This window comes from Shewanella aestuarii, assembly GCF_014647215.1.
Taxonomy (GTDB): domain Bacteria; phylum Pseudomonadota; class Gammaproteobacteria; order Enterobacterales; family Shewanellaceae; genus Shewanella; species Shewanella aestuarii.
In genome coordinates, this window is record NZ_BMOT01000004.1 from 173,015 (window position 1) to 230,685 (window position 57,671).

The following is a 57,671-nucleotide window of genomic DNA, read 5'->3' on the forward strand; positions in this document are numbered from 1 at the left end:
TGCCCGATTACCAAAAGCTTGTTGTAATTGCTGTAAAAAGTCGGCTTCATCGGTCTGGGCTAATTGCGCAGCTTTTGCAGGTGAAACCGCCCATACCAATGATAATCTGGCATGGCTTGAAGCCCGTGGTGCTTGGCCTTGAACTACAACCGGATTACTCATAGGTAATAAGGCTAATGGGCCAGTTTCGGTGAATCTTTCATATGCCCAGTGTTGATGCGGTTTATCGGTTTCAACATTGGCCACCACAGCGCTTTGCTGAAAGTCGATTTGTTCAGCGTCTTGCTTTAATTGCTCACGCACTACTGAATTAGCACCATCAGCAGCCACCAGCAATTTAGCGCTAAGGGTAAACCCATTATCTAACGTTAGGTAATGGCCCTGTTCATCACTGGTGAGTTGGCTGAGTTTTGCGGGACAGAATAAAGTGATATCGGCTTGTTTAAGTTGTTCAAACAGCACCTGCCCCACTTGCGCGAGCTCAACCACTTGACCTAATGCCGATAAGCCTAGCGGCTTGGCGTTAAGTTCGGTCATGCCAAAATGACCGCGATCTGAAATGTGAATGTCTTCAATTGCTGTGCCTAAATGGCTCAGCGCAGGCCAAATGCCCAAGCGAGTTAATTCAAAAATAGAACCATGGGCAATAGCAATTGAGCGAGCATCAAACCCTGGGTGACTGTCGTCGGCTTGCTGGGCTTCAATAAGGGCAATGGATAATGGCTGCGCCCGACCTTGATTGAGCTTGGCAAGTCCTAGCGCTAAGGTTGCGCCCGCCATGGCACCGCCAATAATAACAATATCAAAGGGTTGTAATGCTGCTGATGCTGAATTCATATCTCAACTCAATCGCTTATTTATTTGCGGCTAAAGCCTGTGACTAAATAATTTAGTGTACGGTTTGGGTGGTGTCGGTGTTGTCCATTGGCGGAACTGGACCAAATTCTGAGTAACATAAAATTGCCGCCATGCGGACAAACTCTTGCAACTCAACATAGGCAGCTTCTGATTCTTCATCATCACCTACATCAAATTCCACTTGAGCGATTTCAGCAAGATCTTTGATCACTTCTTTTACATCGTCCGATGCCTGATTCAATTTTGGCTGAATAATGGCAATGCCAGTTAAAAAGCTTTGGGTCCACAGCGACAATGCTTCAACCCGATGCGATAATGACACTTCCTCTTCAGGCAGCAATAAAGTGAAGCCGAATTCAAAATCAGCCAAACGGGTGACTGTGTCCTGATAAAGGTCGGTAATTAACTTCAGTAAGTTGCTTTCTAGTGCCTGACCATCGTTCATTAAATCAATTAATGGGCCAACCCAGGTTTGATTATCCTGTTCAACACCACCACAAATTAAGCCTACCAATGCACCGTGAACTTCTACTGGGTGCTGGCCAATTTCGGCGGCGTCGAGGGCATTTTTAAGGTTGTCGATACATAATGAAGGTGGGGTTGCCATGGTACTTTCCTAAAGGGCGATAACTTTCCCAATGCTAGCAGAGTTCGCTATTGTCGCCAAATACTTGCAGCCACGATGTGAGATAAAAGCCAGATTTGCTCAGACATACAGCAAATAGATAAAAAGGCGTCTGCTTGCCTTGCGCTTTTAAATCCACACCTATATAGTTCGGCTTTAACAATATATGCTTTTTTTATAAAGGATCTTGCCGCGACGTTATGAGTACCAGCGCTGTTGAAATAACCCTTTTAGGGCGCACATACTCTATCGCATGTCCCAAAGGACGTGAGGATAACCTACGCTCAGTGGCCAGAGAGGTTGAGGCACAGCTCACCAACCTGAAAACCCGTACCAATAGCTTGAGCCGCGAAGAATTAGCCATTATGGCCGCGTTAAATATTGGTAATGAATTGTTTGAAGAAAAGCAGAAAAATAAACACTATATGGCGCAAATGGACGAGCGTATTTCTTTGTTACAATCTACGCTTGAAAATTCGTTGATTGAACGAAGTCGCAAGGACGACTAAAATCAGTTTTAGATACTTGCGTTAAGCAACTATCGACCTGTTTTGCTCCCTGGGATATGCGTGTGTTGGTAATGTCCCTGTGCCGATATTTACAAACCCAGGGTGAATGCTTTCATTGACATTGTGCATGCTCGGCTCGTATCGAGAAGCCTTAGGATATGAACATTTACCCGCCTTGAACCTACGGTTCAAGGGCTTACACCAGCCACGGTATTCTGGGGAGCATCCTAATTTATGACGTTAACTCGCTACATGAACACTGCTGAAATACCAGCAGAATCAGCACCAGCCCAAACCACTTATTTCTCATCTGGTAGTAAACATTTAGACATTGCTAATCAGGCATTATCTGCAGTAGATGCTGATAATCAACATCTGCATATCGATAACCTCGCCCATCAAGATTCTGGTTTTGAATTAAGCAATCAAGAGCGTTATGCGCTATTTGACAGCCAAGGTATGGGGCGTGATTTTATTCGCCGTCATATTCGCGAAGAACGTAAAAGCTTTAGCTCTGCTGAGCAACATCAATTAGCGTTAATTGCTAGCCGTCATATGTTGGCTGAAATTCAGCAACGTAATGCCCAGCATGTTGCCTTGTATTTCAGCTTCGATGGTGAGTTAGCTACTGAAAAATTGATTGAAGCCCTATGGCATATTGGAGTGAAAACCTATTTGCCGATCGTGCATCCTTTTTGTCCAGGTCACTTGCTATTTTGCCACTACCACAGTGAATCGGTATTGATTAAAAACAAGTTTGGTATTTCAGAACCTAAACTGAATGTGCAAGACGTGATCCCCACGCCTAAGCTAGACATGATTGTGACCCCATTAGTGGCATTTGATGGTGCCTGTAACCGTATGGGTATGGGCGGTGGTTACTATGATAGAACCTTGAAAAACAGTGTGGACAACAAACCTTTTGCGGTTGGTTTTGCCCATGATTGTCAGCAGGTGAGTCATTTGCCTGTTGAGTGTTGGGATGTGCCATTGCCATTGGTGATCACGCCCACTCGACGCTTAGCCCGCAGTTAAACACCAAAGCCAATTGACCTTTGCTGATTATATTTCACTCAGCCTAGGCCGCATAAAAAATCATCCCCACTACACTTGATGTATGGGGATGATTTGTTTATGGCTTTACAACATATAGCATCTTAAGCCTTATGAGTCATGCGCTTAGCTTAATGCTTTCTCCAGTGCCTGACTGACATCGGCAATGATATCGTCGATATGCTCAATGCCCACTGAAATTCTAATTAAGTCTTCTGAGACGCCCGCTTTAGCCAGTTCAGCCGCATCAAGTTGTCTGTGGGTAGTGCTTGCTGGGTGACAAGCTAATGACTTGGCATCACCAATGTTCACTAAACGTAATACCATTTGTAGCGCATCAATAAACTTACCGCCCGCCACTTTACCCGCCTGCGCATTAGGGGCTTTTATGCCAAAACTGATAATACCTGAAGCCTTGCCGCCAGTGATTTTTTGGCAACGCTCAAAATGCGGACTATTAGGCAGTGCAGCATAATTAACCCAACTCACTTGTGGGTGATTATCTAGGTATTTAGCTAATGTCAGTGCATTACTGCAATGACGTTCCATACGTAAGCTAAGGGTTTCTAGTCCTTGCAGTAATAAAAAGGCACTTTGTGGCGATAACGCTGCGCCGGTATTCCGTAATGGCACAACGCGGCAACGGCCAATAAAGGCCGCTGGGCCAAACGCTTCGGTATACACCACGCCATGATAAGATGGATCGGGCTGGTTCAGTAAGGCAAAACGTGACTTATTGGCAACCCAGTCAAATTTACCGGAATCAATAATCACCCCGCCAATGGTTGTGCCATGGCCGCCTATATATTTGGTTAATGAATGAATAACAATATCGGCGCCATGATCAAATGCGCGGCACAGCACCGGAGTGGCCACGGTATTATCCACCACTAACGGCACCCCATGTTTATGGGCAATATCAGCTAAACGTTGTAAATCGACCACGTTACCTGCGGGGTTACCAATCGACTCACAGAATAACGCTTTGGTTTTATCGTCAATCAGGGCTTCAAGGCCAGCATAATCATCATAAGCGGCCATGCGAACTTCAACGCCTTGACGCGGTAAAGTGTGGGCAAATAAATTATAGGTGCCACCATATAACTGACTGGTGCTAACTATGTTATCACCCACTTGAGTTAAGGCTTGAATAGCATAGGTAATCGCTGCCATGCCTGAAGCCACCGCTAATGCTGCAATGCCGCCTTCAATGGCTGCAAGACGCTGCTCTAACACATCTGTTGTGGGGTTCATTATGCGGGTGTATATATTACCAGCCACTTTTAAGTCGAATAGATCAGCACCGTGCTGGGTGTCATCAAAGGTATAAGAGGTAGTTTGGTAAATGGGTACGGCTGCAGCCTTGGTGGTTGCTTCGGATTTATAGCCGTGGTGGAGCGCGAGCGACTCGAGTTTCAAATTTGCCGTTGACATAATCCCTTCCTTTGATGATAAGCAGTGTGAATATTGCACTGATATTCACACTAACAAACAGCCATCTAGAAGTCTAAATATTTTTTTGTCTGTTAAATCCGCTCTGCCATTACATTAACTGCCGCCCGCCATCTACGGCATAGCTGCGCCCCGTAACATAGTGGCTTGATTGCAGGTACTCAACGAGGGCTATAATTTCATGATTACCGGCTTCTTTTGGCAATATTGCTTTAGCTAACGCTTTAACTTTATAAGCTTCATCATCGTGCTCGTTGAATAAAATCATCGCTGGCGCAATAGAGTTAACTTTAACGTGTGGTGCTAATTTGGCCGCAAAAGATAAGGTTAAATTGTGCAATGCCGCTTTACTGGCCGCATAAGCAATATGCTTTTTACTGCCTTTCTCAGCCACATAATCAGTGATATGAATAATATTGCTGGCGCCCACCATATCGGTATTTAGCTGAGCGCTTTGTATTAATAAATCGGCCAATGCGAGATTAATTTCATAGGGAGCGCTCACATGTACCTGCATCATGCGGTTAATGGTGTCACTGGCACTTAATGGATTGTTGTCGGGCAACCAATCTGAAGCGTTATGAATAATGCAGTCTAAACGCTTTGTCGTTTTAACCTGCTGAATAAAATTGGCGACAGATGCGCCATCGGTTAAATCACATTTAATCAGCGTTGCGCCTAACTTTCGAAGCTGCTCTATGCTGTCGTAGTGACTACGATAAGTACCAATAACGTTATCGCCACGGGCTAAAAAGTGCTTTGCTAGTGCATAGCCGATGCGTTTACCTACGCCTGTAATCAATACCGTCTTATTCATATACTTCTCTTATTTATCAGGATAGATTTGTTATTTTTCATTACCTTAGCATATCGACAAAATAGAACGCTAGGCAAGTTATCATTCACTTACACTACCGCAAACTTAATACAGTTCAATGACAGTACATTACGCTGACGACCTTGATTAGGTTTAAAGTTTAAACATCTAATTGGCATTGATCTAATGTTCACTTATCAAAGCTGACCTAAAGCAGAAAAAACAGCCCCATACTGATCACTATGGTTAGCAGGGTATTTTTAGTTAACCATGCTAATAATGTCGCAACGATGGCGCAGACGAGATACGGATTAGACAGTGATAAATCCAGCTGATTATTGGGTACAAACACAATCGGTGCAAAAATAGCGGTTAATACTGCGGGGGCGGAATAACTTAAAAACGTCAGCGTTTTCTTGCTTAACCGAATTGGTACTTTAGGCTCAAGTAACACATGACGACTGGCAAACACGATTATTGCCATGAGTATTATGGTTAACCAAATCATCATTTGCTCTCCTCGGAAGCTGCGGGCTTATCTGACTGATCTGATTGATCTGATTGATCTGATTGATGCACGGACTCACAGGTAATACTGGCGTAAGCATATCCGGCAAACATACCAGTAAGCGTGGCAATTAACAGCCCAGATTGTATTTCTAATACTGCACACACCACCGCAAGCACTAACGATACCAACACACAAATTAATACCGAGGGCTTAGTTACGCTTGGCACCACAATGGCAATAAAAGTGGCGGCAATTGCAAAATCGAGTCCTAATTCGCCTAAGTTATCAATATTTTGTCCGGCGACAATGCCAATAAAAGTGGCAATGTTCCACCCTAAATAAAAAGTTAATCCACCACCAAGGGCAAACCAAGGATCAAACTTGTGCTGTTGACCATGATTAGCAATCGCAAACAGTTCGTCGGTTAATAAGAAACCCAGCGCTAAACGCCATTTTAATGCTAAAGGGCTAATACGCTGGCGCATTGCCATGGCATACAGCACATGGCGTGAAGTAATTAATAGGGTGGTGATAAGAATACTGCCCAACCCCACACCGGCTTTTATCATCCCAAGCGCAACTAGCTGGGCGCTGCCGGCAAAAATAATGGCTGACATAGCCTGACTTTGTAAGCCGGTTAAGCCAACTTCTAGGGCAAATGAGCCCGCCAATATGCCCCATGGGATCACCGCGATGGTTAAAGGCATGACAGCCAGTGCGCCTAGCCAATATGATTTAGCGCGGCTATGTGTATGGGTGGCACAATCGTTTGAGAATGATGACAATGGCTTTCCCTGTGAGAATTCATAATCGTTAAATCGTTAAATCGTTAAAAAACCTCAATTCTGATTAGAAGAGACAAATTAAATCAAGTTAGATGAGGTTGAATATCACTTAACCTAACTGATTAAGATAAAAAAAGCCCCTGATAAAATATCAAGGGCTGTGGCTATTAGTGAATCAGACTATATTAAGCGGTTTATTCCACCTGACGCGGGGTGTTTTGCTGCTGAAGTAATAGAGCCGTGAGTTGATCTATTTTCATATGCAGCTGTTTTACTTCTGCCGCTGTTGCGGGTCGGTGTGGATGGTCATCATGTAGCTCACTTGCTTGGGCCAATCCATTAGGCCCAGTTAAACTGTCAGCATTTTGGATAGCCACAGATCCCTGCTGCTCAATGGCGAGTTTCAACTTGGCTTCACTCATTAAACGACTTTCTTCACTCATCACATCTAATACGGTTCCCACCATCATGTTTAAAAAAGTAAAAGTAGTCAGAAAAATGAAGCTTAAATAAAACATCCAGCTTAAGGGGTATATCGCCATGGTTTCGTACATAATCGATGTCCATGATTCGAATGTAGATATTCGAAACAAGGTCAGCATGGCAATAGATACATCACCCCATAAAAACTCATTAATATGGCCGAAGAACATACTGCCCACAGCACCATAGATATAAAAAATCACGAACATCAGCAACACTATGTAACCCATGCGCGGGATTGCTTTAAATAAGGCATTAATCAACATTCGCAGTTCAGGCACCATAGACACTAAACGCAATACGCGGAATATCCTGAGCAATCGTGCCAATAACACGGTTGAGCCACCTAATGGAATTAAGCTGCCAATCACAATCACAGTGTCGAAAACATTCCAGCCTTTAGAGAAGAAGCTTTTGGCACCATCGCTGGCAAGGTAGCGAATAATTAACTCGAAAAGAAAAAACACCGTAATACCTATGTCTAACACCCATAAGCTATTTTCTAACCATGGGGGTAAATGATAGGTGTGCGCGCCAATGGATAATGCCGACACCACAATGACAAAAATCACAAACCCCTGAAAGGTCTTACTGCGATCAATAATTTTGAGTTTATTTTGTATGGCGGTAACAGACATAAGAATGATCGCTCCTGCAAACATAAGTACAACAGATAAAATGTTGCAGGAGACTACAGAGCTTGGCTTAATATTGCCTTAAAAATGGTGAGAATAAAGCTCTAAAGGTAAACCGTCTGGGTCGTTAAAAAACGTAAATCGTTTTTGGGTGTATTCATCAACACGTATGGGTTCTACATTAATATTATGCGAAACCAAATAGGCGACCACCTGATCAATATCATCAACTTTGAACGCTAAATGGCGTAATCCTTGCGCCTCGGGATAGCTGGGACGAGGCGGCGCATGGTTAAACGAGAAGAGTTCAATTTGGCTACCATCGGGTAAGGCTAAATCCAGCTTATACGAGTCACGTTCGGCGCGATAGTTTTCAGCAAGAATAGGTAAACCCAGTATGTGATGGTAAAAGTGTTTCGCGCCGGCATAGTCGCCACAAATGATCGCCGCATGATGAATACCGAGTAACATAGACAATCCCGTTGGAAAACACCTTAACTCTGATGTTATAGCACACTAGGGCTAACCGCTAGGTTGGAATCACGGCTCCAGTGAGATTTTTAACAGGGCATAAGAGCTTTTTTTCGTATAAGGATTGGTCAAGCATTTAAATCTTGCTAAAATCGGCGCAAATTTAGAGGAGTCTTAACAATGTCAATGTATGTAGTAGGTCATAAAATCCCTGATTCGGATTCAATTTGTGGTGCAATCGCGTTAGCTTATTTAAAAAATCAAATTGGCGAACCTGCAATTGCCGCACGTTTAGGTGAGTTATCACCTGAAACTGCATTTATTCTAGACCGTTTCGGCTTTGAAGCTCCTGAGTATAAAACCAGTTACGCTGGCGAGAATGTGTATATTGTTGATCACTCTGAAATCACCCAAGCGCCAGACGATATTGCACAAGCCACTATCGTGGGTATTGTGGATCACCACAAACTGGGTGATTTAACGACATCAACACCGTTAGAGTGTTGGATCCGCCCTGTGGGCTGTAGTAACACCGTAATTAAGATGATGTATGATTTCTATCAAGTAGAAATTCCTGCAAACATTGCTGGCATTATGATGTGTGCCATTTTAAGTGATACGGTTATTTTCAAATCACCAACCTGTACCACTGCTGATATTCGTTGCGTTGAAGCGCTGGCGGAAATCGCCGGCGTTGAAGACTTTAAAGAATTAGGCATGGACATGTTTAAAGTCAAATCTGCGGTAGAAGGCACGCCAGTACGTGATCTCGTTATGCGTGATTTTAAAGACTTCAACATGAACGGTAACTTAGTGGGTATTGGCCAACTAGAAGTTATTGATTTAGCCGTATTTGATGCCATCAAAGCTGATTTAGCCGCAGATATTGCTGCACTAAAGCAAGAAGGCAATCGCCACAGTGTGTTATTGCTACTGACTGATATTATGAAAGAAGGCAGTGAAATGCTGGTTATTTCTGACAGTGCCGACTTAACTGAGCGTGCTTATGGCAAAGCGACGGTAGATGGTAAAGTGTGGTTAGATGGTGTGTTAAGCCGTAAAAAGCAAGTTGTACCATCACTTCAGGAAGCCTTTGCTTAAGCCTGCAACCATAGATGTTAATCCGTTAAGTTAAGTTAAGTTAAGTTAAGTTAAGTTAAGTTAAGTTAAGTAGACTAACGGAGATAAAAAAGTCAGCTATTATTAGCTGACTTTTTTTATTGGCTTGTTTCTAGTCACTGACTGTCGATTTTAGCATGTGTCGCCACAGTGGCTTTTTATTGTTTTAGATAACGCGTGGCTAGGTTGAATAAATTGCGGCTAAGCAATCTAATCCACAATTCATCAACAAACAGTAAAATGCTTACTCAGGTTCATCGGCTAAACATAAAGGCTGAAGGGCAAATAATTGCGGAGTCAGTATCGGCAACATGCCTTTAAGCACTTGCAAAGGCAATGCTGAGGTAAAGCTGAAATCATCCGCTTTTTCGCCAGGTACAAATGCCGTTAAAGTCCCAAAGTAGTTATCACCGAGGTAAAACACAAAGGTAGCGGTTCGGTTCATTGCCGTAGACGACACTTTTCGCCCATTACGGATCTCGGTAGCAATACGGTTATCACCTGTGCCAGTTTTACCGCCTAAACGGACAATATTACCATCAGCATTAATAATACTGTCTTTCAGGCGCCTTGCAGTGCCCCTTTCGACCACATTCGCCAAGGCATTTTTTAATGCCATAGCCACTTCAGGACGCAATGCTTGTATTGGCTGTTTTATGTCGTTTGTGAATTTCACTTCATACGGGGTATCTTGCGCAAAATGCAATTTTTCAACCCGTACAGTTGGCGCGCGCACGCCATCATTTTGAATAATTCCCATCAACTCTGCCAATGCCGCCGGACGGTCACCAGAGCTGCCTAACGCAGAGCCTAGCGAGGGGACGATAAAATCAAAAGGGTACCCCATACGTTGCCAACGCTGATGGATACTTAAAAATGCTTCTACTTCTAGCATCACTTTAATTCGCTGATCGCGGGCATTTTGATGGCGAGTGCGGAATAACCAGCGATAAACTTCAAGCAAGGTTGCCTGACTATCTTCTAGCACCTGAGTTAACTTGGCATCTGGATAATCATTTAAATAGCTTAATACCCAAAGTTCTAACGGATGCACCCGCGCAATAAAGCCCTGATCGGCCAAATTGAATTTATCTTGGCCATATTTATTGTAAAGGCTATTGATCTGCTTATCCGTTTGCGGTTTATCTGGCATTCTCTCATGCAGAAACTGCTTTAAATCTTCGGTACTTTTATAAGGTTGCAAGTAACGATAGGTTGCCGATAAACGGTGCTCTGACGCTTGCACACCATTAAAGAAAGTCTCTAATCGAGCGGGTGGTGTTAATGCTTGATACTTGCGATAGAAACGGCGCACAAACGTGCTACCTTCACGTTTAGCAAAGGCTTTTAAGTATTCTTCTCGGCGTGGATCTTTATCATTACGCAGTAACTGCGCCATGCTACCTTCGCTGTTATAACTACTACTGTAGTTAACGATATCTTGCATTAGACGCACAAACGGCAAGTTTACTGAGTCTTGTAAAGCTTCATATAGAGTAGGATTGCGGGTATTTTCTTTCTTTTGAAAGTTATTAAACGCATGCAAACCGCCGCCGGTAAAGAAACGCTCATTAACCGATGCAGAGTAGTTGCGTTGCAATGCAGCATCTAACATACGGGTTAAGTTTCTGTCGCGGGTTTCAATCAGATAATCCACCACCCAGCGGGTAATTTTATCTTTAGGTTCAACATCAATACGGTATAAATCGGCCACGGTTTTATCCGCAAAACGCTGTTGTAGCTCAGCCACAATATCAAGGTAGGTGGCTAACACTCTTAACTTAGCGGTTGACCCCAATTCAAGCTTACTGCCCTCATTGATATCAAAAGGTTGGTCGGTACTATCGGTTTGCACCCTAACCCGATTCACGCCGCGATCTTTTTCAAATAAGGTAAAGCTATATAACACATTCGGTAGCTGTTCTGGGGTAAGTAATCGCTCACCTAATAACCCAACCTGCTGGGCATTTTCCTGACGGCTTAGACCACGTAAGTAATCACCCACTTGCTGTTGCAAATCACCATGAAAAGTACTCTGCACGGTTAAATCTAAGCGGTCTAAATCAAATAAGTTGCTCGATAACATGCCTGCGGTTCTGATCCGCACAGCATTAACGCCTTTGTTATTGGGTTTATCTGCAACACCTTTACGACGGTCAAACTTGAGCTTTTGCTGCATCGCGGAGTTCATCAATTGCGGGTCAATTAATGCATAACTCACCAGTAAACGTAAGTGACTATCAACCAATTGCTCTAAATCATCGTGCCCTTGTAATAGATAATAAGATGGGCGACGCTGGGCTATCATTAATGCCACAATTTGCCTGAAAACCTGGCCGCGTTCAGCCGCGGTTTTAGGATCGTGCGGCGACATTAGCAGCTGATTTGCACGATTAAAGTCGGTTTTAAACCAAGCCCATAAACCATCACCAATACCATGAACTTCGCCAAAACCTGGTGCGGAAGATAATGGCACTGTATTTAAGTAGTCTTGAACAATACGCTGCCTTGCGGCCAGAGTGTTTTCGCCTTGCTGATAGACGCGTACCATCGCCGAGCCAATTTGCAGTAACTTGTCTTCAATACTGGAGGTTAAACCAAACTCAGAGTGGCGGAATTTTTCGATCTGGGTGGCCAAGGTACTGCCGCCAGCTTTAGACATGTTGACGCCGACTTTTTCAGCAATTTGAGTAATACTAGCCACCACAAATCGAGGCCAGTCGATCACCGGATTATGATTAGGCTCTGGGTTCCACAGCTCACGGTTTTCAATAAATAATAAGGTATTAGTGACTTCGCTTGGGATCAGGTCACTGTCTTGATAGGCTCTGCTTGGGTACAGTGCATCAAATACATTTTCATCACGACAGTCTTTAATAATTAAACCTGACTGGGCTTTTTCATGGTAAGGCGGGAAGAAGCCATAGCGAGTGTAGTCCATCAACATCGGCGAAAAACTGGCTTGCTGCTCAATAGTAAAGCCATTTTTAACTAATCTATCAATATATTGAGGTAACTTAGTGTAGCCATGACGAATATCAAACGGGCCATACTGTGGGTAAATCACTTTGTCACTAGCAAAAGGCACCACTTGATAAGTAAGTTGTGTGCCGTAATGGTTAACTAATTTAGATTGGTAATGTGAGGTTTTAACTTCGAAGGCAACAAAAACACCCACCGCCACTAATAAAATAATGAAAAGCAAGATAAACAGCAGTTTACCTCGACGGCTAGATTGGGCTATTTGTTTTTGCTGAGAAGATTGAGGCCGATAATTATCAAACTTCATATCTGGGTTTGGATCTGACACAATCACTCCATTGAAAACCAAAATACTGACAACATGCCAGCGTCGTATCCGCGACTTGAATATAACACATAATCGCTGCGGCATTTTATCAGATAGCGATAGTGTTGAGATAGATGGATACATGCTAAGAAGTGTCTTTTTATCGGTTTGTGACCCAAAAAGACTATAAATGTCCATTTTACCAAGATGAGTTAATAGGTAACTGCAAATGAATCGCGAACCTTTGCTAAGATTAGGCTTAGCCATGTGGTCTCAAACACAGTGGAAGCAAAGCCTGTACGGCGATGCCCCTATCTCGGCGCGGTTAGAAAAATATTCACAAATATTTAATACCGTTGAGGGCAATACTACATTTTATGCTTTGCCTAAATTAGCTACCGCCATGAACTGGCGCGATGCGGTTCCTGATACCTTTAAATTTACCTTTAAATTACCTAGACAAATCACCCACGATTTACAGCTGCAAAATGCTCAATCTGATTTGAGTCATTTTTTCAATCTGATGGCTCCTCTAATTGAAAAAACCGCCATCTGGAAAATTCAATTACCAGCACAATTTGGCCCAAGCGCACTGCCCTCGTTAGCGACATTCTTACAACAATTACCGGCTAATTTGCAATTTGGAGTGGAAGTGCGGCATCGTGAGTTTTTTAATAAAGGGGAAGCAGAAAAAGCACTCAACCGGTTGTTAATCGCACATCAATGTAATCGCATTATTATGGACAGCCGTGCGCTATTTGCAGCACTTCCCAACACACCAGTTTTGATTGATGCGCAACAAAAAAAGCCAAATGTGCCTGTTCATCCTATTGCAACGGCCGAACAGCCAATTGTGCGATTTATTGGTCAGTTAGATGCAGATATTAACAGTGCTTTTTTTCAGCAATGGTGCAATAAACTTGCCCTATGGATTGCAGAAGGCAAGCAACCTTTGGTGTTTATCCATACTCCTGATAATGTTTTTGCCCCAGAATTAGCGGTTCGCTTAAATGAAATGCTAAGAGCAACCAGCAGCTTAAATGGATTAGCAAAAATCAATTTAATTGAACAACAACTCAATCAACCCGATCAATTAGATTTGTTATTCTAAATTCATGCATTATATCCATTTAGCTTATAGCTCAATAACCTCTGTTCGGGATAATCACTGAAGGCGGCTTCTGAGTTTAGGAATGAGTTAGCCCCAAAGGTATCAATAAAAAAGCCAGTAGAAAATGGCTACTGGCTTGATTAAATAACGGTAAAAAAATTATCCTTTAGCCTAGCTAAAGCTGTCAGCATATTGTTGATCAAAAAGTGCTTCGTCAACTTTATTACCTTTCAAACGTTCGACCACAAGGTAGTTAACAGGCACTAAGATCAAGGTGATAAAGGTGGCAAAAATAATACCAAAGCCCAGTGATATCGCCATAGGGATCAAAAACTGTGCTTGGGTGGATTGTTCTAACAGCAGCGGCATTAAACCGATAAAGGTAGTTAAACTGGTCAGCATCACTGGTCTAAATCGTTTCGCGCCAGCGGTTAAGACAGCTTCTACTAAGTCCATACCCTCAGCACGTTTCTTATTGATAAAATCCACCAGCACCAGTGAGTCATTGACCACAACCCCAACTAAAGCCAACATCCCCAATATACTAAATATGGTTAAAGGCGAGCCCATTAACCAGTGGCCTATCACAGCACCAATTAAACCAAAGGGAATGACACTCATTACAATGAGCGGCTGAATGTAAGATTTAAAAGGTATTGCTAATAAGCTGTAAATCATAAATAAAACAAATACCAAGCCCCACTGTAAAGACCCAAAACTATCGCTTTGCTCGCGAGCCTCCCCTTCCAGTGAGTGCCTAACACCAGGATATTGCACCATTAAACTATCAAGGTAATCCTTAAGATCAGCTTGAAGTACTGTCATATTGGTGTTGTCTTTGTCGACGTCAGCTGTGACATTTAACACACGATATCTATCAATACGTCGAATGCTTGATGGGCTCTTACCTGAGGTCATTTTTGCCACATGACTCAGCGGTACCTGCGATCCCAGACTTGTTGTGATCAGCACCTTTTTTAGATCATCCATTGACTGGCGTTCGTTAAGTGGCAACCTAACCATGACTCGAACATCATCACGTCCTCGCTGAACTCGCTGAACTTCAGCACCAAAATAAAAGCTTCTTACTTGGCTTGACACTTCTTGGCGAGTTAACCCAAGTGCTTTACCTTGTTCTGTTAATTCAATTAACAGCTCCTCTTTACCATTTGAGAGGCTATCTGATATATCAAACACGGTCGGATAGGTTTTTAAGTGCTCTTTCACTTTATTAGCAACTTCACTCAATGTTTCTAGGGAGTTAGCATTAAGCTGGATATCAATAGGATCTGAACTACGCCCAATTTCAGCACGATAGGTCACCGATTCGGCACCAGGAATTTCACCGACGCTCCGGCGCCATTCGCTCAGTAGTTGCCTAGAGGTAATAGCTGACTTTCGTTTCTCCGCGGGTGTGATTTCAAATCTCACTTCACCTGAACTTGATGTACCACCGCGACCACCGGTCGTTGCCAAAATATTGATGATGACACTTTCACCTGTATCCTTATCGGTATATTTTTCTTGCAAAGCTTCAGCTTTAGCAGCAATGCTGATGATATGCGCATTGGTCACATCAAATGATGTGCCAGCAGGCATGGTCAAATCGAGGCGTACGGTTTCACTGGGAATGCGCGGGAAGAAAGTGAATTTAGTCCACCCAGTTGCTAACAATGCCGCAATGACGAATAACACACTTAAAAATAAGCTCAAGGTTGCGGTTTTATGTTTTAGTGCAATGCGTAAAATGGGTTGATAAAACTGAATAATTGCCCGCTCGAAACCGTCCGCAAATTTTTGTTGTAGTTGCTCTAGCTTGTTGTAGTTATCCTTCTCATGACGCAGTTTAATATTTTTAAGATGCGCTGGAAGTACAAACTTAGATTCAATAAGTGAAAACAGTAAGACTGGGATTACAACGATCGCAATTTGGCCAAATATCGCGCCACGTGTTCCTTCAATAAACAACATAGGTAAGAATGCCGTGACCGTTGTGAGAATGCCAAAGGTCACTGGCGCAGCCACCTCTTGTGTCCCCAGAATAGCCGCTTGCTCACCATTTTCGGCCGTTCTAAGATGGCTGTAGATATTTTCGCCGGTAACAATGGCATCATCGACCACAATCCCCAGCACTAAGATAAATCCAAATAGACTGATTACATTGAGGGAAACACCAAAGAATGGCATGAAAATAAAAGCGCCCATAAAAGAAACAGGAATACCGATAAATACCCAAAATGCGATGGATGGTCTTAAAAACAGCGTCAACAACAAGAGTACCAACAGCCCGCCCTGCAAGGCGCTGCTGGTTAACGTCGCTATGCGGTTTTTAACAATTTCAGAGTCATCATCCCAATAACTTAATCCATACCCCTCAGGTAATGTCGCCTGACGAGAGTCAATGTAGTTTTTGACTTTGTCCGCAACATCGATAGCGCTTTGCTGACCAATCCGATAAACATCAATAAAGGCGGCTTGCTGACCGTTAAAACGCGTTCTTACCGGTGATTCTTCAAATCCATCGACCACATTGGCTATATCACCTAAACGAATAATCGTGCCATCAGCTGCGGTTTTAATCGCAATATTGGCAAATTCATCCTTGTAGTAAGCTTGGCCTTTTGAACGCAGTAAAATATCACCGCCTTGGGTTTTTAAATTACCCGCAGAAATGTCAGTGCTAGAAGCGTTAATCGCGCGGGAAATTTCGGCTAAGGTTAAGTTATACTGACGTAATTTGTTTTGCGATAAATCTAGCGAGACCTCATAGTTACGCACACCACTTAAATCCAGCTGGGTTACGCCATCAAGGCGGAGTAACTCATCTCGAACAACTTCGGCAAATTGTCTGGTCTCTTTTTCGCTATATTTCCCTGTTACCGTGACCGCGATAACTTCACGTTTACGCTGGGCTAAGGCTACAACGGGCTTTTCTGCATCAACGGGAAAAGAGTTAATCGCATCGACACGACTTTTGATGTCTGCCAACATTTCACGCGGGTCGTAACCACTTTCAACCTCAATAAACACTTGCGATGATGACTCTGAAGAATTAGAGGTAATTTTCTTTATCCCTTCGAGATCTTGCACTGCCTCTTCGACACGAATAGTGACCCCTTTTTCAACATCCTCAGGTGTTGCGCCACGAAGCGATATGCCTACTGACACCATTTCAGACTCAACTGTAGGGAAAACTTCCAGTGGAATACGGGTTGAAAGTGAGCCTAAACCCAGAACCAGCAGAAACAACATTAATAAGTTGGCTGCTACATGGTTTTTAGTGAACCAAGCAATCATCTTGGTTGCTCCTCTTTCGGTGAAGGTTTAGTGGGTAAATCAGGTTTACTTTCACTTTGTTTAACCTTTGAAGGTACACCTAATACCGTCACCGGCGTACCAGAGCTAACTTGCCCAAGAGGGGTAATAACCAGTTCATCACCATTGTTTAAACCACTTTCAATGACGGCATCTTGGCTATTCTGCCATCGAGTGGTGACTTCTTTACGTAATAATTTGCCATCGTTAACCACGTAAACATAGGTACCTTGGTATATTGCTTTAGTTGGAACAACAATCACTTGATCAAGTTTTTTACCGGCTATATTGGCGGTCAGGTATTGACCTATTTTTAACGGAATGGGTTGGTTACTTTGATAATTAAAAGGCTCGTCAATTTGGGCAACCACATAGAGTTGTTGTGAACTACTGTCGATAGCCCCTTCGGTGCGAATTAACTGTCCTTTCCAATTTTGCAGACCGATTAAATCTGATTCGAAGGTCACGCTGGCCACTTCTGTTTTACCTTGCTCAGGCAATTCAACGAGCGATAGGTCACTATTATTTATTGGTAAACGAATTTCGACATAGTCGGTGGCATAGATGATGGCCAATTGGCCATTGGTGGTTACCACTCGGCCAATATCAACATTTTTTTCTAAAATACGCCCTGAAAATGGTGCAACTATTTCAGTACGCTCTAACGCTAAGTTAGCTTTTTCAAGTTTAGCTTGGTTAGATAACATTGCCGCTCTTGCTGCGGCTAATTGCGGTTCACGTAGCACAAGAGATGTGGGTTCGCGACCATTGCTAAGACGCTGCCAATCAGCCAAAGCTTGGTTAGTTCGAGCTTGCTCTTCCAAAAGTTGTTGTCTAGCAAGTAATAACCCGGCTTCAGCAATTTTGACTTCAGCGAGATAATCTCGGTCATCGAGTTGCACCAGTACTTCACCTTTCTCGAAAAAGCCGCCTTCACGAAAATTTGGACTGATAGATAGGATCTGCCCTGAAGCTTGAGTCACTAACGAGCTTTGCGTGCGTGGTTTTACCACCCCAAAACTGCCCACCTGAACCTGATAATCCTGCGATTTAACAATTTGGGTTTCAACCGTCATTGCTGCAACAGGCATTGGTTTACCGCGGGTTGAAGTTGGCGGGTTTGCAGTGATGAGCACTATGGTCACTATCGCTAAGGCAATGATACCAACTGGGATAAGGTATTTCTTATTCATCATATTATTCTTCTTCTGTAACACTGGCATCAAGATCGCCACCCAACGCTAGGTGCAATCCAATGCGATTGGCAATAATCTGGTTTTTTAAGCTGATCACTGAACTTTGAGCCACAAATGCACGCTTCTGGGCGTCCAGTACTGTGGTGTAACTGACTAAACCACTTTGGTATTGCTCAAACGATAAGGTTTCGGCTTGAAGAGCATTATCTTGGGCTTTTAACGTTGAACGATATTGCTGTTGCAAACTGGCATCGAGATCGAGGTTATTTTCAACCACTTCAAAAGCAGCAAAGAGCGTATTGAGGTATTGCTGCTCTTGCTGTTTGAGGATCAATTTTTGTTGCTCTGTCTGTGACTTTAACCGCCCAGCATTGAAAATTGGCGCTGTGAGACCTGCAAATACTGACCATGAACTGTAATCGCCACTTAATAGGTTGCCAATGTCACTGCTCGCACTGCCGATATCGCCTCCCAAACGTATTGATGGATAGCGTTGTTTTTGTGCATAAGCAACTAAAGCATCTTGTGCCAGTAGCTGGTACCAAGCCGCTTGCAGTTGAGGCTTACGTTTAACTAACTCGCTTGGCACGCCAATTTTAATCCCCTGAGGCAGTAAAGGTAGCGTTGCATCAATCAGCAACTCCCCAGCTGGATAACCTCCTAATAATCGCTCTAAGGTTCTAATGTCTTTATTACGTTGGCTGCGCTGTGACAGTAAATTTGAATTTTCACTATGGTATTCATTTTGAGTTAAATAAACATCAAGGGCGGTATTTAATCCCTGTAGATAACCCGATTCAATAATCTCAAAACTCAGTTTAGCGTTCTCTGTTCTGCGCTCAAAAAGCTTAACTAACTCTTGCGATGTTACCACCTTGTAGTAGGCGATAATCACCTCGGCGACCAATGAATCTCTGGCTTGTTGATAGTTAGCTTGCGCGGTTAATAAGTTCAGTTTTGATGCTCTGCTACTGTCAGATAACTTGCCCCAAATATCTAATTCATAACTGATATCTAAACTAAGGTTATTGAGGGTTGACTGAGTATCACTGTCACCACTTCTACGGCTATTTGCCGCAAGGTTTAACTCAGGCCAGAAATTAGCGTCACTGATATTAAGCTGCTGCTTTTTTATTTCAACGTCTAACGCAAGCTGAATAAGCGGTTGATTGCTGTTTAATCCAATCCTGATAAGTTCAAACAACTGCTCTGTTGCAATTGGTGTGACCCAAGTTTGATTGTCTTTAAGTGACTTAGCATTGGTTTGCCAAGACTCAGGTAGTTGCGGCTTAACCAAAGGGTCATCCACATATGAGGCGCTAGTACAAGCCGTTAAGATAACCAACGACGTTATCATAGCCAAGCTAGTAAAATGTCTGTTCATTCACGGTAAATCCATTGTTAGTATTTATTATCTAATGATTTTCGTTTATTACTTTTATGGTTTAACCTCAACTTGGGTTAAGAGATGCATAAATGAGATTTGAATAGCTAACATTCGAGCACTTACAGTCAAACCTAAACTTTAAGCTACGATTAGCTGAACTTGCATTAAATAGCCTTGAAACATCAGTTGCGCTAAAACAGGGCGAATTTACGCCTCAATCGCTAGCCGCAATTATTCTGCATGAAGAATATCCCTGTGAGCATTATAAATAGCGGTTTGATTTACTGTTACTGCCCCGAGTTAAGCTTGATGATTCATTCAGTTAACTGATTACGTATTTGATTCTAAATAGATCACTATTTAATTAATACCACTGAGGTCTAACTTTGCATAGTTTTACATAAGTCTGCGGCGTTGCTTGATAAAATTGGTAGATTTATAGATATGAAGCCTATTATTAATTTGCGCTAATAAGAAGAATCAGGAAGCCTGCTGATTTTTATCACTCAAATAATACTGATGGCAAAGGTCAAAAGAAGATAAAACTCAGAATATTCAACCTTACTGTTACCTTAAAACTTGAATTTTAAGCAAGGATGTTAGCCTTGTCACAGCTGTTATGATGAATAAAGGTATAGAGAACTTGGATTACCATGGATTAAATGACCTTATGACTCAAGTTGCAGCCTAATTGAGGTTTGTTCTTTTTTGGGCAAGCTATTGACCACTAGCAAAAATGAATTATCGATAATTCGTTTTACTTCGCCATCAGGCACAGAGCCATCAAAGTATATTGATATCCAGTGTTTTTTATCCATGTGATAACCCGGCGTTATCGCAGGGAAGATATCTTTTAAGGCATTAGCCTCATCTGGATCGCATTTTAGGTTAAGCATTAGCAAATCATTGCGCCGCCCCACTAACGCGAACATCTTATTTTTCACTTTATATACCCAAACAACCTGAAGATGCTCGATTTCAGCAAGAATTTACACGCGTTTAGGCAAGGCATTGATTGCGGGTAATGGTTATTCCCTTTTCAAAATCAATAACGCAGCATAAACGCGTGTAAAACTTGCCTTCAGGGAGTTTCACCGTGTTCCCCTGATTTTTAAATCAAGAGCGTTGTTGCGCTAATTTATAAGGTACCTAGATTACCGCATTAACGCGCCTGGTATTGAAAACACGGTGAAGCTCTGAAACACGTATCTTCAAGTTGTTTGGGTATACACCTGTACGTCATCGCCAAAGGGAAAGCATTCGCAGCTTTGTGGTTTAGCGAGTAAATAATGCTGTAAATATTGAAAATCCATGTAGGTAGCTTCTGCGGTTAAAACATAAACACTGGCTGATTGCTAACCTAGGCATATCAGCTATGCCGCCTTGGTAACTATTGTGATGATGACAACAAAAAACCAGCAACAGAGCTGGTTTTTTGTTAAATGTTAAAGCATTAGCGATTGAGTCAAGTGGCTGATAATCGATATTTCAAAACCGATATATCAGCAGATTCAACCTATAAGCAACTAAGGCAAGCACTTTACCCTTACGCTTTATTTCACTTTCCAATTAACTTGTTGGCCAGCAAAGAATGGCACAATTGGATTACCGTTAGGCAGAATAATTTCCTCCGGTACTGTCCAAGTTTCTTTCACTAAGGTTACTGTGCCGGTATTACGGGGTAAGCCATAAAAGTCTGCACCATGTAAGCTTGCAAAACCTTCTAACTTATCTAACGCACCCAAGTTATCAAATACTTGTGCATATAACTCTAATGCACTCCAGGCGCTATAACACCCCGCACAACCACAAGCTGACTCTTTACGATGCTTTTCGTGTGGCGCTGAGTCAGTCCCTAAGAAAAACTTACTTGAACCAGTGGCTACAGCGGCTTGTAATGCCTGCTGGTGAATGTTGCGCTTTAATACTGGTAAGCAGAAGTTATGCGGGCGAACACCACCGACCAATAAGTCATTACGATTTAATAATAAGTGTTGTGGGGTTATGGTTGCGGCCACATTCGCAGAAGCTGCGGTAACAAATTCAGCCGCTTCTTTAGTGGTGATGTGTTCAAACACCACTTTTAGTTGAGGTAAGGTCGCAACAATACGAGCTAGGTAGCGATCAATAAACAGTTTTTCACGGTCAAAAATATCAATGTGTGATTCGGTAACTTCACCATGAACCAGCAATAACATCCCCTGTTCAGCCATCACTTCAAAAATAGGAAACAGTGCATCCAATGCCTTTACCGCTGCATCAGAGTTAGTGGTTGCACCTGCTGGATATAACTTAGCAGCCACAACACCTGCTGCTTTGGCATCTATAATGTCTTGTGCTGTGGTGTTGTTGGTTAAAAATAAGGTCATTAGAGGCTGAAAGCTGCTTCCCTGAGGACGCGCGGCCAGAATACGCTCACGATAATCCACAGCCATTTGCGCTGTCGTCACTGGTGGCACAAGGTTTGGCATCACAATCGCACGTTGAAAAAGTCGCGCTGTCGCTGGCACAGTTTCGTTTAACATATCGCCATCACGAAAATGTAAATGCCAGTCATCAGGGGTTGTGATAGTAATTTGCGTCATAAGGAGTCCTAATAAGTGCCGCTCATTTAGTTTAAGCCATCAAAATTGGCTAATTAAATGAGCATGGAAGATGAGTGCCAAATTTTGCCGTTATTGTGCCTGAAAACAGCTTGGCTTAATAGATGCGTAATTTGAACGCTGACTTTTCGATTTCAAAAAATACTTTTTTGTTTTCATTTATTCATTTTAAAAGCCTATTTTGAAATTGGGCTAATATTACTTAAATTGAAACGTGTGCTATTCCAGAACACATCAACATTAAAGGTATCCGAATGCCCTCCAAAAATTTCATTCTCTTAAGCCTATTGTTAATTTTCGCCAATTCAGTTGAGGCATTACCTTTAGATAAAATAAAGCTACCACAGGGTTTTTCGATTGAAATGTACGCTGAGAATATTGAAAATGCCCGTCAAATGGCTTTAGGTGATAATGGAACAGTTTTTGTTGGCAGCCGAAAGGCTGGAAATGTTTATGCCCTAATAGATAGTAATAACGACTTTAAGGCTGAGTCGAAAATAATCGTCGCCTCGAATTTATTCATGCCGTCTGGATTAGCTTTCCATGATGGCAGTCTCTATGTTGCAGAAGTCGATAAAATTTGGCGATATCCCAATATTGAAAAAACGCTACCCCAAATCCCTACACCAGAATTAGTTTATAGCAAACTACCCAACATATCCCACCATGGATGGAAATTCATAACATTCGGTCCCGATGGCAAGCTTTATATTCCTGTTGGAGCCCCTTGCAACATTTGTGAAAGTGAATTGCCGTTTGCTAGCATTTTAAAACTGGATCTTGAAACTAAACAAACAGTCATTGTAGCAAAAGGAGTGCGTAACAGTGTTGGCTTTGACTTTCATCCACAAACAGGTGAATTATGGTTTACTGATAATGGTCGAGATATGATGGGTGATAATTTACCGGATGATGAATTGAATCGTGTCACTCAACCAGGGCAGCATTTCGGTTTTCCTTATATCCATAATACTAATATAGCCGATCCCGAATACCGTAATGTCCAAATAGCAAACCTAAATACACCGCCAGTATTAACACTGGGCGCGCATGTAGCCGCTTTAGGAATGATGTTTTATCAAGGTCAGCAATTCCCTGAAAGCTACCAAAATACGATCCTCATTGCCCAACATGGTTCTTGGAATCGTAGTAATAAGGTTGGGTATCGATTAATGCTAGTTGTGTTAGATAACAATCAAGTAAAAAGCTATAAACCATTTGCTACGGGTTGGCTTCAAGGGGAAGAAAGCTGGGGACGTCCGGTTGATATAATGATGCTAGATGATGGTTCGATACTGGTTTCAGACGACTTTGCAGATGCCATTTATCGTATTAGCTATGACAAATCATAATGCTAGCAAATCAATATGGGTATCAAAAAAGATACCCATATTATCAATTCCAAACGGTTAGAAAATCAATTCAACACCCGCAAAGGCACCTTTGAACTGCATATCTTGGGTGGTTCCAGAAAAACGATTAACGTCAAAGTTAAAGTCACGGTAACCGACACGAATAAGCGTATCTAACGCAACACCATCAAACTGCCAACCTAAACCAGCACTGTAATCATGCACACCGTTTTCATCAACACCAATCATGATATCTGCAAAGCCAAATAATCCTAGACCAGGCACACCAACTTGCGCGCTGCCGTAAGCCATCACCACACCACTGTCGATATCGCGTTGTGTTGCAGTGCGGGTTAACTCGCTTCCAGCTAAACCGTCAACACGCAGTGAACCGTGCATTTGCTTATAAGCCGCACCTAAATCTAATGCAACTAAATCGTTGTCTAAAATTTCGTAATACAGCACAAAATCAGTATTACTGAGGTCATTGTATACGGTAGATGCACCTGTAAAATTCACTTCATTGAAGTAAAAATCACTGCTGTCTTTAGACGCTGAAGCCTCTAAACGATTCTCACGGATCTTCAAATTAGGCACTAACGGGATTGGATGCTCAATAGCAACCCATACACTGCCTTGGGTTTCAGAGCCATAATCATAATTTTGCGCAGGACCTGTGGCATTGCCAAGATTGCTATCAGCATTAAAAGTACCCGATGCATCCGTATTCCAGATATCACCACCAACTTTAAAGCCCACAACAGTAGCAGCTTGCGCTGAAGTTACACTTAACAGACCAAATAAGGCTGTTGCTGCAAGAGTTTTGTTCATTGTTATCCCTGTGAAAGTAAATTAGTTAAATCAATTACTGCGGCGTTTGCACGCGAAATATAGTTAGCCATAACAAGTGAATGGTTTGCGACTAAACCAAAGCCATCGCCATTCAATACCATTGGGCTCCAAACTGTTTGCTGAGTAGCTTCTAGCTCTCGAATAATCTGTCTTAAGCTAACTTCAGCATTTTTCTTTTCTAGCACATCAGCAAAATCCACTTCTACTGCGCGCATAAAGTTTAATAAGGCCCATGCTGAGCCTCGACTTTCGTAAAATACATCATCAATTTTCCACCAGCTGGTTTTAATTTCATCGCTCATGGCTGAAGGTGTAGATTGACGAGCGGCAGTGTCACCGGCTAAATCGGTGTTTAATCTGTCTTGTCCTACGCTGGCGGACAAGCGCTGTGAAATACTACCTAAGCGTTTTTGCACTTCTTTTAACCATTCATTTAGGTTGTCTGCTCGGGCATAAAACTGTGCTGAAGGATTATCAGAGTCACTAATTCTTGCTTGATAAAGCTTAAATAATTTAATGGCATCCGTGTACTCACTTTCAGCACTTGGCACTAACCAGCTGGTGTGCTCAATATTTAGCTTTGAATGTGCTGCGGATAAATCAGTATCTGCGGCTGATTGTGATTGAGAGCGGCTAAACTCTTTGCGCATAACTAATGCTAAATCACGCGCTTGCTCAAGGGCACCAAACTCGAACGCTGGCATATTGTCCATCAAGACTGAAGGGGGCATCATATCATTTGATAACCAACCACCGGGTTTATCCAACAAGGTTTCCATGGTGACGATCAATGATTGAGTTGTGGCATAGCCAACGATTAATCTCCCCTGTTCATTTTGCAATGCTTCAGGTTCTATTGGATCGGGTTCAATACTCCACCACACACTCACAGCGTAGCCAATTAAACCCGCTATCGCGGCGATAGATAGTACTTTATTCCTTGTAAACTGCATCAATACGACTCCTTAATGATGGTGATGATGTTCGCTATGATCTTGATGCGATGAGTCAGCATTTTTCAATACAGGCAATGCCACCTGTAATTGCTGCTCATTATCAAATATCAATGTTAATTCAACCTTATCGTTTTCAGCTAATGGCGCATTTAATCCTAAGATCATAATGTGATCTCCTGACGGCTTTAATGCTAAAGCACCATGAGAAGCTATTGTAAAGCTTTCTACCTGGCGCATTTTTACCATGCCATTTTCATCAACTATAGTATGTAATTGCGCTTCTTTTGCGGCTGGGGTTGTCACGGAAATTAATTTTACTGGGTCATTAGCATGGTTTTCTAATGTTAAGTATGCCGCGGTATTTGGCACAGAGGCAGGCATCGCCCGCACATGACCGTCAACTAAAATGACATTGGCACTGGCGGCAAATGATACTGACGTAAGCACTAAAAAACTAAACAAGTGTTTGAATATTACTTTCAATGTCTTAAACTCCATTTAATCCCTGCTCGTGTTCACAAAGGAAACTACGAATGAGTCTTATAAAAATGCGTGATGAACAAGGTGTTCGTATCATCAGCTTTAATCGTCCAGACAAGCGCAATGCTTTTAATCTAGAGATGTATCAACAACTCACAGAATACCTTATTGAAGGCGATAGCAACAACGAGATTCGTGCCTTTATGTTACATGGCGAAGGGAATTGCTTTACCGCAGGTAATGATATCGCTGATTTTTTACAAAGTGGCGACTTAAATGAGGATCATCCAACGGTTAAGTTTCTATTCTGCCTCGTTGATTTGAAAAAGCCCTTAGTTGCCGCAGTATCTGGTGCAGCGGTAGGTATTGGCACGACCTTATTACTACACTGCGATTTAGTCTATGCCGACAATAGTGCTAAATTTCAAATGCCTTTTGTTAATCTAGCATTAGTGCCTGAAGCGGCATCAAGCTTATTATTACCCTTAATCGTAGGTCAACAAAAAGCGGCGGAATTGATTCTATTAGGTGATGCATTTAATGCTGCAACAGCCTGTGAATTAAATATTATCAATCAGGTGGTGGAAACTGACGTGGTTGAATTTGCACTGACTAAAGCTAAAAGATTAGCCAGCCAACCACCTGAATCACTACAAGCATCTCGCCTGCTGCTTCGCTACAACCAACAGCAAGTTAAACAACAAATGCAGCTAGAACTGGTTCATTTTGGACAGCGTTTAAAAAGTGATGAATCGAAAAAGCTGTTCCAAGCATTCTTAAGTAAATCATCGTAATCATTTGTACAGCATTGATACTATTCGGACGTGGCTGATATTACTGCCAGTCATTGCTTTTTCATTCAATGATTTGTTCGAATGAAAAAGCAATTAATAGTGTGGAGACTTTTTATCAAGTAACACAGATAACACTAAATATGCAACAAGGGTGACAACTGGATTAGCTAATAAAATCAGCATGCTGATAACTCGAACCCACATCACCGACCAGCCAAATTGTTTCGCGAAATAGTGACATACACCAGAAACAATTTTAGGCTTGTCGATGAGTTTCTCTACTAATTTTTCCATTGTATTCCTTAATTTCTTATTCAAAACTTAAACATTATCAGTTGATTTATTGGGTATGATTTGCAGCTTAGTGAGCAAGTTGGCGATGACAGCGCAACAAATAAAACTCATTAACGGTAGCAACAAGATTGCTAGCAAAGGCATCACCATTCCAAGGGGGTCAACAAACATCATTACTTTTGACTCACTGTGGTTACTGATTGTTCTGCATCATCACTCGCAAGCAACGGTGCTTGGGTGTCAGTATTAACATCAAAAATTTGTTCTGCGATTTGAGTTCTCAATGACAATACAAACTCTTGCTTAGCTGACACAAACAAATCTTGGCTGGCTTGTGAAATATTTTGCTCAAGTACATTTAAGGTATCTTGTACCATTGTGTCATTTGCTTCTGCAGCCACACTACTTGCTGACATCATTACGGCAACAATAGCTGCACCAGCGATACGATTTAAACGACCTTTAGAATTAGAGTTAAACATGATGGCTTCCTTTTCTGTTCAGTGTGCAACGAAAACCTTTTTCATTGCGGGACACCTTAGGTATTACAAACCTTGTGCCAACTTTCAAAATAAATTTTAAACCACTAATTATTAACAATAAAAAATCAAAACCAAGCAAAAACCATCTTTAAGACTCGCTAACAAAAAGAACAAAAAACGAACAATTGGTAAAATTAACCACTAAGGTTAGTCAATTAGACCAACATGATTTTTAAGCAAAAAAAAGCGCTCAAATGAGCGCTTAATTCTGGGTTTATTATCGCTAAAAATGTTTGTTAGCTAGGCGCATTTTCATTCATCAATGCAATTGCACCTTTAACAACTTCAATTCCTGCACCTGTCTTGTGAGCGTTTTCGCTTAAGTAACGGCGCCAGCTTCTTGAGCCTGGTAATCCCTGAAACAACCCTATCATATGGCGAGTGACATGATTTAAACGTCCGCCTTGTTGAATGTGTCGCTCAATATAAGGCAACATTAATTCAATCACTTCTTCACGACTTAATTGCGGTTTATCATTCTGGTACAACAGCTGATCAACTTGGCTTAAAATATATGGGTTGTGATACGCTTCGCGCCCAACCATCACGCCATCTACATGCTGTAGATGTACTTTCGCCTGTTCTAAACTTGTCACACCACCGTTGATACTGATATTTAAATGAGGGTAATCACGTTTTAATTGATATACGCGATCATAATCTAATGGCGGGATCTCGCGATTTTCTTTCGGGCTTAATCCTTGCAGCCAGGCTTTACGGGCATGAATAGTAAAATCAGTACAGCCTTTGTCACTCACCACATCAATAAAGCGTGTAAGAAACTCATAACTGTCTTGCTCATCAATCCCAATACGAGTTTTAACCGTAATAGGAATATCAGCGACCTGTTTCATGGCATCCACGCTTTGTGCAACTAATTCTGGTTCGCCCATTAAACATGCGCCAAAACGCCCATTTTGAACACGATCAGAGGGACAACCCACATTAATGTTTACTTCATCATAACCACGTTCAGCCGCCAACTTGGCACAATGAGCCAAATCTTTAGGATTCGATCCCCCTAATTGCAATGCCAATGGGTGTTCTTCTTCGTTGTATGCGAGATAGTCCCCGTTACCATAAATAATAGCTCCCGTTGTCACCATCTCGGTATACAACAAGGTATTAGCAGACATAAGGCGAGCAAAATAACGATAATGGCGATCAGTCCAATCAAGCATCGGGGCAATGCTAAAGGTGCGATCTATTACATTCGTTAGTGTATCTGGCTTTGGCGCTGTTTTTACTAAATTCATCTTACTCACATTTCGAGTTATTTTTACACGTTTTCATACGTTTTTAGTTGCATGGGGAACCTATAGGGAACCATAATAGATTGGACTATGGTAACGGGGAACCCGAGCAAATGGCGCCTTACAGTATTCAAAAACGCGATAAAGCTGACGGTACAAGTAAGTATCGCTGCTTAATACGGGTCAAGAAAAAAGGCAGCATAGTTTACAGTGATCATAGAACATTTTCAAAGTTAGCACCTGCGGAATCATGGGCTAAACATGAAGTGGGTAAATTAGAGTCGGAAGGCATTCCAAATCCGAGTTCTGGTGAGATGCCACTGCGTGAGGTTATAGTCAAATATATTGATGATCCTCATGTGCACTAGGCCGAACTAAACTCTATGTGCTTAAGCTTTTAGCTGATAGTGAAATTGGTAAAATCATTTTCATTTATATTTGACTCGTACATACACCACTGTTTTTTCTACATCAAACCATGTATCAACATTAACAGGATTGGATGCGTCATCTGCAAACTGGGCAAAATCGAGATCCGTCAAATCGTATTCACAAATTATCGATGGCTCAAAAACGAAAATATTAAGAATGGCGACAATCGAAAGTAACACCACAACACCAAGTGCTACCCTAACCGGGCGAAAACCATCATTGAGTTAACTCAGAGCGAAGTGCTGCAATTTGACGATCAATCGTGCTAACAACCGTATCTGCCTGTTGCATAACCGCTGTCATCTCTTGCGCTAAGCTTTGCTGCCAAGTAGCACCGGCTAGATTATTATTTGCGTGTTGGCCACGTTCGCGCAGTTCCTTGATTTTGGAATCTCGATCCCTAAACACCTGGTTTCTGTCTTTTTCAAGATCAGTAATTTCACGTTTAATTTGTTGTTTGCGGATATACGAACTGACTTCTGATTTTTTATCAGAAATAGAAGACTTCAAAGAAAAGTCATTATTTGATGAGGTTGGTGAGGATACAACGCTACCAACATTACTAAGATCTAAAGGAGTGCTTTCAGCATCACAAGGTTCAGCCTGATACTTGCCATCAGCACATTTATAAACCTCTGCAGTTGACGCAGAAGAAACCAATAAAAGAAGAATTAAAACTGATTTTCCATCCATAGAACACCTCATTAATTAGCATGACTAACTTACATTAACGGGGAACCAAAATCCATCAAAACACAAACGGGGAACATATAGGGAACCAAGACACAAGCAGGCTCATATAAAACAACCACTTAAATCAATATCAAACCAATCCAGAATCGGCGCTATGGAAAAGGTTCTATCAAGTTTTGCAGTAGAAGTCATAAAAACCAAACATTATTACTGAAGCGAAAATCCGATTTAACCGCTGATGTTGATATCATCGCCATTAAAAGGGCATATTATAAATGAGCATTTTGTTACTTGAGAAAAATTATATCATGTAAAGCTGAGGTTCAGATACCCAAATCCAAGGTGGTGTTCTAGACTATAACTAAGTGATACAGTGAATATTCTTATGCCTCTTTATTTCATCATTGCATTTTCCATAAGGAAGTAGCCTCATATGAACGTTGAATTTATTAACCCCTTTCTTGTGTCGTTAGTTAACGTGATATCAACTATGGCAACAATGGATTTAAAACCGGGGAAACCCCAGTTAAAAAGTCATGATATTGCTAAGGGTGATGTGTCGGGTTTAATTGGTATGGTTGGCCCTAAAACCAAAGGCTCTTTATCTATTACCTTTGAAGCACCGCTCATTTTAGAAATAATGCATAAAATGCTGGGTGAAAAACCTAGCAGCATTAATGAAGAAATTACCGATTTGGTTGGTGAGATTACTAATATGGTGACGGGTGGTGCAAAAAATCTGCTCAGTGATAAAGGCTACGATTTTGATATGGCTACACCCGTTGTCGTGTCAGGTAAAAACCATACGATTTCGCATAAATCCAAAGGAAAGAAAATTTTAATGCCATTCACTCACCCAAATGGGATGGCGTTTATCGAAATCTGTTTTGAAGATATCTAAAACTCATTAGGGTTAATCAGCCATAGTTAAAATGGCTGATTAACCATCACCCAAAATTCGCTTTCTGCTGAACCAAATGCAAATTCGGTTCTCACTACGATATTTTCAATCTCAAAACGAGCCCCAATACCAAATGTATGATGCATATCTGTATGTAATGCTTGCACATCAAACTCGTTAGTCACTTTACCTACCTCGGCAAACATGACCCATTGCCACCAAGGAATATGATATAGATTAAACACAGGCCAATTTTGTAATGGTTGCCACTGAGGTTTTATTCGGTATTCAAGGGCATAGTTGACAGCACTTCTCCCGGTAAAGGATTTCGTTGAATAGCCTCTTGAGCGGTCATATCCACCTAAATACACGCCAGCAAAACTGGGAGGCCGCCGGTAATCTTGGGTCGAGTTATCAAAGTCATTCCAAGTGGGTGTATCGGCGACAAACACATTTGCAGCAAGCACTTGTTCTTCGAACCAAGGATTGCTGCCGATATTATAAAAAAGGCTTTGCTCAAACTCCCATAATGTCCAGTGAGGATCATTATCGATGGCTAAGCCGTGTTTTATTTTAACGCTAGTTTTACTACCTTCTTTACTGTCATTTTGAGAGTCACGATTATCCCACTCAAATTTCAGCTCTAGCCCTCGAGCTTTATCGGCAAGTTGATCGTTAACCGCGAGTGTGCGGTGTTGACTATAAGGGGTAATTTTAATGCTGCTGACACCAGACGCTAGTGGATTCCAGCTAATGTCATCTCGACGCTCTAAGATAGTAGATTTAGCGCCATTGGCACCGGTTGCAAAAGGTAAAATGTATTTAAGGTGTAAACGGCTCAGTCCCTCGTCGCCTTCTGAAATGGTTTTTTCAGGCTGCTGATTAGACACTGTATTATCATCTAAAAAATAGATACCTTCTTCGTAATGGCCTTGATAGGTTTCGAATGAAAAAAGCCATTGTTCCATGGTGGGAATTTGATAATTGTATAACCCTAAAAAACCTATCCAACTGTCATTACTACTGTATAAACCTATCCCAAGCGCTGCGGCTTGAGGCTGGCCAGCATGCTTTATCACTGCCGCGCCGCCCATTGCAGTGCTTAAGGTTTCGGTAGAGAAAATAAACGGTAGCGCAATAAATTCGGCATCGGGATCTGTGGAAGTTTGATTCACCTTGGTGCCGGCTTGCTGTGGATTATCACTGCTGGAAACGGTTAGCTGTTCGATGGCTTGATGGGTACTGGCATCAGTATCAAAAACGGCCGCACAATATAGGACTAAACTCAAACACCAGAGCTTCATCATCGCACCTCAATGGGTTTTAAGGTAAAAGTTCGACTACGACTCTTGGTGTAAGTTTAGTCACTAGCTCATAAGCTATGGTGCCAATATGCTCAGCGACCTCTTCCACTGCTAACTCTTTCCCCCATAGCTGGACACTATCGCCGACTTTATCCGTTGCATTAACACCTAAGTCCACCGTCAACATATCCATAGAGACACGTCCGACAATCGGTACTCTACGGCCATTGATCAATACGGGCGTGCCTTCTGGCGCATTGCGTGGATAACCATCACCATAACCTATGGCAACAACGCCAAGTAGAGTATCTTCTTTAGCTTGCCAGTAAGCACCATAGCCGACCGTGTCACCAGCCTTGTGCTCACGAACAGCAATAAGATTAGATACCAGCTCCATTGCAGGAATAAGTTGGTGATTCACTCCTTTATCTCCAACAACGGGGGACACGCCATAAAGTGCAATGCCAGGACGGACCCAATCCGCTTGGCTATGGGGCCAGAATAACGTTGCGGCAGAATTTGCTAAGGTGCGTTCGCCGTCTAACCCTTCAATTAGCGTTTCAAATACTTCAATTTGCTTTTGAGTTAATGGGTTTTTCGGCTCATCAGAACAAGCAAAATGGGTCATCAAATTAATGGGTTTAGCCACGGAGGGACATGACATTAACCGTTGATACACTGAGGTAAACTGCGTCAAACTGAATCCTAAACGGTGCATACCCGAATCCACTTTCAGCCAGACTTTAACGGGCTTAGATAAGCTAATACTTTCTAGCATTTCAATTTGTGATTCGTGATGCACTACCGTTTCAATATCGTGTGCCACAATAAGCGGTAAATCAGAAGTTCGGAAAAAACCTTCGAGTAATAATAAACGGCCTTTTACGCCACCATTACGCAGTTCGAGTGCTTCCTCAAATCGTGCTAAACCGAAACCATCTGCGCCACCTACATAATTACCAACACATTGAGCGACATTTAATAGCCCATGGCCATAACCGTTAGCTTTGACTACAGCCATAACTTGACTGTGTGGTGCGATTTCACGCAATCTAGCAAGATTGTGCTGTAAGGCATGACGACTGATTTCTGCGCGAGGAAAAGGTTTCAAAAATATAGCCTTATAAAGCAAATAATGGCCGCAAAGCTAAGCCATTGTTAATTTTGTCGGTGATAAAATTCAATACTGCTGGGTTAATCTTCTTCGAATTGCGGCCCAGCATAGTTATCAAATCGTGAGAAATGCCCCTGAAACGCTAACTTCACTCGTCCAATTGGGCCGTTACGCTGCTTACCAATAATAATTTCAGCGGTGCCTTTGTCTTCAGAGTCATCATGATAAACCTCATCTCGATAAATAAACATGATGAGATCGGCATCCTGCTCAATCGCGCCCGATTCACGTAAGTCGGAGTTAATTGGGCGTTTGTCTGCTCGTTGCTCCAATGAACGGTTAAGCTGAGATAATGCGACAACCGGGATTTCAAGTTCTTTGGCTAGGGCTTTTAATGAACGGGAAATCTCTGAAATTTCTAAAGTACGGTTGTCTTTTAAAGCTGGTACCTGCATTAGCTGTAAATAATCGATCATGATCATCGATAAACCGCCATACTCACGTGCAATACGTCTCGCTCTACTGCGCACTTCTGTAGGGGTCAAACCTGAGCTATCATCAATGTACATTTTACCCTGTTCAAGCATGATACCCATAGTGGAAGACACACGCGCCCAATCTTCATCATCCAATTGACCAGTACGAATTTTGGTTTGATCAACGCGGCCTAATGAGGCCAGCATACGCATCATGATTTGTTCTGAAGGCATCTCTAAGCTGAAGATTAATACAGGCTTATCTTCATTCATTGCCGCTTGTTCACATAGGTTCATCGCAAAGGTGGTTTTACCCATAGATGGACGTGCCGCAACAATGACTAAATCACCAGATTGAAACCCTGAAGTCATCTTATCTAGATCAGCAAAACCGCTAGACACCCCAGTTACCCCGTTATGAGGGTTATTGTAGAGTTGTTCAATTCGATCAACGGTTTTTTCAAGAATAGATTTGATCCCTTCAGGACCTTCATTTGAATTGGCTCGTGATTCAGCAATTTTAAATACTTTGGTTTCAGCTAAATCTAATAATTGGCTAGAATCTCGCCCTTCAGGATTATAACCCGCATCAGCAATTTCATGGGCGACGCCAATCATGTCTCTAACTACAGCGCGTTCACGCACAATTTGAGCGTACGATAAAATGTTGCCCGCACTGGGAGTATTTTTAGCAATTTCACCGAGATAAGAAAAACCACCAGCATCATCAAGTTGATCTTCAATTTCTAACTGTTCAGATACCGTAATTAAATCGATAGGCTGACCACGCTCCATTAAGCGTTGCATTGCCTGAAAAATCATTCGATGAGAGCGTGAGTAAAAGTCTTCTGCGACAACCGCTTCAGCAACGCGATCCCAGGCTTCCGCATCGAGCATAAGCCCACCCAATACAGACTGTTCAGCCTCTATTGAATGAGGGGGTAACTTTAATGCATTGACTTCGGCATCTTTCTGCCTATTTCTAGCCTTAAATACGGTTGATTGTTGCGACATTGACACTCCAAGTTTCCAACGACTTTAAAAAATATGGTATAACACCGTGGTCGAATTTAGCTAAGGTAATATTACCCTAGCGGCGATGCTAAAAATACGGAAAAAATAAAATACATAAGGATTAAACATGCGTATTACATTGATAGCAGCCCTAGTGTTGTCATCGGGTTTCGCTTATGCCGATGAAGGGCAGTGGCAACCCTATCAGATGCCTTCGATTGCCGATAAACTGACTGAGCGTGGTATTGAAATTCCCGCTAAACAACTGGCTGATTTAGGCCAATATCCAATGAATGCCGTGGTTAGCCTAGGCTATTGTACCGCCAGTTTCGTGTCTCCCCAAGGTCTAGTTGTCACAAATCATCATTGCGCCTATCGTGGCATCCAATATAACAGTAAAAAAGAACATAATTATCTAGCTGATGGTTTTCTTGCTAAAAAAATGGCCGATGAGCCTTCAGCTGGCCCAAATGAGCGTTTATACATTACTGAAAATGTCAAAAATGTTACTCAGCAGGTTACGGCCAATTTAAGTGATGAGCCGCTTATCCGTTATGAGCAGATACAAACTAACAGTAAAGCGTTAATTAAAGAGTGTGAAGCCGATGATAACTACCGATGCTCAGTGAACAGTTACCATAATGGTCTAGAGTATTATCTGATTAAGCAGCTGATCATTCGTGATGTACGCTTAGTTTATGCGCCACCTGAAAGTGTCGGTGGCTATGGTGGCGATATTGATAACTATGAATATCCGCGTCATTCAGGTGATTTTACTTTTTTACGAGCATACGTAGGCAAAGATGGTAAGCCTGCTGTGTATTCTGAAGATAACGTGCCTTTTACCCCCAAAAGCTATTTAAAAGTGAATGCCGATGGCGTTAAAGCCGGCGATGGCGTATTTGCTGCGGGTTACCCAGGTTCAACTAGCCGTTATAACCTAACCAGTGAACTTAAGTTTGCCAGTGATTGGCTGTACCCAACATATGCTGAACGCTATCAATTACAAATTGACACCATTACCCAAATGGGTGAAACCGATAGAGATATTGCCATTAAATATGCTGGCACTATCGCTTCAATGTCGAACCGTATGAAAAAGCTTAATGGTCTGCTAGATGGCTTTAAAGCAACGGATATTGTTGGCATTAAGCAAAGCCGTGAAGATAATTTCCTGGCCTGGTTGAAGCAAGATAAATCAGCTAATCCTAAGTTAATTGCTGAGCTTGAAACCTTATTGGCAGAGCAACAAAAGCAAACTCAAACCAATTATTATTTTGAGAATGCGCAATCAAGTACTTTACTTTCAGCTGCAAAAAAACTTTATCGCTTAGCACAAGAAAAGCAAAAGCCTGATGCCGAACGTGAATCTGGTTATCAAGAACGAGACATGAAAATGTTCCGCGCGGAACTTAAACGTATCGACACTAGCTTTGCTGTTGAGGTTGATAAAACCTTATGGCTACAAGACTTAAATGCCTATATTGGTCAACCGCTAAAGGTAAAAGTATTTGATAATGCATTAGAGCATGCTAATAACCATAAAGCCTTTGTTGCGAAAGTTGATGGCATGTATGCATTAACAGAGTTAACCGATCAGGCAACGCGTTTAGCCTGGATGGATGCATCTGTTGAAGCCTTTGAAACCAGTAGCGATCCGTTTATTCGCTTAGCGGTTGATGTTCACGCAACCAACATGGATCTGGAAAAAGCTGCCAAGCTATTAGATGGTAAGCTGTCAATCGCCCGTCCAAAGTACATGGAAGCGGTTATTGCTTATTACAAATCAAACAACTGGCCTGTATACCCTGATGCAAACCGTACCTTACGTATCACCTACGGTATGGTTGATGGTTACCAGTCTAAAGATGCGTTATACAAGCAGCCTTTTACGCGTCTTGAGGGCATTGCAGCAAAACATACAGGTGAAGAGCCTTATAATGCGCCAGCTAAATTGTTAGCGGCTATCGCAACCCAGGATTACGGTAAACACACCATACAATCAGTGTATAACGATCCGCGCTCTTGGATGTGTAAGCTAGTGTCCTGTATTGAACCTAAAAATGATTTTAACTCTGTACCGGTTAACTTCTTATCTAGCGTTGATACCACTGGCGGAAATTCTGGCTCACCTGTGTTTAACGGTAGAGGTGAGTTGGTTGGATTAAACTTTGATTCAACCTACGAAGCTATTACAAAAGATTGGTTCTTTAACCCAACGATTACGCGTGCTGTGCATGTTGATATTCGTTACATCTTGTGGATGATGGATAAAGTTGACCATGCCGACAATTTGATAAAAGAATTAGAGTTAGTGCGTAACCCTTAATCCGAGATGTTGATAAATAAAAATGGCGCTCATATGAGCGCCATTTTTATTTGATCTAAAACTACAGGGATAGATTTAAACTCTAGCGAGTCAATCTATTAACCTGAGTTGAAGTTATTGATTACCAGCAATTCACCTAAAGTTTAAACTGCGAAGTGGCATTTTTTAACTGGATAGCAAAGTCATCTAAGCCCTGAGAAATATTATGTACTTCCGCCAAGATACTTAATGAATATTCAAAAGATTCATTCATCTCTACCACATTACCACCAACTTGTTCCGCTACAACAGACTGTTGATCTGTCGCGGAAGCAATATGGGTATTCATGCTATTAATGCTGACAATCTTAGCTTGAATCGACTTCAATGCATCGCCAGTATCTTTTGCATAACGTTCATTGTCTGATGATTTAGTGATCGCCGCACCCATAGTGGTAACTGATGATTCAGCCGCGCCTTTCAGTCTGTCTAATACGCCGCGTATCTCTTTGGTCGCATCGGCTGTTTTAGATGCAAGTGCACGCACTTCATCTGCCACAACCGCAAAGCCTCGACCTTGCTCACCTGCACGAGCCGCCTCAATCGCAGCATTCAACGCGAGTAAATTTGTTTGTTCGGCAATTGACGTAATCACATTCAAAATTGAACCAACACTTTCGGTATCTCGCGCCAGTTCATTAATAGAATTAGCCGCTAGCTCAATACCTTTATTTAAATCTTGAGAGATATTAATTGTGCGCTGCACAACCGCTAAGCCTGCGGTAGCTTCACGCTCTGCTTCTTGCGCCGCTTCAGCCGCTTGTTGCGCGCTAAGTGAAATATCATTAACAGAGTGACGCATCTCTTCCATTGACACATGTACTGTACGAGCATCTTGGCTTTGTTGTTGTGTTGCTTTGGTGGCTATCGACATTTTATCTTTTAATGATTTAGCACTTTCCAACAAAGGATTGGTCACGCTGACAACGCCTTGAATCGAGTCGGCTAGTAAACGTAAGAAACGATTGAAGTTACTCGATACCTGACCGAGTTCATCTGTACCATTAACGTTCAATTGATGACGTAAATTACCTTTACCATCGGCAAGTTCACCCAGTGAGTTAGCCACATTACTGGCTGAACCGCTGATAGAACGGGCAATCGAAATTGTGGCAATCCCCATTATGATCAGTAACGCAATCCCAATACCTAACGTAAGATATAAACTTTGCTCTGAACGATTACTTGCCTCTGCAAGCGTCGATGAAAACTCGTCAACTTTATCGGTTTTATATTGGTTAATACCATTGGTTAACTTATCAAAAATAGCTGATTTCATTTGGCTTATCTGCCCAACTTGGCTCATGTCGATAGTGCCATCTAACATGCCTCTGGCAAGATCAGAGGTCATCTCGTTGTACTCTTCTAAAGCAAGAGTCAGCACAGATAAGGCTTGAGATTGATTATTATCAATTGCGGTTAACTTATTCAGATTGGAATCTAAAGACTTAAAAACTTTACTGGCATTGGTCAGTAAATCTTCATCGGCAAACGATACGGATTGGGTATATAACTCATCCAGTCGCTGAACAAAAATCACGTTCTGATTGGCTAGTTCAACCCGTTCACTCACTTTACTCTGCATAAAGTTCATGGTGTCACGATTCTTATTTATTGCGACAATACTGATCGCCAAATTTGCAGTAAAAATTACCACAGACAACACGAAGATTAATCCCACTTTTTTGAAAATGGACATGTTATTAAACCAATTCATACTTCGCCCCCAAGCGATACTAACAAGTGGTGAACCTAATCAAGGTTCTAACCGTGTTAAAAACAGAACTTATTCTCGTTCCATGAGAGGCTGCAACTTTTATTTTGTAGTTGTTAAAACATAAAAACAGAGATATCAGTAATAATAGTCAACAGACACACAATTGGTGAAAAAAAACCATAAATAATCGTTCTTTAGCTTAACATTGCTACAATTACTCATTTTATCGGCTGTAACAGCATAAACTAAACTAAATATTTGAAACCTTTGATCATCTTAAATGAGTCTGTTTAATAGGCAAAATGGTTTCGACACGTGCGTTTGACCTGATACAGTTTTTCATCCGCTAAATGGCATAATTGATCTACCGACATGCCTGATTGAAAAACGGCAATCCCTTGGGAAACAGTGACCTTATTACTGACAATCGAATCTGGATGCAAAATCTCAAGTTGTTCAAGCTGTTGTTTAACATTTTCTGCAACCTTGATAGCGCCTGCCAAATCAGTTTCTGCAAGCAATAAAATAAATTCTTCCCCCCCATATCTCGCACAAAGATCACGCGGGCGATTAACAATCTTTTTGAGCATATTGGCAAAACTGATTAAACACTTATCCCCTTCTTGATGGCCCAAACTATCATTAAGTTTTTTGAAAAAATCGATATCTATTAAGATAATGGCTAATGGCTGCTTAGTCCGTTCACTGTTAGCAATTTCTTTGTTAATCACGTCATCAAAATGGCGTCGATTGGAAATTTGAGTCAAACCATCTTTTATGGACAAATTTTCAAGTTCTTGAATTAAATTATGTTTATCAACATCTTTTTGTATCGCCCTTTTAAACCATCTGCGCATCACACTATGTCCAGCAAAAATAATCATTACGAAGCATAACAAACGAATAATTGAAAACCATATGTCTGAGCTAACATACATTACATCAATGATCAGATGATAAACCGATAATATGGAAATTGTGGTAAAGAACATGACTCGACTGGGAAAAAGTGAAATACCGAACGCAAGAACTAGCATGTCAGTAATTGAAATGGCCGCAACCACAAAAGTTGTTGAATAAAGAAGTAATAAAGAGGTAAAAAGTAACCAACTAAAACCTAAAAATAGAAATGAAAAGTACAGTGGATTGACATATGAAGACAATAATTTATGCGTCATATTAGTGGTCAACAATAAGCTGATTATTAGAGGCGCCATAGACATGAACATATTAGTCAGCGGAATTTCACCATAAAGGTACCAAGGACGATTAATTAACAGTAATAGCAATAAACCGAGCGAAAGTAATTTCAACCCAATAAAACTTTTCTGTAAATAAAGGTGCGTTTCTATTTGCAGCTGCTGTTCGAAAGTCATTTGCTATTCAACCTGATTGTTTACACCATGTAATTATAATCACTGAAACTTAAATTGGTAAATTTACGCCATAAACACAAAAGCCAGCAACAAGTTACTGGCTTTTTAATCCACTAGATATCATTTAAATAATTATTTCATCATACATATTAACCAATGATTCCACTCTATTAATTATGCAGCTTGCTCGGCTGTCGCTTCTGAGTGACGAATCAGGTAATCAAAAGCACCTAACGAAGCCGTAGCACCACTCCCCATGGCGATAATAATTTGCTTATAAGGTGTGTTGGTAACATCACCTGCCGCAAACACCCCCGGAATAGACGTTTGGCCGCGCGCATCAACGATGATCTCTCCGCGAGGCGTTAAATCGACGACGCCTTTCAACCATTCGGTATTAGGGATCAGACCAATTTGCACAAATATGCCAGCCAGAACAACATCATGACTTTCACCGGTTTTACGATCTGTATAGGTTAAGCCATTCACTCGAGTACCGTCACCATTAACCTGTGTGGTTTGCGCTTGGGTAATAATCGTAATGTTACCCATTGATTTTGCTTTACGCTGCAATACTTCATCTGCACGTAATTTACTATCAAACTCAAGTACAGTCACGTGTTCTACAATATTGGCAAGATCAATTGCGGCTTCAATACCTGAGTTTCCGCCGCCGATAACAGCAACGCGTTTACCTTTGAATAATGGGCCATCACAGTGTGGACAATATGCCACCCCTTTACCGCGATATTCTTTTTCGCCTGGCACGTTCATTTCACGCCATCTAGCGCCTGTGGCCAATAGCACGGTTTTGCTTTGTAAGCTGGCGCCATTTTCAAGCTCAACATCAAATAAACCGTTTGCCGCTAATTTAATCGCCTTTTGGTTTTCCATCACGTCAACATCATAATCTTTAACGTGGTTTTCAAGATTTGCGACTAATTTAGGACCTTCAGTTTTTGCAACAGAAATAAAGTTCTCAATGCCGACGGTTTCAGCAACTTGGCCACCAAACTTGTCGGCCACAATACCGGTAGCTAAACCTTTACGCGCGGCGTAAATAGCGGCTGATGCGCCCGCGGGCCCACCGCCCACCACTAATACATCAAATGTAGATTTTTGATTTAATTGTTCGGCCTTACGGCCTGCTGCGTTTTTATCCAGTTTATTTAAAATCTCGGCAACACTGATTGCACCGACTGAAAATGCTTCGCCATTTAAGTACACCGATGGCACAGATAAAATGTTGCGCTGTTCAACTTCAGATTGGAATAATGCGCCATCAATCATCACGTTGGTGATATTCGGGTTGATTGCCGCCATCATATTTAAGGCTTGAATGACTTCAGGGCAAGTTTGGCAACTGAGTGAAACATAGGTTTCAAAATGAAACTCACCCGGTAAATTACGAATTTGTTCAATGACATCAGCCTCTAACTTAATAGGGTGCCCACCACTATGCAATAACGCCAATACTAAAGAGGTAAATTCATGACCCATTGGCAAACCAGCAAAGGTAATGCTGGTATTTTGCTGAGGATTTATCACAGTCATGCTTGGCGTGCGCTGACCTTGTACAGCAATACTACTTACCAGTGCTGAGCTGTCGACAATATCTTGCGCTAGGCTGGTCAACTCTGCAGATTTTTTTGAGTCATCTGCAGATACCACAAGTTCAACTGGGTGTTTAAGATTCTGCAGATAAGTTTTCAGTTGATTTTTTACGTTGGCATCTAACATAACAACTCCTAAGGATGAAACAAAATGAGGGAATTAACTAAATTTTTAACACCAAGGTTTGTAAGACCAAAATACTGGTGGAGATTGCCAGTTAATGCAGGGGGCATTAACTGGCGATATAACGCTTTCTAACAAGATGAGGTCTGAATTAAATCTTACCTACTAGGTCGATAGAAGGTGCTAATGTTTCTTCTCCTGGTTGCCATTTTGCTGGGCAAACTTCGCCATCATGGCTAGCAACATACTGTGCAGCTTGAATTTTACGCACTAATTCAGATGCGCTACGACCTATACCTAGGTCGTGAATTTCTGCCACTTTCACTTCACCTTCTGGGTTAATCACAAACGTACCACGAAGTGCTAAACCGTCCTCTTCGATCATCACACCGAAGTTACGTGTGATAGTCCCTGTTGGGTCACCGATCATTGGATAAGTGATTTTGTTAATAGTGTCTGAACTTGCATGCCAAGCTTTGTGAGTGAAGTGTGTGTCAGTTGATACTGAGTAAACTTCTACGCCCATTCCTTGAAGCTTTTCATAATGGTCAGCCATGTCGCCTAATTCTGTTGGACATACAAAGGTGAAGTCTGCTGGGTAGAAAAATACCACTGACCATTTACCTAATAGGTCTTGCTCAGTTACGTCAACAAATGCGCCGTTGTGAAATGCAGTTGCTTTGAATGGCTTGATAGTGCTGTTGATAATTGATTGTGACATGATTAACTCCATTGTAATTAACTAACTAAGTGATGTTTTAATGCGGCGTTAAATGAGTTTTTGTGTTCACTTAAACATTATGCCGTCATTCGATGGAGTTAGAATACGCTGGCGCGTTAATTATGTATAACGGATAAAAACTATTATCTTAATCGGTTTTTTGATTTAAATGGGACGGGTTATCGATTTATTCATGCAACTAAGTAATCGCCTGATTTGTAATAGATAGGTTCACCTCGCTATGACTTCCAAGGTTCAAAACGGGTTAACACCCTAGAAACATTAACCTCTATAGCCTGACTTAAGGCTTGTTGATTGGCTTTATTGCTCATAGCCGATAAGCCCTGGCTTTGATTGGTGGCAAATACCACCCAATTCCCTCCGCCGGTTAAACAAGCTTCGACATAAGTAAAATGTTGTTGAAGATGACTCAATAATGCCGAGTTATTACGATGCTCTTTCCAGCAATTCAGTACTAATATCCCTTCAGATTTAAGTGCTTGATGGCAATACTGGGTAAATTCGGCAGACAATAATTGAGGGTCAACCCCCTTTTCACTGTAGATATCAACAAATAGAATGTCGGTCTTCTTAAAGTCACCGGCCTTAATAAAGCGATTCGCATCCTGATGAACTAAGGTTAACTTTTTGCCTGTGGGCAATTGAAAGAATCGTTTAGCGGCGTGGATAACTTGCTCGCGAATTTCCACCGCAGTAATTTTAATTGCTGCATCATAATGGCGCAGCGCATGTACTAACGCGCCGCCGCCTAACCCTAAAATCATGACACTTTTAGGTTGTTTTGCCATTAACACTGTCAACATGGCTTGCACATAAGTGTGCTGAGGGACATGCGGCTCTGCTTTGTCCATTTTACTTTGCTCGTCATTATCACCAAACGACAAAACTCGAAAGTGGCCATCATCAAGTACAAACAGATCACCAAACTCATCTGCACTGCTATGTAACACCTTATAATCAGACATATTATTCCATATTGTTCATAGATTCTTAACCGACCTGTAGATTACTGCCCAGACGTTTCAAGCAAAATCGTTGTCATCGGATCAGGCAAGTTGCGAACGGCGGCTTACGAATCTAAGTTAAATTCACTTAGCCATAAATAACATCCTGTCGGCGTATTAAGACAAAGTCTGTTGATGTGATGACTGCGAGCCTCTTTAAAGCGAATCACTACGCCAGCTAGGCGCTAGTTGTTACTTTTGTCTACCAACGCCATTAAAAGCAACGCAAAATCAACAAGCTCTAAATTCAGCAAGCCAAGGTACTGCAAAGATTGTATTATACCGAACATATAGAAGTATTGAGACAGTATTACTTTAGGGAAGGTTATGTTGAATCAAATTATGATGGTGTTGTTATATTTAGGTGTGTTTATTATCGCCCAACGGCAACTAAAGAAGTGGATAAAAACCCAAGCCATCAAAAAGCAGGTTAACGAAGTACGTAGTCGATTAGTTACCCGACTGATTTCTTACTTCATGTTTTTTGTCACTCTATCGGTTATCGCGATTTCATTAGGCTTGGGTTATCAGGAAGTATCGCTGTTCGTGTCATCAGCTTTTGCTGTGCTAGGTGTGGCTTTATTTGCCCAATGGTCGATTTTAAGTAACATTACCGCTGGGGTATTGATCTTTTTTGTCTTCCCTTACCGGATTGGCGATCGCATAAAAATTGTCGATAAAGATGAAGATATGTCGGGCATCATTGTTGAAATATCGCTGTTTCATATCTTAATTAAACGCGACTCAGGCGATGTCATGACCTACCCAAATAGCTTAATGCTGCAAAAAGGGGTGATTAAACTTTCACATGACAATCTCGCGAAGAAAAAAACCACCACCAAACGTATTATTCCAAAACGTTTAAAGTAGATATCAATTATGCGTACTCAATAAAAAAGGCGCATGAAGCGCCTTTTCTATTATACATTTTACCAAGTGCGTTTATAACGGCGCGTTTTACATGCTAGCAAACACCAAATACTATTCGAAAACCTAGTTCAAAGTACGTTGAAAAAAGGCCACGGATTGAATGTACATTTGCAATGCTAACGCCGGATCGTAGCGTTCGCCTTCATCACGCATAAATGCATGCTGAGCATTAACCTCTAGCCAACTGAAATTGGCATTCACCTGTTCCAACTGATGATAAATCTGTTTGCGACCTTCTGCAGAAACATGTGGGTCTTGTTTGCCGAATACCATCACTAATTCACCTTTAATATCACCTGCACGAGTCAATGAATCATTTTGCGCTTTGCAAGGTAAAGTGTTGGAATGGATATCAGTAGCATAAAGACAAAACGCGCCTTTAATATCAGGATTTAATGCAGCGCGAAACGCAAGATGACCACCGATACACACGCCCATAGCGCCAACTTTATCGGTACAGTAAGATTGAGAGCGAGCAAAATCAATTAAGGCTTGAGTGTCGCTATCATGCTGCTCTAATGGCTTGGCAAACTTATCCTGATTACCTTTATCTTTGCCTGGTTCATCATAAGCCAGTACAGTACCAATGGGATTAAGTTCATGAAACACTTCTGGCACAAGCACAACAAAACCATGGCCTGCTAATATAGCGGCGGCTCGAGCAATTGGAGCAGTTAATTGAAAAATTTCAGAATAAAAAATGACACTGGCAAATTGCCCCGCTTGATCAGGACGAAAGACCGTGGTGCGCATAATACCTGTTGGCGTGGCAATATCATGTACTTGAGTTGAAATAATCATAGTGTCTCTTGCAAAAAAATGGAGCCCGTAGGCTCCAATTTATCAATAATCTGTATAAGTTAACACAGCTCATTACCCGATTTTTCACCTAACGCCAGTGCTTGAACATTATTCAAGGTCGTTAAGGCAATTGCGTTTAAGGCTTCTTCGGTTAAAAATGCCTGATGCCCAGTGAAAATCACATTGTGACAAGCCGACAAGCGACGAAACACATCATCTTGAATGATCTCACTCGATTTATCTTCAAAAAATAGCCCTTTCTCATTTTCGTAGACATCTAATCCTAGCGAACCTAATTGGCCTTCTTTGAGTGCTTCCATCGCATCGATAGCATTGAGCAAGCCACCACGACTGGTGTTAATGACCATCACACCCGATTTCATTTTATTAAAGCTTTGCTGGTTTAATAAGTGATGGTTATCTGCAGTTAAAGGGCAATGTAAACTGATGATGTCACAAACAGGATAAATTTCATCTAAGCTGACATATTCGACACCAAGTTCTAGCACCAATGGGTTTGGATAAGGATCATAAGCTAATACTTTACAGCCAAAGCCTTGAAGTATTTTAATGGTCGCTAAACCGATTTTACCTGTACCTATAATACCCACAGTTTTGCCAAACATATTAAAGCCAACTAAGCCAGCCAAAGCAAAGTTAGCGTCACGGGTGCGTTGGTAAGCTTTATGAATTTTACGATTAAGCGTTAACATCAATGCAACGCTATGTTCGGCAACAGATTCAGGTGAATAAGCAGGTACATTGACAACTTGTATGCCTAGCTTTTTCGCGGCCACTAAATCTACGTTATTAAAACCCGCACAACGCATTGCAATGACTTTAGTACCACCTTTAGCAAGCTCAACTAACACTTCTTCACATAATGAGTCATTAACAAAGGCACACACCACTTCAAAGCCTTCAGCAAGCTTGACGTTTTGCATGCACAAACGGTAATCAAAATATTCAATTTGAGCATTAAAGGCTTCATTGGTGCGGTCGAAATGACGAATGTCATACGGTTTTGCGCTAAAAAATCCAATTCTCATAGCATGTCCTACATTCAAAAGGCTTAACAGCTTAGGGAGCATTTTACCCGACGTTGTCAGTAAAATTAATTCTGCCTCTAGTGTATGCGAACCGGTCTTTTTTGTCGTTAAGAGTCGTCATTTTACAAACGTAAATGTGATCCAGTGTGGTTTATTTAACCTTTTATAACGGCGTAAAAAAGCGAGCCCTTTTCTGGGCTCGCTTGCAAGTTACGTTTTTAGCCAAGTGGCTAAAATTCCCTTTAATTAATTTTCTTTGGCATATTTCGCGGCTTGTTCTCCCGCAATTCTTCCGAAGGTAACAATATCTGAAATCGCGTTACCCCCTAAACGGTTAGCACCGTGAACACCGCCGGTAATTTCACCCGCAGCAAACATACCGGGAATATTTTTACCATTTTTACCTTTCACTTCCGCTTTAGTATCAATTGCCACACCGCCCATGGTGTGATGCACCGCGGGGGCGACTTCGATCGCGTAATACGGAGCAGTTGTTAACTCTCTTGGTAAGTCTGGACGTTCGAACTGCGCATCTTTAGCGTTTTTAACAAAACCATTATAAGACGCTAATGTTTTTGTTAATTCAGGCGCTGGCATGCTTAACTTATTAGCCAGTTCTTCTAAGGTTTTACCTTCATTGACAATGTTTAAATGAATGTAGCCTTCTATTTTACTTAAGCTCTTACGAACTGAGTCATCAAATAGCAAATAAGCACTCTCGCCTTTTTGTGCCAAAATGGCGGCAGAAGCTTTGTCACGAGTGGTGATTTCATTGACGAAACGCTTACCTTCACGGTTGACTAATATCGCGCCGTTACCACGTACCGCTTCCGTTACCATTACCCCGCCAACTGGAGAGTAAGTTGGATGCGCTTGAACATATTCAAGATCTTTGGTTGCAGCCCCTGCAAGTTCAGCCACATCTAAACCGTCGCCGGTAGCGCCTGGATGGTTAGTCGCTTTAAAGCCTTTTAAGCTTGGATCGTACTTGGCAACTCGCTCGTTATTCTTAGCAAAACCACCAGTGGCAATAACAACTGCATCGGTATTAATGAGGTAATACCCTGTATAGGTTCCTTTAACCAATACACCTGTAACTTTGCCAGTTGTATCTTCAATGATACGAACCACTCGGCTGTTTAATCGGATATCGGTGTCTTTACTGACTGCGGCGTCCCACAGCACTTGCGCTACATGCGCACCAACCCCCGCTCCGCCTGTAGGACGGTGACTTCTGTTAACACTTGCGCCGCCCATACGGCCAACGTCAGTTAAATCTGCCCCTAATGCGGTTAACCAATCTACAGAATCAGATGAGTTATTAGCGAGCACTTTGACTAATTCAGGATCATTAATGTTACGACCCCCTTTCATGGTGTCATCGATCATGATTTGCTTGTTATCTGCAATCTTTAATTTAGCCTGTGCTTTAGTTTCTGCGGCATTCATCCCGCCTGCAGCTAATTTAGTATTGCCTCCTGGTACCGGCTCTTTTTCTAATAGGATGACCTTAGCGCCATTATTACGCGCAGCAACCGCTGCTGCTAGACCTGCGCCACCCGACCCAATAACAACCACATCAGTGGTTTCTTTTGCGCCCTTGGCAATGGCTTTATCTTGAGCCTCTTTGTCTGCATTAACAGGCACAAACTCACGCTCCCATTTTCCGGAAAATGGCATGTTATAGTCAAAGCTATGGCAAGAATCACAATAAGTGACTGACTTCTCATGCCCTGAGTGACAGCTAGTACAACTGATATCACCAATGAGATGCGATTGGTGTGGCGACACTATCCCTTCTCTTTCGGTTTCAGCCACTTCCTTCAATGTGCCATGACAGCTAGTACACTGCGCGTTTTCGTAAGTTAAGTTATCGTCAGTTGGCCCTTTTTTATTGACATGACAAGTATCACAACTGCCCATTTCACCGTGAAAATCGGCTAAATTTTCGGGAGCGGCAAAAGCCGTGGTGCTAAGAGCGCCTGATATCAGCAGTGCCAGCAAAGATTTTGTTGAGTTTGTTAACATATGTTTTCCCCTACCTAACGGTATTAATCTTAGGAATAACATAACACCCCCTAAAGAGGTAGGCTGATAACAAAATCACACAATTATAACCCTACAAAATTAAAGGTTATAATTGTGTTCCAACGCACTGATTAGTCTTTATGCATATTGATACACCTCTAAAAATGATACTTGCTTAGTGTTTATTTTCACTGCTGTTGCTAACATAAGACCATGGTTTACATAAGCAGTTATGGCAAATGGGTAAAAATACAACTGGGCAGCCGCCGCTATCTGAAGCAAGATTTTGGTTTGAGCGTTTAACCAAGACAGGGCTGAGGGCATTACATATCATTGGCGTTGTCGGTGCCGGGGGAGGAATTTTATTACATGTCGATAAACATGCCTGGCTGACCTATTGGATCATTACCATGACAACGGGCACATTACTGATGGTATGGGAAATTATTCGAGATTGGCGTTGGCTTATTCAATTAAAAGGCGTACTCACTTTAGCCAAAGTGGGGTTATTATTTTTATTGGTGCCATTGTCGAATTGGCAAGTTGAGATAATCACCGCGCTCGTTTTACTGTCGGTTATGGTTTCCCATGGTCCTGCCGGATTGCGTCATTATTCAGTGGTGCATAGAAAGGTTATCCATGGTAAAAAAGAAATTAAAGGTTAGTCTTTTACACTCAAGGACACAGGATGTTTCCCTATCCAGAGCAATACCGTACCGCTACGCCACCGATAACCACAGCTTTTATGGTATTTTGGGCGATATTCAGCCACAGCATTTTTGCTGATGCCAGTCCATTTGCGCTTTACCCATTAATGGTATTATTTCCGTTTGTAATTGTATCTCATGGTTATTTAATTTGGTTAGCACAGGGTATGAGTCGACTCGATCAGTGCTTTTACGCACTGGTACATATTCCATTAGCATTTGTGGTCTGGACCTTCACCATAATGCACGTCAATGGTAATGCTTTTTCTTAACTCGCCCCATACATACCCAAACAACTTGAAGATACGTGTTTCAGAGCTTCACCGTGTTTTCAATACTAGGCGCGTTAATGCGGTAATGTAGGCACCTTATAAATTAGCGCAACAACGCTCTTGATTTAAAAATCAGGGGAACACGGTGAAACTCCCTGAGGGCAAGTTTTACACGCGTTTATGCTGCGTTATTGATTTTGAAAAGGGAATAACCATTACCCGCAATCAATGCCTTGCCTAAACGCGTGTAAATTCTTGCTGAAATCGAGCATCTTCAGGTTGTTTGGGTATATAAGCTTGCATCTGAATTTGTGGTTCAGTATCTTTGCCGTCCACACGCAATAGAGACCTGTTATGGCTAATTTTATCTATCAACCAGCAACCGAACCTTGGTTAGATATCCTCCATCAAGATAAAGATATTATTGTGATAAACAAACCGTCGGGTTTGTTATCTGTTCCTGGAAGAGAAGCCCAATATCATGACAGCGTTTTTACTCGAGTGTTGCGTGATCACCCAAATGCACAAATCGTTCACCGGCTTGATATGGCTACGTCGGGTATTATTGTGCTCGCTTTACGCAAAAATGCTGAACGAGAATTAAAGCGTCAATTTCGTGATAGAGAAACCCATAAAGTCTATTTTGCACGCGTTGCCGGTCATATGAAGCCTTCTACAACAAGTATTGAGCTACCGCTAATTTGTGACTGGCCGAATCGACCCAAACAGAAGGTTGATCATCTTATCGGTAAACCCTCAACGACACTGATAGAAGTCATTAGCTATGCTAAGCGTTCAACTTTAGTCAAATTAACCCCCATAACGGGTCGTTCGCATCAACTTAGAGTGCATATGATGGCGCTTGGTCATCCCATTTTAGGTGATGGTTTTTATGCTGATGCTTTGGCCAAACGCTTAGCGCCAAGATTACTACTGCATGCTGCAGAATTGTCCATCAAGCACCCTTATTCAGCTCAACCCATGCACTTCAATATTGCACCGGCATTTATCGAGCCAGTACAAGAACAGTAATTTTAATAGTAATAGTTTAATAAAAGACGTAAATTAGTAACCAATTGAATAAATAATAGGTGCTTTACTGTGGATAGTTCATTTCAACGCGACCAACTTGATAACCAAATTTTATCGGCGCTAATGGAAGATGCGCGTACCCCCTTTGCTGAACTTGCAAAACGTTTTTCTGTCAGTGCAGGAACCATTCATGTTCGCGTAGAGAAAATGAAACAGGCAGGGATTATTACTGGCGCCCAAATCAGCGTTAACCCAAAAGCTTTGGGCTATGATGTTTGCTGCTTTATCGGAATTAACTTAAAAAGTGCCGGAGACTACCCAGCAGCAATAGCAAAATTGAACGCATTAGATGAAGTAGTCGAAGCTTATTACACTACGGGTAATTACTCTATTTTTGTAAAGGTTATGTGCCAATCTATTGATGGGTTGCAACATGTATTGATAAACCGCATCCAATCTATCGACGAAATTCAATCCACCGAAACACTTATTAGTCTGCAAAACCCTATCGTAAGGGCGGTTAAGCCTTAGACCAAAACAATATAAGTTAGAAAACACAGCATAAAGTACTGTAAAACTAAAATGCATAGTTTTTTCATCCACGCCATTACATTTGTTATTCAGTTGTGATAAAAATGCATATTGCACACCATTAGTGCAACATAGGCATTATAAAAACATTACAATTACACCCCGCGACCTATCTGCAGTTTATGATAATTGCAGTAATCATTTTGAGGGTGACTTGAAAACAAGGAAGACGTTGTGAAGACAAAACTATCACTCGCTATTTCAGCGGCACTAATATCAGGCGCATGTTTCGCAGGCGCGGCAGATAAGTATAATACGACCAATCAAATCAATAATGAATATGCTGGTATTCAAGCAACTAAATTGGAAAAAAGTCAGAATACTCCTTCTGCTTGGATGATAAAGCTAACATCTCAATCAGTTTCTCAGCAAAATAGACTCTCAAATACTGATTTTTCTACCGCCTTAAACAATGTTCAACAATCTCAAGCAAAAGTATTGAGTGCTATAAACCAGTTGGATGCCAATATCCAAGTTGTGGGAAAAACCTCAAAACTGGTTAACGCTATTCTTGTTAAAGCTGATAAAAATACACTGACAACTTTATTATCAAACCCAGACGTAGCCGATATTCTGCCTATCTACGATTACCAACTTGATGTTGCTGACAGTGCCGATTATGTAACAGCAACCCCAGTTATTGAAGCAGGCATAGCGTCAGGCAAAGGCCAACGTGTTGCTGTATTAGATACAGGTGTTGACTATACGCATAAAGCTTTAGGTGGCAGTGGTGATGTTGCTGATTATCAAGCAGCTGTTGCCGCTAAATCAGAAATGCCTAACTGGCCACAAGGTAAAATTGTTGGCGGTTATGATTTCATGAATGACGATCCTAACCCAATTGATGTAAATACAAACCATGGTACTCATGTAAGCCATTCAGTTGTAGGCATCGCTCCTGATGTTGAATTATTCGTATATTCTGTATGTAACTCAGGTTGTCCTGGATTAGCGCAATTAAACGCACTTGAAGCAGCAATGGACCCGAATGACGATGGTGACATTTCTGATCGCGTTGACACTGTAAATATGTCTTTAGGCGGTGACTTTGGTGATACCAAAGGTGGTGCTGTTCAAGAACTTATTGATGAAATGGTTGAGCTTGGTGTTAACTTAGTTATTTCTGCGGGTAATGATGGCGCTTCGCCATTTGTTGTTGGCGGTCCAAGTACTTCAAACAATGCCCTATCTGTTGGTGCTATGACTCACCCTACAACAAAAGTAGGCAAGTTAGACGCAACTGCTGCAGGTGTTGAGTTAGAAGCATTTAGTGCTGGCTTTAACAAAAGCAACGTATTTGAGTTTAACCACACAAATGCACCTTTAGTATTACCAACCTCAAACTTCAATGGTTGTGCAGCTTTTACTGAAGACTTTACCGGTAAAGCGGTCATCATCGACCGTGGCGCTTGTTCATTTACAGTTAAAGTATTAAACGCTCAAAAACAAGGTGCATCTTTCGTTATTGTTGCAAATAACGTTGCTGATGGTGGCGCATTCAACATGGGTGGTAGCGATGCTGCTGTTACCATTCCTTCGGTGATGATTTCAAAAGAAGAAGGCGATGCTATTAAAGCTGAGCTTGCAAATGGTGTAGTTGAATACTCTATTACGTCAACAGAAGTATTAACTGCTGGTGCTATTGCAACATTTACATCACGCGGCCCTTCAATTGCTGGTACATTGAAGCCTGAAATTACCGCTCCAGGTACTGCAATTATGACTGCACACCCTGGTTTAGGTGACGGTTTAACCCCAATTAGCGGAACATCTTTCTCAAGCCCGATTACAGCTGGCGCGATGAGTATTGTTAAAGAAGCACTTCCTAACCGCAATGGCTTTGAAATTAAGGCCACAATGATGAACTCAGCTAACTTAGATGTTACTGCTGAACCTCGTGGTTTAAATCCAGATGCTGAACTTGCACCAATTAGTTATATCGGTGCTGGTCTTGTAGACGTTCAAAAAGCAATCAACTTACCGGTTGCTGCTTGGAACAAAGATACAATGCAGGCAGCCTTAGCATTTGGTTTAGTATCGTTAACCGAAGTGACTACTATGACTAAAACCATCACAGTTAAAAACTTCTCTAGCGACAACAAAACCTATTCATTAATGGCTGAACAACGCTTCATGAATGATAAAGATTCTGGCGCGGTTTCATTTACTTTACCTGAGTCAGTATCTATCCCAGCTGGCCAAGTTAAATCATTTGATGTAACAGTCACAATTGATCCAACTAAACTTCCAGAGTGGACGTTAACTTCATCATACGAATTAGATGGTACAGCTGCTGAAGCATCTGATGCGTTAACCCTATCTGAATATGATGGTGCGATTAAATTTATGGATGGTGAAACCGATGCATTGCATGTGGTTTATCATATCCTACCAAAAGCTGCCGCTGCAGCATCAGTTGCGACTGAAGTGACTGAAGATGGCATTGTAAGAACATTCACCAATACTGGTGCAACAGCAATTACTGCTCCATTTAGTGTGCCTTTAACAGCAACAAGCAAAAAAGATATGTCACTGCGTCACGACCTATTAAATGCTTCTGCTGAACTTGCAGGTAGCGGTTCTTGTGATGCGGGTATTGCTATTTACAATACCTTCCAAATGCGTGATCCAATCGTTCATGCATTCGTGGCGAGCTACAACGTAGATTATGATGTTAACAATGATGGTGTATGGGATTACACATCTAAGACCGTTAACCTTCAATGGTTTAATGACGCGTATCCTCGCTCTTTATACGGTTTTGTAACAACTTACGGTACTTCAAGTGGTTCTTTACAGCCTGCATACCATGTTACAGGTAATGACTTTTTAACCACTAAAGCATGTTTTGAAGATTTGGGACTTGATCAAAATAATCTAGGCGAATCAATCAATGTTCGTTTCCGCGTAGAAGAAAGTGATTGGGCACCTGTATCAACAGGCACGGGTGATGAGGTCGTGGCCTCTTTAAGTTTAGTTGGTCCAGATGCTATGGCAGGTTTGGTTGATGCTGAAGGCAATGATGTTACTGAACTTGCGCCAGGCGAAAGCGCTATGTTAATGAGCTCAGTTGGTGATAACTCAATGGGTTATATGCTGTTATCTGAAGATGGCTCAATGTCAGTTGTTGCCAACACTACAGATGAAGGCAACTCTGCACCAGTAGCTGAAGATTTAGTTGTTTATGTTAATAAAGGTGCTAAGGCCGGTTTAGTATTAGGTCAAGTTGTTGCAACTGACGCAGATATGTTAACCAGCCCAATATCAGAGTTTATTGTAATAAGTTCTGACTCAAGCATGATAGCTATCGACAAAAAAGGCGTTGTAACGTTAAGTGAATCTGCAGTTATCAACCAACAAACAGAAACAATGACAGCTTCTGTTGTCGTAATGGATACCATGGGCAACCGCTCAGAGCCTGTTACTGTGTCAGTAATGGTTAACAATACCGTTCCTACTGTTGCTCCTACTGGAATGACAAGTACAGAGAACTTTGTTGTTACTGCTAAAGCAAATGGTAAAGATGCTGATGGTGACACGTTAACTTACGCTTGGACTCAAACGTCTGGTACGGCTGTTACTTTCGCAAATGGTGGTTCAAGCATTAACTTTACAGCTCCTGCTGGTAACCATGTTCTTAAATTCTCTGTAGTCGCTTCTGATGGTCGTGCTGAAAGTGCACCTGGCGTTGCTACAATTACAGTGAATGCCAAAGAAGAGCCAAGCTCTGGTGGTTCAATGGGCTGGTTAACAGCATTATTACTACCTTTAGCTGCATTACGTCGTCGTAAGCACTAATCCCAAACGTTAATTCGTAAAATAAAAACCAGTTGCTTAGGCAACTGGTTTTTTATTTTAAAAATTTCAAAAAACTTAATCTTACTAATGTTGTATTCAATTCAATTTCAAATATTACCTAAACCAAACTGAGTCGGCTTTGTCTCACTCATGATGCGTGGACGATGGCAATTATGTTACTCACTGATTTCTGCTATGTAGAGCAAGGTGGTTACTGGGAACTTGTAAAGGAGTTGGACTTTAACTGCGGCATATTCCAAAGCATTAATGGCATGCTAGTCATTGAAACTGCGATTGAGTTTTATCCTCTATGGCAGAAGATTTTCCTGTGTTATTGGTTGGAACTACAGGTATTTGAAATCAGTGTGGCGTAAAATAGTTAACCCACCACCAAAAATAAGAGGATTGATTTGCAAAGAATGTGAAACAGGGCAATTGGGCAAGGTAAAGCCTCATGTAAAAAGGCTGACACGGTATTCGGTTAAAGACACATAACCCCATATTTTAGGTACAAAAAAACCGACTCTAAGGTCGGCTTTGAAGTGGTACCAGTGGTCGGACTCGAACCGACACGCTTTTAAAGGCGGGGGATTTTGAATCCCCTGTGTATACCAATTTCACCACACTGGCACAATCACATAATTGAACAGTATCAATTAAGTGACCGGAATTATACCCATGCTTATGACAATGGCAAGCCCTTTAACGAGACTTTATCAACAAAAAATACCAAGCGCTTAAAATCCAATCGTATCTTTACCCTCGAAGACACCCACTGTCACTATTCTGACTTCAAAAAAGTGTCATGCCCATTGATTAATATGAAAGAAATACAAGTACCGTTTCCGGATAAATGTAACAGCGATCACATTTAAACAACATCTATACCTATTTATAGAGGGGATCATTGATCGAGATCAGTTTTGTTCATTTAATTCAGCATTATGATAACTAGGACTTCACAATTACAAGGAATTTTATCATGGCATTCTGGTTAGATTTAATGTTCGGTAACCCAATTGGATTACTCTCAATGATTGTTATTTTCAGTACTTTGGGGATTATTTCTTACTTAATGTGGATGTTCGTTGTGAAGTCAGCACCAGGCAATAATGAGTAATTTGCTTGCTGCGTTTTCTTTGTTCTTAGTTTTTAATTGCTGTTTTTCAAGTAAAACTGAACCACTTCAGGGGCTAATCTAGCCCCTTTTTTATTTTTTGTTGTTTGGTCAATCCCATATTAAAGCATTTAGTAACCTGCCTCTTCATTTAAGCGGCATGTTTACGCGGTTGCACAAGCCCATTAATAAAGTGTGGTCTTGCCTTCAATAAATGTGACAATTCTTCTTGAGTCGGTTCACCTGCCGGCAAACGCAGCACATCGCGATTTAAATAAATTCTGGCCGGCATAGAAATCTTATATTCGGCAGTAGGTCCCTGAATGGCATAGTGACGTTCGTTGCCCAGTTTTTCCAAAATATTGGTGTGCAGTAAGCTTTTTACCGCTAACTCATTTTGCGGTAACGCTAATATTGTCGCGCCCTGAAGAAAAAACTCTCTTAATAGTGCGCGCTCAGCAGGATCAAGCAACTTCACTTTCGCTTCAATGGTTTCGACGGTTCGTTTTTGGCGTAAATACTGAATAGATTCATCAGCAATAAAGCTAACAAGTTGACTGAGGAAATATGCCGCGCCAATGATTAACCCTAATCCTATAATAAAACTGTATTGGGTTACTACTTCAGCCAAAGCCAGCTTCTCAAGTAAAGTTTGCGGGGCAAATAACAGCGCCACACATGCAATGACCAACCACAACATCACACTCATAAAAGTGCGCTTTGCATTGCTTAAGCTAATCGCTTTTATCATCACTTCTTTCATATATCACCCACAGTGTCAGAATTTTGAACGTCTATTCAGACAAAGCAAGAGTAATGCCACATTGATATATAAAAACAATTAAAATTGAGCGGACATTTTCAGCAATAAAGAGTCCAATTAAAGGTGGATTAAAACGTTGTTATGCACTAACTTATTTATATAAGCACTTAGAATGATTAAATAAATGCCATGCTAAGATTTTCTGGACAACTATTAACTAGCCCTATTGGTCGCAAGCTTATGCTTTCGATTGTGCTTTTTAGTTCTCTTATTACTCTGCTTACCACTGTTTATCAGCTCTTCAATGACTACAATGGCGATGTAAGCCGAATCGACCGAGCATTTTCTAGTATCGAGAAAGTCAATTTAGAAGTATTAGCAGCCAGTATTTGGGTGATCGATGAGCGTTTAATCAACACGCAAATAGATGGTTTAAGTCAATTACCTGACATCACCTATATCTCCATCAAAGACGATAGCGGCCAAGAATGGCAAGCAGGTAAGTATCAACAAACATCAACAATAGAAAAACAATTTGACCTCATCTATACCAATTCTAGTGATATCAAAGTCGGCACCTTATACGTTCAGGCTGACTTAAACATCATTTATGACAGACTGTATGACAAAGCCATTTTGATTTTACTGTCAAATGCGATCAAAACCTTTTTAGTGGCCGGTTTTATTCTTTTCTTGGTATGGCTAAATATTACCCAACACCTTTTAAAACTCAGTCAATATTGCGACAGAATTAGTCTAGAAAAACCATTCGAACCCTTACAATTTGCTCATAAAGACAAAGATGAATTTGCTCTAGTCGCTAATGCTATCAACACTATGCAGCAACAAGTTCGTGCATCATTTGCTGACGTCCAAGAGTCCAAAAATGCTTTACAGAATGCATTAGAAGATCGCGAGCGCTTATTAAAGCTGGAACGCAGTTACAAAGACGAGTTAGCAAGG

General features: G+C 41.6%; 51 protein-coding genes, 1 tRNA gene and 1 other RNA gene (2 of these 53 running past the window's edge). 19 read left to right on the plus strand and 34 right to left on the minus strand.

All coding sequences use genetic code 11. The features are described 5' to 3' along the window. Positions 1 to 837, minus strand: the 5' portion of a protein-coding gene (gene ubiH / locus IEY03_RS08150) for a 2-octaprenyl-6-methoxyphenyl hydroxylase (RefSeq protein WP_188840863.1). Its footprint begins 441 nt before the window's first position; 837 of the gene's 1,278 nt are visible here — the first part of the coding sequence; the start codon lies at positions 835 to 837; its stop codon lies off the left edge, out of view. Between the two features lie 52 nt (positions 838 to 889). Continuing rightward, positions 890 to 1,465: a UPF0149 family protein gene (locus IEY03_RS08155; protein ID WP_188840864.1), complete on the minus strand. Its 576-nt coding sequence runs from the start codon at positions 1,463 to 1,465 to the stop codon at positions 890 to 892. 218 nt (positions 1,466 to 1,683) lie between these two features. Here IEY03_RS08155 and IEY03_RS08160 point away from each other — a divergent pair, with 218 nt between their 5' ends. The 3 genes from IEY03_RS08160 (at position 1,684) to IEY03_RS08170 (ending at position 3,027) form a co-directional block, all read left to right on the plus strand. Then, positions 1,684 to 1,992 carry a cell division protein ZapA gene (locus IEY03_RS08160; protein WP_188840865.1) on the plus strand — a complete coding sequence of 103 codons (309 nt, stop codon included), beginning with the start codon at positions 1,684 to 1,686 and terminating at the stop codon, positions 1,990 to 1,992. A gap of 43 nt (positions 1,993 to 2,035) precedes the next feature. Then, positions 2,036 to 2,218, plus strand: a non-coding RNA gene (ssrS, locus tag IEY03_RS08165) — 6S RNA. Positions 2,219 to 2,226: 8 nt separating this feature from the next. Further along, positions 2,227 to 3,027: a 5-formyltetrahydrofolate cyclo-ligase gene (locus IEY03_RS08170; RefSeq protein ID WP_229778238.1), complete on the plus strand. Its 801-nt coding sequence runs from the start codon at positions 2,227 to 2,229 to the stop codon at positions 3,025 to 3,027. Between the two features lie 144 nt (positions 3,028 to 3,171). Here IEY03_RS08170 and IEY03_RS08175 read toward each other — a convergent pair whose 3' ends face one another. The 6 genes from IEY03_RS08175 to gloA2 all read right to left on the minus strand — a co-directional run bounded on the left by IEY03_RS08175 (position 3,172) and on the right by gloA2 (position 8,199). Continuing rightward, the gene (locus IEY03_RS08175; RefSeq protein ID WP_188840979.1) at positions 3,172 to 4,464 is read right to left on the minus strand and encodes an O-acetylhomoserine aminocarboxypropyltransferase/cysteine synthase family protein; all 1,293 of its coding nucleotides are present in this window, start codon (positions 4,462 to 4,464) and stop codon (positions 3,172 to 3,174) included. A gap of 124 nt (positions 4,465 to 4,588) precedes the next feature. Continuing rightward, complete coding sequence (gene folM, locus IEY03_RS08180) at positions 4,589 to 5,314, minus strand: dihydromonapterin reductase (RefSeq protein WP_188840866.1); 726 nt, start codon at positions 5,312 to 5,314, stop codon at positions 4,589 to 4,591. Positions 5,315 to 5,522: 208 nt separating this feature from the next. Continuing rightward, positions 5,523 to 5,822, minus strand: a complete 300-nt coding sequence (locus IEY03_RS08185; RefSeq protein ID WP_188840980.1) for an AzlD domain-containing protein — start codon at positions 5,820 to 5,822, stop codon at positions 5,523 to 5,525. Next, positions 5,822 to 6,541 (minus strand): AzlC family ABC transporter permease, encoded by a 720-nt coding sequence (locus IEY03_RS08190; protein WP_373290849.1) that lies wholly within the window; start codon positions 6,539 to 6,541, stop codon positions 5,822 to 5,824. The genes IEY03_RS08185 and IEY03_RS08190 overlap by 1 nt, the downstream gene beginning before the upstream one ends. A 263-nt stretch (positions 6,542 to 6,804) precedes the next feature. Continuing rightward, on the minus strand, positions 6,805 to 7,731 hold the full coding sequence (locus tag IEY03_RS08195; protein WP_229778244.1) for an ion transporter: 927 nt from the start codon (positions 7,729 to 7,731) through the stop codon (positions 6,805 to 6,807). A gap of 78 nt (positions 7,732 to 7,809) precedes the next feature. Then, positions 7,810 to 8,199, minus strand: coding sequence for an SMU1112c/YaeR family gloxylase I-like metalloprotein (gene gloA2, locus IEY03_RS08200; protein WP_188840867.1), 390 nt, complete (start codon positions 8,197 to 8,199; stop codon positions 7,810 to 7,812). 180 nt (positions 8,200 to 8,379) lie between these two features. On the opposite strand from gloA2, the gene IEY03_RS08205 reads away from it, so the two are divergent. Next, complete coding sequence (locus IEY03_RS08205; RefSeq protein ID WP_188840868.1) at positions 8,380 to 9,300, plus strand: manganese-dependent inorganic pyrophosphatase; 921 nt, start codon at positions 8,380 to 8,382, stop codon at positions 9,298 to 9,300. Positions 9,301 to 9,562: 262 nt separating this feature from the next. Here IEY03_RS08205 and IEY03_RS08210 read toward each other — a convergent pair whose 3' ends face one another. Beyond that, entirely contained in the window at positions 9,563 to 12,628 is a 3,066-nt protein-coding gene (locus tag IEY03_RS08210) for a transglycosylase domain-containing protein (protein ID WP_346055228.1), read from the minus strand. Between the two features lie 208 nt (positions 12,629 to 12,836). Here IEY03_RS08210 and IEY03_RS08215 point away from each other — a divergent pair, with 208 nt between their 5' ends. Beyond that, the gene (locus IEY03_RS08215; RefSeq protein WP_229778245.1) at positions 12,837 to 13,718 is read left to right on the plus strand and encodes a DUF72 domain-containing protein; all 882 of its coding nucleotides are present in this window, start codon (positions 12,837 to 12,839) and stop codon (positions 13,716 to 13,718) included. 171 nt (positions 13,719 to 13,889) lie between these two features. Here the strand turns inward: IEY03_RS08215 and IEY03_RS08220 are convergent, their stop codons facing one another. The 5 genes from IEY03_RS08220 to pyrC all read right to left on the minus strand — a co-directional run bounded on the left by IEY03_RS08220 (position 13,890) and on the right by pyrC (position 22,201). Next, complete coding sequence (locus IEY03_RS08220; protein ID WP_188840869.1) at positions 13,890 to 17,015, minus strand: efflux RND transporter permease subunit; 3,126 nt, start codon at positions 17,013 to 17,015, stop codon at positions 13,890 to 13,892. Next, the gene (locus tag IEY03_RS08225; protein ID WP_188840870.1) at positions 17,012 to 18,229 is read right to left on the minus strand and encodes an efflux RND transporter periplasmic adaptor subunit; all 1,218 of its coding nucleotides are present in this window, start codon (positions 18,227 to 18,229) and stop codon (positions 17,012 to 17,014) included. Before IEY03_RS08225 ends, IEY03_RS08220 begins: the two co-directional genes overlap by 4 nt. Position 18,230: 1 nt before the next feature. Further along, positions 18,231 to 19,613 (minus strand): TolC family protein, encoded by a 1,383-nt coding sequence (locus tag IEY03_RS08230; RefSeq protein ID WP_229778246.1) that lies wholly within the window; start codon positions 19,611 to 19,613, stop codon positions 18,231 to 18,233. Between the two features lie 671 nt (positions 19,614 to 20,284). Beyond that, complete coding sequence (locus IEY03_RS08235; RefSeq protein WP_229778247.1) at positions 20,285 to 20,560, minus strand: MmcQ/YjbR family DNA-binding protein; 276 nt, start codon at positions 20,558 to 20,560, stop codon at positions 20,285 to 20,287. Between the two features lie 609 nt (positions 20,561 to 21,169). Next, the gene (pyrC, locus tag IEY03_RS08240; protein WP_188840871.1) at positions 21,170 to 22,201 is read right to left on the minus strand and encodes a dihydroorotase; all 1,032 of its coding nucleotides are present in this window, start codon (positions 22,199 to 22,201) and stop codon (positions 21,170 to 21,172) included. Between the two features lie 272 nt (positions 22,202 to 22,473). On the opposite strand from pyrC, the gene IEY03_RS08245 reads away from it, so the two are divergent. Continuing rightward, positions 22,474 to 23,571: a PQQ-dependent sugar dehydrogenase gene (locus IEY03_RS08245; protein WP_188840872.1), complete on the plus strand. Its 1,098-nt coding sequence runs from the start codon at positions 22,474 to 22,476 to the stop codon at positions 23,569 to 23,571. 57 nt (positions 23,572 to 23,628) lie between these two features. Here IEY03_RS08245 and IEY03_RS08250 read toward each other — a convergent pair whose 3' ends face one another. Genes IEY03_RS08250 through IEY03_RS08260 form a run of 3 tightly spaced genes read right to left on the minus strand, consistent with a single transcriptional unit; the run spans position 23,629 to position 25,877 of the window. Further along, entirely contained in the window at positions 23,629 to 24,402 is a 774-nt protein-coding gene (locus IEY03_RS08250) for a TIGR04219 family outer membrane beta-barrel protein (RefSeq protein ID WP_188840873.1), read from the minus strand. 2 nt (positions 24,403 to 24,404) lie between these two features. Further along, positions 24,405 to 25,376: a DUF2333 family protein gene (locus IEY03_RS08255; protein ID WP_188840874.1), complete on the minus strand. Its 972-nt coding sequence runs from the start codon at positions 25,374 to 25,376 to the stop codon at positions 24,405 to 24,407. Positions 25,377 to 25,388: 12 nt separating this feature from the next. Next, on the minus strand, positions 25,389 to 25,877 hold the full coding sequence (locus IEY03_RS08260; RefSeq protein WP_188840875.1) for a copper chaperone PCu(A)C: 489 nt from the start codon (positions 25,875 to 25,877) through the stop codon (positions 25,389 to 25,391). Positions 25,878 to 25,912: 35 nt separating this feature from the next. Between IEY03_RS08260 and IEY03_RS08265 the strand changes: the two genes are divergently transcribed. Continuing rightward, on the plus strand, positions 25,913 to 26,653 hold the full coding sequence (locus IEY03_RS08265) for an enoyl-CoA hydratase-related protein (protein WP_188840876.1): 741 nt from the start codon (positions 25,913 to 25,915) through the stop codon (positions 26,651 to 26,653). A 93-nt stretch (positions 26,654 to 26,746) separates the two neighbouring features. Here IEY03_RS08265 and IEY03_RS08270 read toward each other — a convergent pair whose 3' ends face one another. From IEY03_RS08270 to dusA, 3 genes are all read right to left on the minus strand, one after another. Then, positions 26,747 to 26,947 (minus strand): PspC domain-containing protein, encoded by a 201-nt coding sequence (locus IEY03_RS08270; protein ID WP_188840877.1) that lies wholly within the window; start codon positions 26,945 to 26,947, stop codon positions 26,747 to 26,749. Between the two features lie 173 nt (positions 26,948 to 27,120). Beyond that, complete coding sequence (locus IEY03_RS08275) at positions 27,121 to 27,429, minus strand: hypothetical protein (protein WP_188840878.1); 309 nt, start codon at positions 27,427 to 27,429, stop codon at positions 27,121 to 27,123. Positions 27,430 to 27,725: 296 nt separating this feature from the next. Beyond that, complete coding sequence (gene dusA / locus IEY03_RS08280) at positions 27,726 to 28,745, minus strand: tRNA dihydrouridine(20/20a) synthase DusA (protein WP_188840879.1); 1,020 nt, start codon at positions 28,743 to 28,745, stop codon at positions 27,726 to 27,728. An 80-nt stretch (positions 28,746 to 28,825) separates the two neighbouring features. On the opposite strand from dusA, the gene IEY03_RS08285 reads away from it, so the two are divergent. Further along, positions 28,826 to 29,110 (plus strand): hypothetical protein, encoded by a 285-nt coding sequence (locus IEY03_RS08285; protein ID WP_188840880.1) that lies wholly within the window; start codon positions 28,826 to 28,828, stop codon positions 29,108 to 29,110. Between the two features lie 280 nt (positions 29,111 to 29,390). Here the strand turns inward: IEY03_RS08285 and IEY03_RS08290 are convergent, their stop codons facing one another. Next, the gene (locus IEY03_RS08290) at positions 29,391 to 29,867 is read right to left on the minus strand and encodes a hypothetical protein (RefSeq protein ID WP_188840881.1); all 477 of its coding nucleotides are present in this window, start codon (positions 29,865 to 29,867) and stop codon (positions 29,391 to 29,393) included. 433 nt (positions 29,868 to 30,300) lie between these two features. Between IEY03_RS08290 and IEY03_RS08295 the strand changes: the two genes are divergently transcribed. After that, positions 30,301 to 30,768, plus strand: a complete 468-nt coding sequence (locus IEY03_RS08295; RefSeq protein WP_188840882.1) for a chemotaxis protein CheX — start codon at positions 30,301 to 30,303, stop codon at positions 30,766 to 30,768. Between the two features lie 26 nt (positions 30,769 to 30,794). On the opposite strand, the gene IEY03_RS08300 is transcribed toward IEY03_RS08295, so the two are convergent. From IEY03_RS08300 to dnaB, 3 genes are all read right to left on the minus strand, one after another. Further along, complete coding sequence (locus IEY03_RS08300) at positions 30,795 to 32,075, minus strand: BamA/TamA family outer membrane protein (RefSeq protein WP_188840883.1); 1,281 nt, start codon at positions 32,073 to 32,075, stop codon at positions 30,795 to 30,797. A 16-nt stretch (positions 32,076 to 32,091) separates the two neighbouring features. Beyond that, a complete protein-coding gene (alr, locus tag IEY03_RS08305; protein WP_188840884.1) occupies positions 32,092 to 33,183 on the minus strand; it encodes an alanine racemase in 1,092 nt (363 codons plus the stop codon). 83 nt (positions 33,184 to 33,266) lie between these two features. Further along, on the minus strand, positions 33,267 to 34,676 hold the full coding sequence (gene dnaB / locus IEY03_RS08310; RefSeq protein WP_188840885.1) for a replicative DNA helicase: 1,410 nt from the start codon (positions 34,674 to 34,676) through the stop codon (positions 33,267 to 33,269). 127 nt (positions 34,677 to 34,803) lie between these two features. Here dnaB and IEY03_RS08315 point away from each other — a divergent pair, with 127 nt between their 5' ends. Next, the gene (locus tag IEY03_RS08315) at positions 34,804 to 37,005 is read left to right on the plus strand and encodes a S46 family peptidase (RefSeq protein WP_188840886.1); all 2,202 of its coding nucleotides are present in this window, start codon (positions 34,804 to 34,806) and stop codon (positions 37,003 to 37,005) included. Positions 37,006 to 37,141: 136 nt separating this feature from the next. Here the strand turns inward: IEY03_RS08315 and IEY03_RS08320 are convergent, their stop codons facing one another. The 5 genes from IEY03_RS08320 to IEY03_RS08340 all read right to left on the minus strand — a co-directional run bounded on the left by IEY03_RS08320 (position 37,142) and on the right by IEY03_RS08340 (position 43,581). Next, positions 37,142 to 38,761: a methyl-accepting chemotaxis protein gene (locus tag IEY03_RS08320; RefSeq protein ID WP_188840887.1), complete on the minus strand. Its 1,620-nt coding sequence runs from the start codon at positions 38,759 to 38,761 to the stop codon at positions 37,142 to 37,144. Positions 38,762 to 39,051: 290 nt separating this feature from the next. Further along, positions 39,052 to 40,137, minus strand: a complete 1,086-nt coding sequence (locus tag IEY03_RS08325) for a GGDEF domain-containing protein (protein ID WP_188840888.1) — start codon at positions 40,135 to 40,137, stop codon at positions 39,052 to 39,054. Between the two features lie 174 nt (positions 40,138 to 40,311). Further along, positions 40,312 to 41,877, minus strand: coding sequence for an alkyl hydroperoxide reductase subunit F (gene ahpF, locus IEY03_RS08330; protein ID WP_188840889.1), 1,566 nt, complete (start codon positions 41,875 to 41,877; stop codon positions 40,312 to 40,314). A gap of 148 nt (positions 41,878 to 42,025) precedes the next feature. Further along, on the minus strand, positions 42,026 to 42,595 hold the full coding sequence (ahpC, locus tag IEY03_RS08335) for an alkyl hydroperoxide reductase subunit C (RefSeq protein WP_188840890.1): 570 nt from the start codon (positions 42,593 to 42,595) through the stop codon (positions 42,026 to 42,028). A 239-nt stretch (positions 42,596 to 42,834) separates the two neighbouring features. Continuing rightward, positions 42,835 to 43,581, minus strand: a complete 747-nt coding sequence (locus tag IEY03_RS08340; protein ID WP_188840891.1) for a spermidine synthase — start codon at positions 43,579 to 43,581, stop codon at positions 42,835 to 42,837. Between the two features lie 366 nt (positions 43,582 to 43,947). On the opposite strand from IEY03_RS08340, the gene IEY03_RS08345 reads away from it, so the two are divergent. Beyond that, on the plus strand, positions 43,948 to 44,490 hold the full coding sequence (locus IEY03_RS08345) for a mechanosensitive ion channel domain-containing protein (RefSeq protein WP_188840892.1): 543 nt from the start codon (positions 43,948 to 43,950) through the stop codon (positions 44,488 to 44,490). Between the two features lie 123 nt (positions 44,491 to 44,613). Here the strand turns inward: IEY03_RS08345 and IEY03_RS08350 are convergent, their stop codons facing one another. The 3 genes from IEY03_RS08350 to IEY03_RS08360 form a co-directional block, all read right to left on the minus strand. Then, the gene (locus tag IEY03_RS08350) at positions 44,614 to 45,351 is read right to left on the minus strand and encodes a dienelactone hydrolase family protein (protein WP_188840893.1); all 738 of its coding nucleotides are present in this window, start codon (positions 45,349 to 45,351) and stop codon (positions 44,614 to 44,616) included. A 59-nt stretch (positions 45,352 to 45,410) separates the two neighbouring features. Then, positions 45,411 to 46,400, minus strand: coding sequence for a 2-hydroxyacid dehydrogenase (locus IEY03_RS08355; protein WP_188840894.1), 990 nt, complete (start codon positions 46,398 to 46,400; stop codon positions 45,411 to 45,413). 246 nt (positions 46,401 to 46,646) lie between these two features. After that, complete coding sequence (locus IEY03_RS08360; RefSeq protein ID WP_188840895.1) at positions 46,647 to 48,428, minus strand: flavocytochrome c; 1,782 nt, start codon at positions 48,426 to 48,428, stop codon at positions 46,647 to 46,649. Positions 48,429 to 48,667: 239 nt separating this feature from the next. On the opposite strand from IEY03_RS08360, the gene IEY03_RS08365 reads away from it, so the two are divergent. The 6 genes from IEY03_RS08365 (at position 48,668) to IEY03_RS08390 (ending at position 55,202) form a co-directional block, all read left to right on the plus strand. Continuing rightward, a complete protein-coding gene (locus IEY03_RS08365; protein ID WP_188840896.1) occupies positions 48,668 to 49,093 on the plus strand; it encodes a hypothetical protein in 426 nt (141 codons plus the stop codon). Between the two features lie 23 nt (positions 49,094 to 49,116). Further along, positions 49,117 to 49,407, plus strand: a complete 291-nt coding sequence (locus tag IEY03_RS08370; RefSeq protein ID WP_188840897.1) for a hypothetical protein — start codon at positions 49,117 to 49,119, stop codon at positions 49,405 to 49,407. Positions 49,408 to 49,761: 354 nt separating this feature from the next. Then, on the plus strand, positions 49,762 to 50,439 hold the full coding sequence (gene rluA / locus IEY03_RS08375) for a bifunctional tRNA pseudouridine(32) synthase/23S rRNA pseudouridine(746) synthase RluA (RefSeq protein ID WP_188840898.1): 678 nt from the start codon (positions 49,762 to 49,764) through the stop codon (positions 50,437 to 50,439). A gap of 69 nt (positions 50,440 to 50,508) precedes the next feature. Next, positions 50,509 to 50,970, plus strand: coding sequence for a transcriptional regulator AsnC (gene asnC, locus IEY03_RS08380; RefSeq protein WP_188840899.1), 462 nt, complete (start codon positions 50,509 to 50,511; stop codon positions 50,968 to 50,970). Positions 50,971 to 51,204: 234 nt separating this feature from the next. Then, on the plus strand, positions 51,205 to 54,828 hold the full coding sequence (locus IEY03_RS08385; RefSeq protein WP_188840900.1) for a S8 family serine peptidase: 3,624 nt from the start codon (positions 51,205 to 51,207) through the stop codon (positions 54,826 to 54,828). A gap of 164 nt (positions 54,829 to 54,992) precedes the next feature. Beyond that, positions 54,993 to 55,202, plus strand: a complete 210-nt coding sequence (locus IEY03_RS08390; protein ID WP_188840901.1) for a DUF2787 family protein — start codon at positions 54,993 to 54,995, stop codon at positions 55,200 to 55,202. A 169-nt stretch (positions 55,203 to 55,371) separates the two neighbouring features. On the opposite strand, the gene IEY03_RS08395 is transcribed toward IEY03_RS08390, so the two are convergent. Beyond that, positions 55,372 to 55,458: transfer RNA gene (locus IEY03_RS08395), tRNA-Leu, on the minus strand. Between the two features lie 352 nt (positions 55,459 to 55,810). Between IEY03_RS08395 and IEY03_RS08400 the strand changes: the two genes are divergently transcribed. Then, a complete protein-coding gene (locus tag IEY03_RS08400; RefSeq protein WP_188840902.1) occupies positions 55,811 to 55,948 on the plus strand; it encodes a DUF3149 domain-containing protein in 138 nt (45 codons plus the stop codon). Positions 55,949 to 56,096: 148 nt separating this feature from the next. On the opposite strand, the gene IEY03_RS08405 is transcribed toward IEY03_RS08400, so the two are convergent. Continuing rightward, positions 56,097 to 56,708, minus strand: coding sequence for a superinfection exclusion B family protein (locus tag IEY03_RS08405; RefSeq protein WP_188840903.1), 612 nt, complete (start codon positions 56,706 to 56,708; stop codon positions 56,097 to 56,099). A gap of 189 nt (positions 56,709 to 56,897) precedes the next feature. Between IEY03_RS08405 and IEY03_RS08410 the strand changes: the two genes are divergently transcribed. Further along, positions 56,898 to 57,671, plus strand: partial view of a sensor histidine kinase gene (locus IEY03_RS08410; RefSeq protein WP_188840904.1) — the 5' end (the start) only. 855 nt of this gene lie beyond the right edge of the window; 774 of the gene's 1,629 nt are visible here — the first part of the coding sequence; it begins with the start codon at positions 56,898 to 56,900; the stop codon falls past the right edge of the window.

Bases quoted from the DNA above. Each gene is read 5' to 3' on its own strand.
- IEY03_RS08155 (WP_188840864.1), bottom strand. From the start codon at position 1,465: ATGGCAACCCCACCTTCATTATGTATCGACAACCTTAAAAATGCCCTC.
- IEY03_RS08160 (WP_188840865.1), top strand. From the start codon at position 1,684: ATGAGTACCAGCGCTGTTGAAATAACCCTTTTAGGGCGCACATACTCT.
- IEY03_RS08170 (WP_229778238.1), top strand. From the start codon at position 2,227: ATGACGTTAACTCGCTACATGAACACTGCTGAAATACCAGCAGAATCA.
- folM (WP_188840866.1), bottom strand. From the start codon at position 5,314: ATGAATAAGACGGTATTGATTACAGGCGTAGGTAAACGCATCGGCTAT.
- IEY03_RS08185 (WP_188840980.1), bottom strand. From the start codon at position 5,822: ATGATTTGGTTAACCATAATACTCATGGCAATAATCGTGTTTGCCAGT.
- IEY03_RS08195 (WP_229778244.1), bottom strand. From the start codon at position 7,731: ATGTCTGTTACCGCCATACAAAATAAACTCAAAATTATTGATCGCAGT.
- gloA2 (WP_188840867.1), bottom strand. From the start codon at position 8,199: ATGTTACTCGGTATTCATCATGCGGCGATCATTTGTGGCGACTATGCC.
- IEY03_RS08205 (WP_188840868.1), top strand. From the start codon at position 8,380: ATGTCAATGTATGTAGTAGGTCATAAAATCCCTGATTCGGATTCAATT.
- IEY03_RS08215 (WP_229778245.1), top strand. From the start codon at position 12,837: ATGAATCGCGAACCTTTGCTAAGATTAGGCTTAGCCATGTGGTCTCAA.
- IEY03_RS08220 (WP_188840869.1), bottom strand. From the start codon at position 17,015: ATGATTGCTTGGTTCACTAAAAACCATGTAGCAGCCAACTTATTAATG.
- IEY03_RS08225 (WP_188840870.1), bottom strand. From the start codon at position 18,229: ATGATGAATAAGAAATACCTTATCCCAGTTGGTATCATTGCCTTAGCG.
- IEY03_RS08230 (WP_229778246.1), bottom strand. From the start codon at position 19,613: ATGAACAGACATTTTACTAGCTTGGCTATGATAACGTCGTTGGTTATC.
- pyrC (WP_188840871.1), bottom strand. From the start codon at position 22,201: ATGACGCAAATTACTATCACAACCCCTGATGACTGGCATTTACATTTT.
- IEY03_RS08245 (WP_188840872.1), top strand. From the start codon at position 22,474: ATGCCCTCCAAAAATTTCATTCTCTTAAGCCTATTGTTAATTTTCGCC.
- IEY03_RS08250 (WP_188840873.1), bottom strand. From the start codon at position 24,402: ATGAACAAAACTCTTGCAGCAACAGCCTTATTTGGTCTGTTAAGTGTA.
- IEY03_RS08255 (WP_188840874.1), bottom strand. From the start codon at position 25,376: ATGCAGTTTACAAGGAATAAAGTACTATCTATCGCCGCGATAGCGGGT.
- IEY03_RS08260 (WP_188840875.1), bottom strand. From the start codon at position 25,877: ATGGAGTTTAAGACATTGAAAGTAATATTCAAACACTTGTTTAGTTTT.
- IEY03_RS08265 (WP_188840876.1), top strand. From the start codon at position 25,913: ATGAGTCTTATAAAAATGCGTGATGAACAAGGTGTTCGTATCATCAGC.
- IEY03_RS08270 (WP_188840877.1), bottom strand. From the start codon at position 26,947: ATGGAAAAATTAGTAGAGAAACTCATCGACAAGCCTAAAATTGTTTCT.
- IEY03_RS08275 (WP_188840878.1), bottom strand. From the start codon at position 27,429: ATGTTTAACTCTAATTCTAAAGGTCGTTTAAATCGTATCGCTGGTGCA.
- dusA (WP_188840879.1), bottom strand. From the start codon at position 28,745: ATGAATTTAGTAAAAACAGCGCCAAAGCCAGATACACTAACGAATGTA.
- IEY03_RS08290 (WP_188840881.1), bottom strand. From the start codon at position 29,867: ATGGATGGAAAATCAGTTTTAATTCTTCTTTTATTGGTTTCTTCTGCG.
- IEY03_RS08295 (WP_188840882.1), top strand. From the start codon at position 30,301: ATGAACGTTGAATTTATTAACCCCTTTCTTGTGTCGTTAGTTAACGTG.
- IEY03_RS08300 (WP_188840883.1), bottom strand. From the start codon at position 32,075: ATGATGAAGCTCTGGTGTTTGAGTTTAGTCCTATATTGTGCGGCCGTT.
- dnaB (WP_188840885.1), bottom strand. From the start codon at position 34,676: ATGTCGCAACAATCAACCGTATTTAAGGCTAGAAATAGGCAGAAAGAT.
- IEY03_RS08315 (WP_188840886.1), top strand. From the start codon at position 34,804: ATGCGTATTACATTGATAGCAGCCCTAGTGTTGTCATCGGGTTTCGCT.
- IEY03_RS08320 (WP_188840887.1), bottom strand. From the start codon at position 38,761: ATGAATTGGTTTAATAACATGTCCATTTTCAAAAAAGTGGGATTAATC.
- IEY03_RS08325 (WP_188840888.1), bottom strand. From the start codon at position 40,137: ATGACTTTCGAACAGCAGCTGCAAATAGAAACGCACCTTTATTTACAG.
- ahpF (WP_188840889.1), bottom strand. From the start codon at position 41,877: ATGTTAGATGCCAACGTAAAAAATCAACTGAAAACTTATCTGCAGAAT.
- ahpC (WP_188840890.1), bottom strand. From the start codon at position 42,595: ATGTCACAATCAATTATCAACAGCACTATCAAGCCATTCAAAGCAACT.
- IEY03_RS08340 (WP_188840891.1), bottom strand. From the start codon at position 43,581: ATGTCTGATTATAAGGTGTTACATAGCAGTGCAGATGAGTTTGGTGAT.
- IEY03_RS08345 (WP_188840892.1), top strand. From the start codon at position 43,948: ATGTTGAATCAAATTATGATGGTGTTGTTATATTTAGGTGTGTTTATT.
- IEY03_RS08350 (WP_188840893.1), bottom strand. From the start codon at position 45,351: ATGATTATTTCAACTCAAGTACATGATATTGCCACGCCAACAGGTATT.
- IEY03_RS08355 (WP_188840894.1), bottom strand. From the start codon at position 46,400: ATGAGAATTGGATTTTTTAGCGCAAAACCGTATGACATTCGTCATTTC.
- IEY03_RS08360 (WP_188840895.1), bottom strand. From the start codon at position 48,428: ATGTTAACAAACTCAACAAAATCTTTGCTGGCACTGCTGATATCAGGC.
- IEY03_RS08365 (WP_188840896.1), top strand. From the start codon at position 48,668: ATGGGTAAAAATACAACTGGGCAGCCGCCGCTATCTGAAGCAAGATTT.
- IEY03_RS08370 (WP_188840897.1), top strand. From the start codon at position 49,117: ATGTTTCCCTATCCAGAGCAATACCGTACCGCTACGCCACCGATAACC.
- rluA (WP_188840898.1), top strand. From the start codon at position 49,762: ATGGCTAATTTTATCTATCAACCAGCAACCGAACCTTGGTTAGATATC.
- IEY03_RS08390 (WP_188840901.1), top strand. From the start codon at position 54,993: ATGGCAATTATGTTACTCACTGATTTCTGCTATGTAGAGCAAGGTGGT.
- IEY03_RS08400 (WP_188840902.1), top strand. From the start codon at position 55,811: ATGGCATTCTGGTTAGATTTAATGTTCGGTAACCCAATTGGATTACTC.
- IEY03_RS08405 (WP_188840903.1), bottom strand. From the start codon at position 56,708: ATGAAAGAAGTGATGATAAAAGCGATTAGCTTAAGCAATGCAAAGCGC.